Source organism: Phyllobacterium sp. CCNWLW183 (genome assembly GCF_037203775.1).
GTDB classification, from domain to species: domain Bacteria; phylum Pseudomonadota; class Alphaproteobacteria; order Rhizobiales; family Rhizobiaceae; genus Phyllobacterium; species Phyllobacterium ifriqiyense.
Genome location: NZ_JBBCBN010000003.1, coordinates 1 through 57671 on the forward strand (window position 1 = coordinate 1; position 57671 = coordinate 57671).

The 57671-nt window shown below is 54.1% G+C and carries 47 protein-coding genes and 1 pseudogene (1 of these 48 running past the window's edge); 14 read left to right on the forward strand and 34 right to left on the reverse strand.

The window, feature by feature from the left end:
• From V9K95_RS08150 to V9K95_RS08220, 15 genes and pseudogenes are all read right to left on the reverse strand, one after another.
• Positions 1 to 86 (reverse strand): annotated as a pseudogene (locus V9K95_RS08150) (triose-phosphate isomerase); the annotation flags it as partial.
• Positions 83 to 1027, reverse strand: coding sequence for a sugar phosphate isomerase/epimerase family protein (locus V9K95_RS08155; RefSeq protein WP_336440508.1), 945 nt, complete (start codon positions 1025 to 1027; stop codon positions 83 to 85). The gene V9K95_RS08155 and the pseudogene V9K95_RS08150, both read right to left, overlap by 4 nt.
• 7 nt (positions 1028 to 1034) lie before the next feature.
• On the reverse strand, positions 1035 to 1883 hold the full coding sequence (locus V9K95_RS08160; RefSeq protein WP_336440509.1) for a TIGR01459 family HAD-type hydrolase: 849 nt from the start codon (positions 1881 to 1883) through the stop codon (positions 1035 to 1037).
• Complete coding sequence (locus V9K95_RS08165) at positions 1880 to 3160, reverse strand: FGGY-family carbohydrate kinase (RefSeq protein WP_336440510.1); 1281 nt, start codon at positions 3158 to 3160, stop codon at positions 1880 to 1882. The genes V9K95_RS08160 and V9K95_RS08165 overlap by 4 nt, the downstream gene beginning before the upstream one ends.
• Positions 3157 to 4206, reverse strand: a complete 1050-nt coding sequence (locus V9K95_RS08170) for a class II aldolase/adducin family protein (RefSeq protein WP_336440511.1) — start codon at positions 4204 to 4206, stop codon at positions 3157 to 3159. Before V9K95_RS08170 ends, V9K95_RS08165 begins: the two co-directional genes overlap by 4 nt.
• On the reverse strand, positions 4203 to 5717 hold the full coding sequence (locus V9K95_RS08175) for a glycerol-3-phosphate dehydrogenase (RefSeq protein ID WP_336440512.1): 1515 nt from the start codon (positions 5715 to 5717) through the stop codon (positions 4203 to 4205). Before V9K95_RS08175 ends, V9K95_RS08170 begins: the two co-directional genes overlap by 4 nt.
• Entirely contained in the window at positions 5714 to 6388 is a 675-nt protein-coding gene (locus V9K95_RS08180; protein ID WP_115055260.1) for a class II aldolase/adducin family protein, read from the reverse strand. Before V9K95_RS08180 ends, V9K95_RS08175 begins: the two co-directional genes overlap by 4 nt.
• Positions 6389 to 6398: 10 nt before the next feature.
• On the reverse strand, positions 6399 to 7439 hold the full coding sequence (locus tag V9K95_RS08185) for a 2-hydroxyacid dehydrogenase (protein WP_336440513.1): 1041 nt from the start codon (positions 7437 to 7439) through the stop codon (positions 6399 to 6401).
• 17 nt (positions 7440 to 7456) lie between these two features.
• Positions 7457 to 9007, reverse strand: a complete 1551-nt coding sequence (locus tag V9K95_RS08190; protein ID WP_336440514.1) for an FGGY-family carbohydrate kinase — start codon at positions 9005 to 9007, stop codon at positions 7457 to 7459.
• Complete coding sequence (locus tag V9K95_RS08195) at positions 9007 to 10131, reverse strand: ABC transporter ATP-binding protein (protein ID WP_336440515.1); 1125 nt, start codon at positions 10129 to 10131, stop codon at positions 9007 to 9009. The genes V9K95_RS08190 and V9K95_RS08195 overlap by 1 nt, the downstream gene beginning before the upstream one ends.
• Positions 10128 to 11240: an ABC transporter ATP-binding protein gene (locus V9K95_RS08200; protein WP_115055141.1), complete on the reverse strand. Its 1113-nt coding sequence runs from the start codon at positions 11238 to 11240 to the stop codon at positions 10128 to 10130. Before V9K95_RS08200 ends, V9K95_RS08195 begins: the two co-directional genes overlap by 4 nt.
• Positions 11241 to 11244: 4 nt before the next feature.
• Complete coding sequence (locus V9K95_RS08205) at positions 11245 to 12102, reverse strand: carbohydrate ABC transporter permease (RefSeq protein ID WP_307283147.1); 858 nt, start codon at positions 12100 to 12102, stop codon at positions 11245 to 11247.
• A 10-nt stretch (positions 12103 to 12112) separates the two neighbouring features.
• Complete coding sequence (locus tag V9K95_RS08210) at positions 12113 to 12982, reverse strand: carbohydrate ABC transporter permease (RefSeq protein WP_115055143.1); 870 nt, start codon at positions 12980 to 12982, stop codon at positions 12113 to 12115.
• A gap of 146 nt (positions 12983 to 13128) precedes the next feature.
• Entirely contained in the window at positions 13129 to 14571 is a 1443-nt protein-coding gene (locus V9K95_RS08215; protein WP_115055144.1) for an extracellular solute-binding protein, read from the reverse strand.
• Between the two features lie 94 nt (positions 14572 to 14665).
• The gene (locus V9K95_RS08220; RefSeq protein ID WP_370878857.1) at positions 14666 to 15628 is read right to left on the reverse strand and encodes a sugar-binding transcriptional regulator; all 963 of its coding nucleotides are present in this window, start codon (positions 15626 to 15628) and stop codon (positions 14666 to 14668) included.
• A gap of 1199 nt (positions 15629 to 16827) precedes the next feature.
• Here V9K95_RS08220 and V9K95_RS08225 point away from each other — a divergent pair.
• Positions 16828 to 20193, forward strand: a complete 3366-nt coding sequence (locus V9K95_RS08225) for an autotransporter domain-containing protein (protein WP_336440517.1) — start codon at positions 16828 to 16830, stop codon at positions 20191 to 20193.
• On the forward strand, positions 20193 to 20726 hold the full coding sequence (locus V9K95_RS08230; RefSeq protein WP_115055148.1) for an invasion associated locus B family protein: 534 nt from the start codon (positions 20193 to 20195) through the stop codon (positions 20724 to 20726). Before V9K95_RS08225 ends, V9K95_RS08230 begins: the two co-directional genes overlap by 1 nt.
• Positions 20727 to 20758: 32 nt before the next feature.
• Here V9K95_RS08230 and V9K95_RS08235 read toward each other — a convergent pair whose 3' ends face one another.
• A complete protein-coding gene (locus tag V9K95_RS08235; RefSeq protein WP_307283136.1) occupies positions 20759 to 21406 on the reverse strand; it encodes a response regulator transcription factor in 648 nt (215 codons plus the stop codon).
• A 211-nt stretch (positions 21407 to 21617) separates the two neighbouring features.
• On the opposite strand from V9K95_RS08235, the gene V9K95_RS08240 reads away from it, so the two are divergent.
• From V9K95_RS08240 to V9K95_RS08250, 3 genes are all read left to right on the forward strand, one after another.
• On the forward strand, positions 21618 to 22724 hold the full coding sequence (locus tag V9K95_RS08240; RefSeq protein ID WP_336440518.1) for a sensor histidine kinase: 1107 nt from the start codon (positions 21618 to 21620) through the stop codon (positions 22722 to 22724).
• A complete protein-coding gene (locus V9K95_RS08245) occupies positions 22721 to 23494 on the forward strand; it encodes a LytR/AlgR family response regulator transcription factor (RefSeq protein WP_115055150.1) in 774 nt (257 codons plus the stop codon). Before V9K95_RS08240 ends, V9K95_RS08245 begins: the two co-directional genes overlap by 4 nt.
• Positions 23495 to 23599: 105 nt before the next feature.
• Positions 23600 to 23842 (forward strand): ester cyclase, encoded by a 243-nt coding sequence (locus tag V9K95_RS08250; RefSeq protein ID WP_336440519.1) that lies wholly within the window; start codon positions 23600 to 23602, stop codon positions 23840 to 23842.
• Here the strand turns inward: V9K95_RS08250 and guaA are convergent.
• The 5 genes from guaA to katA all read right to left on the reverse strand — a co-directional run bounded on the left by guaA (position 23784) and on the right by katA (position 29628).
• Positions 23784 to 25346, reverse strand: coding sequence for a glutamine-hydrolyzing GMP synthase (gene guaA / locus V9K95_RS08255; protein WP_115055165.1), 1563 nt, complete (start codon positions 25344 to 25346; stop codon positions 23784 to 23786). The two genes, V9K95_RS08250 and guaA, sit on opposite strands and share 59 nt — an antisense overlap.
• A gap of 237 nt (positions 25347 to 25583) precedes the next feature.
• Positions 25584 to 26222 carry a 5'-methylthioadenosine/S-adenosylhomocysteine nucleosidase gene (locus V9K95_RS08260; RefSeq protein WP_336440520.1) on the reverse strand — a complete coding sequence of 213 codons (639 nt, stop codon included), beginning with the start codon at positions 26220 to 26222 and terminating at the stop codon, positions 25584 to 25586.
• Between the two features lies 1 nt (position 26223).
• Positions 26224 to 26682, reverse strand: coding sequence for a TspO/MBR family protein (locus V9K95_RS08265; RefSeq protein WP_336440521.1), 459 nt, complete (start codon positions 26680 to 26682; stop codon positions 26224 to 26226).
• Between the two features lie 38 nt (positions 26683 to 26720).
• On the reverse strand, positions 26721 to 28010 hold the full coding sequence (locus tag V9K95_RS08270; protein ID WP_336440522.1) for an RsmB/NOP family class I SAM-dependent RNA methyltransferase: 1290 nt from the start codon (positions 28008 to 28010) through the stop codon (positions 26721 to 26723).
• Positions 28011 to 28131: 121 nt separating this feature from the next.
• Positions 28132 to 29628 carry a catalase KatA gene (gene katA / locus V9K95_RS08275; protein WP_307283118.1) on the reverse strand — a complete coding sequence of 499 codons (1497 nt, stop codon included), beginning with the start codon at positions 29626 to 29628 and terminating at the stop codon, positions 28132 to 28134.
• Between the two features lie 135 nt (positions 29629 to 29763).
• On the opposite strand from katA, the gene V9K95_RS08280 reads away from it, so the two are divergent.
• The gene (locus V9K95_RS08280; RefSeq protein ID WP_115055170.1) at positions 29764 to 30693 is read left to right on the forward strand and encodes a hydrogen peroxide-inducible genes activator; all 930 of its coding nucleotides are present in this window, start codon (positions 29764 to 29766) and stop codon (positions 30691 to 30693) included.
• A gap of 2 nt (positions 30694 to 30695) precedes the next feature.
• Here V9K95_RS08280 and V9K95_RS08285 read toward each other — a convergent pair whose 3' ends face one another.
• Together V9K95_RS08285 and V9K95_RS08290 are read right to left on the reverse strand one after the other, a co-directional pair.
• The gene (locus V9K95_RS08285) at positions 30696 to 31121 is read right to left on the reverse strand and encodes an MAPEG family protein (RefSeq protein WP_336440523.1); all 426 of its coding nucleotides are present in this window, start codon (positions 31119 to 31121) and stop codon (positions 30696 to 30698) included.
• An 86-nt stretch (positions 31122 to 31207) separates the two neighbouring features.
• Entirely contained in the window at positions 31208 to 32125 is a 918-nt protein-coding gene (locus V9K95_RS08290) for a LysR family transcriptional regulator (protein WP_336440524.1), read from the reverse strand.
• 102 nt (positions 32126 to 32227) lie between these two features.
• Here V9K95_RS08290 and V9K95_RS08295 point away from each other — a divergent pair, with 102 nt between their 5' ends.
• Positions 32228 to 33286: an SDR family oxidoreductase gene (locus V9K95_RS08295; RefSeq protein WP_336440525.1), complete on the forward strand. Its 1059-nt coding sequence runs from the start codon at positions 32228 to 32230 to the stop codon at positions 33284 to 33286.
• A 2-nt stretch (positions 33287 to 33288) separates the two neighbouring features.
• Here V9K95_RS08295 and V9K95_RS08300 read toward each other — a convergent pair whose 3' ends face one another.
• The 4 genes from V9K95_RS08300 to V9K95_RS08315 all read right to left on the reverse strand — a co-directional run bounded on the left by V9K95_RS08300 (position 33289) and on the right by V9K95_RS08315 (position 38844).
• Positions 33289 to 35475 (reverse strand): mechanosensitive ion channel family protein, encoded by a 2187-nt coding sequence (locus V9K95_RS08300; RefSeq protein ID WP_336440527.1) that lies wholly within the window; start codon positions 35473 to 35475, stop codon positions 33289 to 33291.
• A gap of 125 nt (positions 35476 to 35600) precedes the next feature.
• Positions 35601 to 36137: a DinB family protein gene (locus V9K95_RS08305; protein ID WP_336440528.1), complete on the reverse strand. Its 537-nt coding sequence runs from the start codon at positions 36135 to 36137 to the stop codon at positions 35601 to 35603.
• Between the two features lie 20 nt (positions 36138 to 36157).
• On the reverse strand, positions 36158 to 37663 hold the full coding sequence (guaB, locus tag V9K95_RS08310; protein ID WP_115055176.1) for an IMP dehydrogenase: 1506 nt from the start codon (positions 37661 to 37663) through the stop codon (positions 36158 to 36160).
• A gap of 197 nt (positions 37664 to 37860) precedes the next feature.
• Positions 37861 to 38844 (reverse strand): MBL fold metallo-hydrolase, encoded by a 984-nt coding sequence (locus tag V9K95_RS08315; protein WP_336440529.1) that lies wholly within the window; start codon positions 38842 to 38844, stop codon positions 37861 to 37863.
• 190 nt (positions 38845 to 39034) lie between these two features.
• On the opposite strand from V9K95_RS08315, the gene V9K95_RS08320 reads away from it, so the two are divergent.
• A complete protein-coding gene (locus tag V9K95_RS08320) occupies positions 39035 to 40438 on the forward strand; it encodes a DHA2 family efflux MFS transporter permease subunit (RefSeq protein WP_115055178.1) in 1404 nt (467 codons plus the stop codon).
• 3 nt (positions 40439 to 40441) lie between these two features.
• Here the strand turns inward: V9K95_RS08320 and V9K95_RS08325 are convergent, their stop codons facing one another.
• The 3 genes from V9K95_RS08325 to V9K95_RS08335 form a co-directional block, all read right to left on the reverse strand.
• Positions 40442 to 41152: an RlmE family RNA methyltransferase gene (locus tag V9K95_RS08325; RefSeq protein WP_115055179.1), complete on the reverse strand. Its 711-nt coding sequence runs from the start codon at positions 41150 to 41152 to the stop codon at positions 40442 to 40444.
• Positions 41153 to 41197: 45 nt separating this feature from the next.
• Positions 41198 to 42667: a Ppx/GppA phosphatase family protein gene (locus V9K95_RS08330; protein WP_115055180.1), complete on the reverse strand. Its 1470-nt coding sequence runs from the start codon at positions 42665 to 42667 to the stop codon at positions 41198 to 41200.
• Between the two features lie 157 nt (positions 42668 to 42824).
• Complete coding sequence (locus V9K95_RS08335) at positions 42825 to 43751, reverse strand: NAD-dependent epimerase/dehydratase family protein (RefSeq protein ID WP_336440530.1); 927 nt, start codon at positions 43749 to 43751, stop codon at positions 42825 to 42827.
• A gap of 769 nt (positions 43752 to 44520) precedes the next feature.
• Between V9K95_RS08335 and V9K95_RS08340 the strand changes: the two genes are divergently transcribed.
• From V9K95_RS08340 to V9K95_RS08365, 6 genes are all read left to right on the forward strand, one after another.
• Complete coding sequence (locus tag V9K95_RS08340) at positions 44521 to 44661, forward strand: hypothetical protein (protein WP_307283087.1); 141 nt, start codon at positions 44521 to 44523, stop codon at positions 44659 to 44661.
• Between the two features lie 126 nt (positions 44662 to 44787).
• Positions 44788 to 44985, forward strand: a complete 198-nt coding sequence (locus tag V9K95_RS08345; protein WP_115055266.1) for a hypothetical protein — start codon at positions 44788 to 44790, stop codon at positions 44983 to 44985.
• Between the two features lie 50 nt (positions 44986 to 45035).
• The gene (locus tag V9K95_RS08350) at positions 45036 to 45308 is read left to right on the forward strand and encodes a hypothetical protein (protein WP_115055182.1); all 273 of its coding nucleotides are present in this window, start codon (positions 45036 to 45038) and stop codon (positions 45306 to 45308) included.
• Positions 45309 to 45634: 326 nt separating this feature from the next.
• Entirely contained in the window at positions 45635 to 45844 is a 210-nt protein-coding gene (locus V9K95_RS08355) for a cold-shock protein (RefSeq protein ID WP_091881096.1), read from the forward strand.
• Between the two features lie 416 nt (positions 45845 to 46260).
• Positions 46261 to 47517, forward strand: coding sequence for a D-amino acid dehydrogenase (locus V9K95_RS08360; protein ID WP_336440531.1), 1257 nt, complete (start codon positions 46261 to 46263; stop codon positions 47515 to 47517).
• A gap of 156 nt (positions 47518 to 47673) precedes the next feature.
• Positions 47674 to 48009, forward strand: a complete 336-nt coding sequence (locus V9K95_RS08365; protein ID WP_115055184.1) for an RcnB family protein — start codon at positions 47674 to 47676, stop codon at positions 48007 to 48009.
• Between the two features lie 39 nt (positions 48010 to 48048).
• On the opposite strand, the gene pbpC is transcribed toward V9K95_RS08365, so the two are convergent.
• From pbpC to V9K95_RS08385, 4 genes are all read right to left on the reverse strand, one after another.
• Complete coding sequence (pbpC, locus tag V9K95_RS08370) at positions 48049 to 50133, reverse strand: penicillin-binding protein 1C (protein ID WP_336440532.1); 2085 nt, start codon at positions 50131 to 50133, stop codon at positions 48049 to 48051.
• Entirely contained in the window at positions 50133 to 55571 is a 5439-nt protein-coding gene (locus V9K95_RS08375; protein ID WP_336440533.1) for an alpha-2-macroglobulin family protein, read from the reverse strand. The genes pbpC and V9K95_RS08375 overlap by 1 nt, the downstream gene beginning before the upstream one ends.
• A 155-nt stretch (positions 55572 to 55726) precedes the next feature.
• Positions 55727 to 57382, reverse strand: a complete 1656-nt coding sequence (locus V9K95_RS08380; protein ID WP_336440534.1) for an OFA family MFS transporter — start codon at positions 57380 to 57382, stop codon at positions 55727 to 55729.
• A gap of 49 nt (positions 57383 to 57431) precedes the next feature.
• Positions 57432 to 57671, reverse strand: the 3' portion of a protein-coding gene (locus tag V9K95_RS08385; protein ID WP_115055188.1) for a formate dehydrogenase subunit delta. 9 nt of this gene lie beyond the right edge of the window; only the last 240 of its 249 coding nucleotides appear in the window; its start codon lies off the right edge, out of view — the gene reads right to left on this strand; the stop codon is at positions 57432 to 57434.

Below are 57671 nucleotides of genomic sequence, written 5' to 3' on the forward strand. Positions count from 1 at the left end.
CCGGCAGCAAGAGCTTCGGCAAAGGCCAAAGCCTCCGCCAGCGTCTTGTTCATCTTGAAACTCGTGCCAATCCAGAAATCGCTCATTTCACTTTTCCCGAGTTTGCTCCATTGAACCCCGTGTCAATATAGGGCTCCCAGAACTCTACGGACTCGCGGATCATATCCACCACCATATGGTCGGTTGGTTCGCGCTCGCGAAACGATAGTTCAAGGCAGATTTCATTATCCGTGCCGCCGCCCCGACGCACCGTTTCAAGGAATTTTTCCGGTGTGATCCGGCCATCCTTGTTATGCGCAGCGATAAACGGCCAATGACCACCCTTGTTCATTGAAGATTGCTTGATGTGGATGATCGGGGATTCCTTGGGGAAAGCTTCCGCCCAGGCATAGGGATCAATATCGGCAGGATTGCTCGATGTGACATCGCCATGATCGATATCAACCATCATCAGAAGGGGAATTGGCAAGTCTGATGCTTGCAAGCGATCATGAAGCTCACGGCAAGCCGCGATCGTGTGGCCAAATTCGCGCCCGACCGACATGGGCTCCCAAAAGAGATAGGTAAGGCCGGCAGCCTTTGCATGCGCTGCCACATCCCGCCAGCAATCAATGGCGATTTTCATCAGATCTTCACGGCGGGCCGGGTCGTCATAATCCTTATGGGTAAAGATTGCGAACTGCGTGCCGAGCGACGCCGCGCCAAGATCAGCAGAGATATTCGCAAATGTCTTGAACCAGTCCACATAATATTGCCGGACATCCGCATCTGGATGACCAAAATGATTGAGACGCCCATAGGGCCCTGTCATACCCGACGTGACCTTCACACCCGTGCGCGAGAGCGCTTTCTGGAACTGCTTTACATGTTTGGAGATTGTCGGTTGCGGCCAAGATGGATTGATGAATTCGTGCGTCAGCTGCACATAACCGATGCGAATTTTTTCTGCGATTGTATCAATCAGATCATCGGCTTCAGCGAAGCGGTTCACCAAAGGATTGGTGTTGAGCGAGAGGGTGAAAGCCATTAGTCTCCTACCAGATAAAGCGGTCAATCGTGTAATCAGGCGATGCGCCATGTTCAGCAAAAAGGCTCTGCAGCTGTTGCGTGTTTGAACCAGCCAATATGCCGGTCTTGACCAGCACGGATTTCAGTCCAGCCCCGGCGGCCCCGGCAACGTCATGCTCTATACTGTCACCGATGCAACAGACCCGCTCTGGGTTCGGATGACCGAGAAAGTCTATGGCAGCGGCATAAATATCGGCGAAAGGTTTGCCTATCCAGCGCACTGTGCCACCCAGTTCCTGATAAAGCTCCGCAATGCGGCCAGCGCCAAAGGCAGTGCCTTCAGCTGTCAGCATGATCTTATCCGGGTTGGTGCAGAGACATGAAACGCCACGTCTTGCTGCCGGTTCCAGCAAGTTCCGGTAATAATCCAGATCATGGATATCCCCTTCACTGGCAGCGATCAGAACAATATCCGCATTCTCGCCAGTTGCCGTGCGTTCCAGATCAAGGCCTCCCAGCGGCGACGTATCGCCATCACGGCTGATAAGCAGGCAGCGGCGAGCGGGCCCACCCTGTGCTTTTGTTGCTTCAGCGGCCAGCATCTGCCACGCCACCTCACCAGATGTGAGGAACCAGTCCCAACTTGCAGGGTCAAAGCCTATTTTTGCCAGACGCCGGTCATTTTCAGCGGAGCGCTTTCCCGAATTGGAAAGGATGATGATCCGAACGCCGGTCTGCTTCAGGGCGGCAAGCGTTGAATCCGCATTGGGATAGGGTCCGCGGCCATCGCGAAGCACACCAAACTGGTCGATGAGGAAAGCGTCAAAACGCCCTTGCAGATCACGTAGACCAGATAATTGTGTTGGCTGTGTCATAGAACACCCGCCGATTTTGCGCCCTGAATCGCAAGCCGTGCCGCACCCGCTGCCGCTTCTTCCGACAGGACGGGCGGCATGGGAACGCCAAGCTTGCGGGCGCGAATGGCGGACCAGACAACATTCTTCGCACCACCACCGACACTACGAACCGAGCGAAGCTCGGGTGCGCCAAGTCCCGCCAGGCGTCCATAAGCCATGTGCTCAATATTTGCGATGCCTTCAAAGATTGCTTTAAGGAACTGCGCATCACTGTCAGGACGCGGTTCCATACGCGGTTTCATCGCAGGATCATTGATGGGGAAACGCTCGCCATCACGCAGCAGCGGATAATAATCAAGGCCAGCGTCCGTTGCCGGGTCGATGCTGGCGGAGAGCCTTTCTATCTGCGCATTATCGAAATAATGCGCCAGCACATTGCCGCCCGTATTGGACGCGCCGCCAGCCAGCCACATATCGCCAATGCGGTGGCTATAGAGCCCGAACTCGGGCGCAAATAGAGGACGATCCGAGAGCACTTTGACCGTCAATGTTGTGCCAAGCGCGGTAACGCCATCGCCGGGCTGATCAGCGCCTGTCGCCAGAAAAGACGCACAACCATCCGTCGTTCCCGCAACGATGACCACCGATGGAGGCAAGTCAAATGCGGCAGCTGCTTGCGCAGAGATGATCGAAATCGGCGAACCCGCCGGCAGAACATGCGGCAGCATTTCCATATGGGTACCGGTACTGCCTATCCAGAGCGGCCACCGCCGTTCGATAGGATCATAGCCCGTTTTCAACGCGTTGTTTTCGTCGGAGACATTGTAAAGGCCGGTGAAATGCCCTGAAAGCCAGTCGGCCTGATGGATAATATGCGAAACACTGCGGATGGTTTGAAAATGCATAAGCTTGGCAAGGCCGGAAGTGGCTCCATGCGCTGCGCTGGATTCAGGCGCATTGGCCGCAATCGCGTCGAGAATAGCTCGGTCTGACACCGGATCATTATACATTAATGGCTCAGCCAGAGGCGCGCCGCTGGCATCGACCGGCATTACTGTGCCGGAAGTACCGTCTATACTAATCGCGCGGATCTGTTTGCGTTCAACCGACACGAGCACCTGTGACAGCGCCGATTGGACAGCAGACCACCAAGCCGCAGGATCGCGGTGATTTGGCGAGAAGGCGTCCAGACGGGCTGAAGCGCTGGCAACAACGTCAAACGAGGCAGTCATCACCACAGCGCGCGCGCCGGAAGTGCCTATATCAATGCCGATGAACAGTGCTTCACCTGTCATTGCAATGCCTGACCTGCACGATTGAGTGTTTGCCGGTATTTCTCCGCATCCCAGCCAAGGAGCTCGGCATTTTCCTCATCTGTCAGGTAATTCAGACGCGCGCCTTGCGGAATCCGGGAGGTAACGTCCGCAAGGCAGCGCGCCATGGCAAGAGCCCCTGATGTTGCTTCTTTCAACACCAGAACGCCCCTGCCGGGGAACAGGATCGCGGGCGGCAGCGCCATGCCCTCTTGCTGTTTCTCTTCGATGGTCAAAGCGGTATCCGTTGGCGAGGCGATCACCGAACCTTTCCCCAAAAAGATGACATGGTCCGGATAGAGACTGCCACCTGCCGCGATCAGGCAACTGGTCAGATCAGTCGCAACGCGGTGAATCGATGCATCCTCGGGAAGCCTGTACTGACTATTGACTGCAAGGCGTTGCAGTGCGGCAATATCCGCGTCCGGTGCCTGACGCGGCGTGACAGACAAAAGGCGGGAGACCCGATGAAGCAGGACCTCCGCTTCATCGACTGTTTCGGCCGCAACCGCGAGACCATGATTGCCCAAAATGAGAACACATGTGTCTTCTTCCAGACGTTCGGCTATGGCTCGGGCCAGCGGCAATCCCGGGCGGGCATAGGGCACGAATGCATAAGGAATATCGCCCAGACGCGAGGCAACCAAGGCTGGCCCATCGGCCTGAACAGCCAAGGCAATGGTCTCGACGCAATGAACATGCACCACCACCTTTTGCGGCATAAGCGCATGGACGGTGGTTTCAATCGATGGGCGCAGGCCGGAGGGATTGCGTTCGGCAATCACATAATCCTGCGCTTTCTCGGCAGAAGGATCATAGCGGCCCAGCGCATCCAGCAAAGGGTCCAGCGCGACAGGCACCATAATATCGGGATTTCGCGCATTCATCAGCCAGAGGCCGGACGCCTTGATCCAGAGCGTGCCACCTTCTTTGATGGATGTGTTGCCGCCTGCCGCTTGTACCAGCGCCGGATCGGCACCAATACGGGCCGATAGGTCGAGCAGGGCTTCAAACTCCGCGCTTCTCATGCCGCCACCTGCTGGCTTGTCCACCAATTCGTGAAAACCACGCGCTCTTCCTCAGTCATGTGCAAGCCGTGTTTGGTGCGCCGCTCCAGAACATCCTCTGGCCAAAGCGCCCATTCCGTTGTGCGCAAGAACTGCGCTTCCCGCTCATACAAAAGCTTGCTGAACCGTGTGCCCAGATCTGAAACAGATCGCGCCGAGCCAAGCAGGTCATGCATGCGCGTGCCGTAAAGCCGGGCGTAGTGCTTGGCGAGATCAAAGGGCAGCCAGGGATATTTGGCCCGCATATCACCCAGAAACTGTTCGAAATCCGCATTCGCCATGTCGCCTCCCGGAAGCTGCGCCTTGGCAGTCCACCCCGGGCGCATATTGGGGAAAAATGGCTTCAGGCGGTCAAGCGCATGTTCGGAAAGCTTGCGGAATGTTGTGATCTTGCCGCCGAACACCGAAAGAAGCGGTGCCTTGTTGTTGCCTGCATCGACTTCAAAAATATAGTCTCGGGTAACGGCGCTGGGGTTTTCCGCACTGTCATCATAGAGCGGACGCACACCGGAAAAGCTATGGACAATATCGGCAGGCACCAATTGCTGCTTGAAATAGCGGTTTACGGATTTCAGCAGATAGTCGATTTCATTGCTGTCGGCCGCCACATCTTCCGGATGCCCTTCATAAGGAATATCCGTGGTGCCGATCAACGCCAGATCATTTTCATATGGATTGATGAAGATAACCCGTTTGTCCGGGTTCTGGACCAGATAGGCCTGCCGTCCTTCCCAGAATTTCGGTACAATAATGTGGCTGCCCTTGACCAGCCGGACACTGCGGCTGGAGTTCAAGCCTGCCACGCGCCGGATAATGTCATTGACCCATGGACCGGCGGTATTCACCACGCAGCGCGCCTTCACGGTTCTTTTGGTGCCCGAAGCCGTGTCGGTCATTTCAACGATCCAGATACCCTCTTCGCGGCGGATCGAGCTGCATGCGGTTCGGGTATGGATTTCAGCGCCGCGGCTAGCGGCATCGAGCGCATTCAAAAGCACCAGCCGCGCATCATCTACCCAGCAATCGGAATATTCGAACGCCTTGCCATACTCGTCTTTCAACGGCGCACCTTCCGGCGCAGTCTTCAAATTTAGCGTGCGCGTTCCCGGCAAGCGTTTGCGCCCGCCAAGATGATCGTAAAGGAACAGGCCGAGACGCACGAGCCAGGCTGGACGATCCGCCGGATTATGCGGCAAGACAAAGCGCATTGGCCAGATAATATGCGGAGCGGATTCGAGCAGGACCTCGCGCTCGATCAGCGCCTCGCGCACCAGCCGGAATTCGTAATATTCGAGGTAACGCAGCCCACCATGGACAAGCTTGCCGGAGCGCGAACTTGTGCCTTGGGCGAGATCATCTTTTTCACAAAGGATGACTGATAGACCACGGCCTGCTGCGTCGCGCGCAATACCCGCACCGTTGACACCGCCGCCGATAATGAACAGATCGTAGATATCCGTGCCTTTGTTCAATGTTCTGCCCCCTGCGGTGAAGGCTTGTCCTGAAGTCCATAGCTCGCAAAGCCGCGACGGACACCTTCGATCTCTTCTGGAGGCAGAATGACGGCTCCGCCCAAAAGCAGCGCGTGGTAATATTGCTTGGCGATTGTTTCCAGCTCGACAGCCGCCCACATAGCCTTTTCAAGGCTGCTACCCGTTGCAATCATACCGTGATTGGCCATCAGGCAGGCAGTGCGATCTTTCAATGCCTTCAACACATTATCGGACAGCTCTTTTGTGCCATAGCGGGCATAGTCACACAGCCTGATATCGTCGCCGCCAAATGCCGCAACCATATAGTGGCATGCCGGAATTGATTTATGGGCGATGGCAAGGATCGTCGAAAACGTCGCGTGGGTATGAACGACCGCATTGATTTCAGGCCGTGTGCGCAAAATATCAAGGTGAAAGCGCCATTCGGTGGAAGGTTTCTTTGGGCCTTGCCAAGAGCCATACTCGCCATCAAGCGGCATGGAGGCGATCATGTCCGGCGTCATCTCATCATAAGGAACGGCAGATGGCGTAATGAGCATGCGATTTTCAAAGCGCACACTGATATTGCCGGACGTGCCTTGATTTATGCCGGCTGCATTCATCTGGCGGCAATGGTCGATAATCGATTGTCTGAGTTTCAATTCTTGCATCATGACGGCCTCAGCAGGGATTGACCGGAGGCAGGCCAGCTATATAGCGCCGCACCTCCTCTGCGGCCATTTCAGCCGCATAGGTGACCGTGCGCACGGATGCGCCTGCAATATGCGGCGTGAGCGTTACATTGGGCAGTTGCAGCAGTGGCCAATCGGCTGGAACCGGCTCCACGGCAAATGTTTCGAGCATTGCACTGCCAAGATGGCCACTGGTGAGCGCTTCATACAGCGCATCATAATCAACCAGCGGGCCGCGCGCAGTATTCACAAAAATCGCCCCCTGCTTCATCTTGGCAAAGGCCTCGGCATTCATGATGCCTTTAGTTTCTTCCGTCACACGCGGGTGGAGGGTTACAACATCAGAATGGGAGAGCAGATCATCCAGTGCTACATGCTCAACGCCCGCATTGCGGTCATCAGCCGATAGCTGGACATAGGGATCGTGCACCAGAACTTTGGTGCCGAAAGCCCGCAACAACCGCACGACCTTTGTGCCTATATTGCCATAACCGATAACGCCGACAGTCATTTCGGAAAGCTCACGACCAGTCTTGTCAGCGCGGTACAACTCGCCGCGCCACTCACCCTTGCGCAGGGATTCATGGCCGCTGCGGATAAGCCGTGTTTCGGCTAATATTGCGCCAAGAGTAAATTCGGCAACGGCGCTGGCATTGCGACCTGGCGTATTGACGACAAGGACACCCGCATCGCGGGCCGCCTTCATATCGATATTAACCGGACCACCGCGAGAAACCGCGACAAACTTCAAATCCGGAAGACGCTCCAGCATACCCGCAGACATGGGAGCGAGCTGGGTGATGAAAAGCTCGGCATCGCCGATGAACTCGACAACCTCATCAGGATCACCCAGATATTCCTTCAGCCCGTCCATGCCCTTGACCGCGTAGCCATGTTCCATTGGAACATCCGGCCAGGGCTGTTGCAGCGTGCGAATATCGTGCTCGTCACCACATAGCTCCACGATCTTTTCCCGGAACACTTCCGGGAGCATGAACCTGTCGCCGATAATGGCTATTTTCTTGGTCATTGCGGTCTTCCTATTCGTCAATTGCTGCTGGCTAGCATGTGCCATGTCGGTTGCAGCGCCAGCCTTGACTGGCGATAGGCCGGGAAAGCCTTTTCATAAATCAGGGACAGTTCTTCATCGGCAGCTTCCGGCTGGCGCTGGAAAGGCGTTACCCAATCTTTGACGCAATCTGCCATTGAGCCATAAATACCAAGTGATACGGCTGCGATCATGGCCGCACCTGCGGCTCCTGCCTCCTCACGCTCGCTGGTCTGTACCGAAGCACCGAGAGCCCCGCCCAAAATTTTGCGCAGCGAAGCACTGCGCGCCGCGCCGCCCGTTATTCGAACCCGCTTTGGCAAAGGTCCCATCGCCGAGTAGCAATCGCGGGCAGCCAGCGCCAAACCATCAAACACAGAGCGCACAAGATCGCCGAACCGATGGCTCGAAGAAAGACCTATGAAGGAAGCACGGGCTGTCGCGTCAACAAAGGGACCCCGCTCACCCGCATCGGAAATATAGGGGTGATAAATGACCGAAGCGGCTGTCGCATCGGCGAGCCAGGTCTCCACATAAGCGAGCAATTCCGTTTTCGACTTCTCAATCCCGACACTTTTGAAAAGGTCGCCGGCGACAGACAATACCCAATCAATATTAAGGGTTGCCGCCATATTGGACTGCATCTGCGCATATATTCCAGGGATCGGCATACACATTGTATACCCCGTCAGATCACGGTTCAGCTGCACATCGTCGGGGCTGGTCGCAAGGCGCATATGCATGCCGGTCGACCCGATGATCGAGCATCCCGTATCTGTCCCCGGTTCATAAAGCCCAGCACCAAGCGCGGTGCACGCCACGTCCACATAGCCCAGAACGACAGGCGTGCCTTCCAGCAAGCCCGTGCTTCGTGCTGCCTCGCCTTCAAGCTTATGATGGGTTGTAGAGCCATCGACGATTTCCGGCAGAAGATATTTGAGGTTCTCCAGCCCCAGAAAGTCAATCACGCTGTCTGAATAGGCGCGCGTGCGATAATCGCCAAAGGTGAACACGGCCTCCGACGGATCGGTGGCGCGCTTGCCGGTTAATTTGAAATAGAGCCAGTCCTTGCAATGGAACGCCGTGGTCGCACCGGCATAAAGCTCCGGAGCCTCATTCATCATCCAGCGCAATTGCGAACCCTGCTGGCAGGCGGCAAGCCCGCTGCCAGTATGGGTGAAGCGGCCAAGATCGCCGCGTTCCTTGCGCAGATTGTCAACTACATTACCGGCACGCGCATCAAGCCACAACCAGCCCTTGCCAACAGCCTCGCCATTCTTGTCGATCATCCATGTCCCATCGCCCTGTCCCGTTACCGAGACAGCCACAGTGCGACTGGCCAGATTTTCAACCTTCCCAGCAAGTTCAAGCAGCGTCTTGGCTGCATCGGCCCAAGTGCGTGCCAGATCCTGCACAACGCCTGCCCTGCCGATAGTCTCATAGCTATTGGGGGTAGAGGCAAATGCGATCTGACGACCGGCAAGATCGAAGGCCACGGATTTGATGACGGAGGTTCCCGCATCAATCCCTATGAGGATATCGCGTGTCATCACGCAAGCTCCTGACCGTGACTGATAGCGACGCCGGTTTCGCCGTTGAATACATGCAGGCTGGCCGGATCGAGACGAACCGCAATCGTATCGCCGATTGCCACATCCGTCCGATCATGCTCGACCAGTACCAACGATCCACCGGCAAAGTCTGCCGCAATATGGGTCTGGTCGCCCAGCCATTGATTGACCGAAACACGTGCATGAACGCCGCCTTCGCTACGGCGAACCGCATAGGGCCGAATGCCAACAACGACTTTTTGGTGTTTTTTCAACTCTTCGCGCACGGCTGGCGAAAAGTCAGAAGCGGCATATTCCAGCTTCACACCTTGATTAAGACCGAAAGTAATCCTGGTGTCACTGTTCGAGACCGTCGCCTCGAAGACATTCATGGGCGGCTCACCGACAAAGGTGCCGGTGAACAGATTGGCCGGTCGCTCCTTGATCATTTGCGGTGTATCGAATTGCTGCAACTCACCGCCCTCCATGACGGCAATACGATCTGCAAGCGCATTCGCCTCGGTCTGGTCGTGGGTCACGAGGATGGCGGTTAGTCCCCGCTCCTTGATATAGTGCTTGATACGGCCACGCAGCACCGCCCGCAATTGCGGCTCCAGCTGTCCCATTGGTTCATCAAGCAAATGCAGATCGGCATCACGGATCAAGGCACGACCAAGGGAGGCGCGCTGCTGCTGACCACCGGAAATTGAACTTGGATAACGCCCAAGAATATCCTCGATCTCCAGAAGCTTGGCGATATAGGCGACCTTCTCTTCGACAACAGACTGCGAGAGCTTAGAAGACTTCAACGCGAAGGCGATATTTTCCTTCACTGTCAAAGGCGGATAGAGCGAATAGCCTTCAAAGGCCATGGCAACATTGCGCCGGACCGGGGCGAAGGTTTGAACCTCGCGGCCTTTCAGCGAAATGGTACCGCGCGATACAGCTTCAAAACCGGCAACCATGCGCAATGTCGATGTCTTGCCGCAACCGGATGAGCCAAGGAGAGCGATAATCTCTCCCTTCTTCACATCCATGCTGATGTTGCGAACCGCATGCACACCAGGATCGATAGGACCATAGAATTTGTCGACATTTTTGATCAACAGAGCAGTATCACTCATGCTGCCACTCCCTGCTCTGTCGTGCCTGCCTTGCGGATCAATGCGCCGCTGGCCTTGTCGAAAAGAAATGTGGTTTTGCCGTCGATAAGGATAAAAGCGGGCCCTGATACGGGGCCTGGTGTTCCCGCAGGACGGGAAACCAAAAGCTCGCGCTTGCCCACTGTTACGACCAGCGTGACAGTCTTTTCATTCAGCGGGGTTTCAGCCTCGACCTCAATGGGAACGGCACCCTTCACCGTGTCCTTGGCAAAGGTGATTGATTCTGGCCGGATGCCAATGACGCAAGCTTGTCCCACAACATTATCCGGCATACCCGGCAGAGGGACGCGCACCTTGGAAATCTCAACATAAATGCCACCAGCATCTTTTTGCGGCACGACATCAAGGAGGTTGATCGTCGGGTCGCCGAACAGGCTGGCAATCCCGATATCGGCAGGCGCATTATAGATCTCCTCCGGCGTTCCGATCTGGCGAATTTTGCCATTGGCCATGACTGCAATGCGGTCACCAAGTGCCATGGCTTCTTTATAGTCCTGCGTCACATAGACAACTGTCGCGCCTTGCGAAGCGAGAAGACGCGGCAGTTCCAGCCGCATCTCAAAGCGGAGCTTCGCATCGACATTGCGCAAAGGGTCATCCAGCAATAGCAGCGGCGGCGAACCAGCTAAGGCTCGGGCCAGTGCAGTGCGTTGCTTCTGCCCGTTGGAAAGCGCCTTGGGATGATGCGACAGCACATGGTCGATCTTGAGTAGTTTCGCCACTTTGCCCACACCCGCCTTGATCGCTTCGGCGGAAGAGCGGGTTGCCGTCAGAGGACTGGCGATATTGTCGTGAGCGCTCATATGGGGGAATAGCGCGAAATTTTGAAACGCCATGCCAATGCCGCGATGCTCCGCATCGACATCGGTCATGTCTTCGCCGCCAATCAGGATTTTTCCCTCATCTGGATCGATCACACCGGCGACGAGACGCAGGAGGACGGTCTTTCCGGCCCCGGACGGGCCGAACAGGACCAGCGTCTCGCCATCTGCTACGTCAAGCGACAGGTCATCGAGGACCGTATTGGTCTTGTAACGCTTGACGATGTTCTTGAGTTGTAAAGTGGTCATAGGATTATCCCTTCACCGCGCCAAGCGAGAGCCCCTCGACGAGGTAGCGCTGTGCATAAAGAGCGAGCGCGAGCGTCGGAGTGACGGAAAGCACAATGGCCGCGGCGATCTGGCCGTACTGGATCCCGGATGAGGTAACAAAGGCGAGAGCGCCAACTGTGACCGGCTGTTTATCGGCAGATGCCAGGACCAGCGCGAAGACGAAATTATTCCAGGCGAAAATAAAGGCGAGCAGGCCTGCTGCCGCAATGCCGGGACCAGCCAGAGGCAAGGCGATCTTGCGGAATGTGGCAAACCAGGAGTGGCCCGCTATGCGATAGGCATATTCAACATCAGCCGAGATATCTTCGAAATAACCGCGCACAATCCACAGGATCAATGGCAGGCAGATCAACTGATAAACCCAGATGAGACCGAAATAAGTATCCGACAGACCAAGCCATTGGAAATACTGCGTTAGCGGCAGCAATACCAGAAGCGGCGGCGCGAAGCGGAAAGACAGCAGCGTGAAAGCAATATCTTCCGAGCCACGGAACTTGTGGCGGGCAAAGGCATAGGCCGCAGGGACGCCAAGCACCAGAGACAGCGCAACCGAGGTGACCGAGAGAAAGACCGAATTGCCGAGATTGCGCATGAAGGCAATATCAAGTGTACCAGCGGAGGTCGTCAGCTTGCCTGTAATGAGCGCTGCATAATTGGACAGTGTTGGCGTGAACACAATGGATGGCGGTATCTGCAAAATGGTCTCGTTCGTCTGGAACGACATAAGGAATATCCAGAGGATCGGGAACATGAAGAAGATAACGACCAGCGACAGCGCAAGGAAGCGCAGGGATTTTTCGAGTGTGGATGTGGTTTCCATAATGTACTCCTCACGCCTCGCCGCGAGCGCGTTCGCGCAGCCGCAGCCAGTTCTTGATGAAGATATTGGAGAGCAGGTAGGTGATCGCCCAAAGGATGACCATCAGAGCCGCTGACCGTCCAACATTCGTCGACTGGAAGAAGTTCAGGTAAGCTTCGACCTGAAACACCGTCAGCGCGTTGCCGGGGCCGCCCTGCGTCATGGCATAGATGATGTCGAACTGCTGAATGGAGTCGAGCAGGCGGAATAGCGTCGCGGTCAAAATATAGGGCGTCAGCATCGGCAAGGTAATGCGGAAGAACACGAAGGTGCGCGGCACACCATCAAGCGCGGCAGCTTCGAAGGGTTGGGTCGGCAGCGAGCGCAGACCGGCCAAAAGCAGGATCATGATAAAGGGCGTATAGACCCAGATATCGACCAGCACGACCGTCAGGAGCGCCGTATCGGGCGATGAGGCCCAACGGAAATTATGCAGCCCGACCCAACTTGCCAGATAGCTGAGAATGCCGAAACCCGGATTGGTCATCAGCTTCCACATCAGCGCCGCGAGCGCTGGCGCAATCATCAGTGGCAGGAGAAGCATGATCGAAATGAAATTATTGACGCGGGAGCGCTTTTGCAAAAGCAAGGCAATGCCAAGTCCGAGCAAAAGCTCCAACGTTACAGTGATACCGGCATAGAGCAGCGATATTTTCAGCGTGTTCCAGAAGCCCGGATCATTGAACAGAAAGTTATAATAGTTCTCGCCCCAGTTGAACTGGCGGCTCCATGGCTGGCTCAACCGGTAGCGCTGAAATGAATAAATGACGGCGGTGACGAACGGAATCAGAATACCGATGCAGACAAGCAATGCTGGCAGACTCAGCACATAGGGAAGCATCTTCCTGCTGATTCTGAACCTTGAAGCCGGCTTTCTGGGAATGGATGGTGAAGCCAATTTAAAGCTCCTTATTATTTAGGGCAATTACGCTTGTCGCGCACCGGAATACCCGGCACTTTGGGTGCCGGGTATTGGCGGGATGAAGATCAGCCGAGGCCTGCTTCCTTGAGCTGACGATCAATGCTCTGAGCAAGCTGGTCCAGACCCTCATCAATCGGCACTTCCTTGGCGACCATCTTCTGGAGCGTCGAGGCCCATTCGGTGGTAACGTCGAAGAAGAGCGGTTGCGGCGTGAACTTGATGCTTGCGCCGGCAGCAGAAGCATCAAACATTTCGACATAGCCCGGATATTTGCTGTTCAGCTTCTCGCGGAACATTTCATCCTTCCAGATCGATTGGCGAACCGGATCAACAAAGTCCATCTTGGTTGCGCCGAACAATGCATGCTCTGGACCGGAAGCCCATTGCAGGAAGTACCAGGTTGCGTCCTTGTCCTTGGAGAAATTGGACATGGCCAGCGACCAGATCCAGATATTCGGTGTCGATGCCTTGGCTTCCGGATTGGCTGTGAACGCCGCATAAGAAAGCTTCCCGGCCATCTTGTTGTCGCCGCCATTCATGAAGTATCCGAGGCAGTCAGCATCGAAAATCATAGCCGACGCACCGGCACCAAGATCTGTACCTACCTGATACCAGGTATAGGTCGACCAATCTTTCGGGCCACTTTCCTGAATCATCTGCACCCACTTGGTGTGGTACGCTTTTGACTCGGCCGTGTTCATGGCTGCTGAAAGCTTGCCATCAGCAGAAACGTTCAGGTCCTTCTGGTTGAAGTTGGCATAGCCGGACAGGAAGCCCGGATGAATCGTTGCCCATGAGCGTGAACCGCGCACACCAATGCCGTAAATGCCGCCAATATCCTTTTGAAGCTTGGCAGAAGTTGCGATCATCTCATCAATATTGCCCGGAACCTCGACTCCGGCTTTCTTAAACATATCGCGGTTATAGGTGATGTTGTTCTGTTCGAACGCCCATGGAATACACCATTGTTTGGCGTCTTCCGAACCAAGTGCGCCGCCTGGAATCCCGTTCCATGCGCAGGAGTTTTTCACGCCGGGCAGGAAGTCGTTCCATGCATAGTTCGGATTGGTTTTCTCCGGATCGTTAATCCATTCCTTCAGATCGGTGATCCAGCCCGCAGGACCATAGGTCCACGTCATATAGGCACCGGTCATGAACGCATCATATTCGGTCGAACCCGATGACAGAGCTGCCGTTACCTTGTCGAAATAGACGTCTTCCGGAAATACATCATATTTGACGTCGATACCCGTCAGATCCTTGAAATTCTGAAGATTTGCGATCATCGCATCCGCATAGGGATGCTTGTTCAAAAGCAGCTTCAGAGACTTGCCGGAATGCTTCTTCCAGTCAAAATCGGCTGCCTGCGCATTGGTCGACATCATATTCATCAATGTGCCGGCGCTAGCCGCAGTAATGCCCATTGTGCCCAGCCCCTTTAACAGGCCGCGACGGTCAACCGATCCGCGCAGGAAAGCGCTGATAAGGTCTTTTTCCTTGTCATGCATTGGTCTTCTCCTCCTTTTTATCGGGTATTATGGACCGGATACCCCACCGGTATTTCCTCCTGGATGCGATTTCCCGCACCCTTTCCGACATACGTCAGATAACGTTGGCGACAAGCTGTTGTGCCGTTTTCTCGTCTGTTATCAGTCCGTTAAGGCACCGGCTTTCGAGCACTGCCCGAATGGCCCGCACCTTCATCCTGCCACCTGCAACGGCAATCAATCGCTGCTTTTTCAGGTCCTCCCGGCTCAATGTGAATGTGCGATCAGACAAGGTTGTCTGTATCGCCTGACCGGCATCATCGAAGAAATGGCCGAGAAGCTCTCCCGCTCCTCCCGCATTCTTAATGTCCTCAATCTCGCTTTTCTCGATCATGCCCGTTGAAACCAGCGAGGCTTCGCGCTCAGCAGTGCCGATACCGACCATTGAGAGATTGGCGCTTTTTGCCATGTCGAATATTTCGCGCACGCCGCGTTGACTGAACAAGACATCCATGTCTTCGACCGTATTGGCAAAGAACGGAACAGGCATGACATAGGCCTCTGCACCAATACGCTCTGCCAGCCTATGGATAACATCGTGCGGATTGGCGGAAAACTTTCGGGTCAAGCCGCCAAGCAGCGAGACGAAACGCACATTGTTGCTGGCTATGCGCGGCAGATAATCAACGCAGGCCGCAAGCGTCCGCCCATGCCCCATGCCAATAAGAAGTTCGCCATCACGCTCGATTTCACGCTTAAGAAATTGAGCTCCGGCAATGCCAAGAGCCTTTAGCGGCAGTTCCTCAGGATCAAAATCTGGAACTACTTCGCAGTAATCGAGCCCGTAACGGGTGGACAGCTTTTGCTCCAGCTCGACGCATTCTGAAACTTCGCCATCAATATAGACTTTTACCAACCCTTCCTGATTGGCCTTCATGATTAGACGATGGGCTTTGAGCGATGTTAGGCCGAGACGCTTTGCAACCTCGGACTGGGTCAAACCACCGGCGTAATGGAGCCAGGCAGCGCGCGCTGCCATGCTGGACTCTTCTTCGCGAAGAGAACTGCCACTCACCATTGCCATGTCTCCACCCTGAGCAATTTTGATATTTTTATCTCTTAGTGAAAATAATTTCACTTGCTGCAAAATTTGTCAAGCGAGAGAAATTGAGTTTGGACCTTCCGATAGTCGGGATCGGACTGGGCAACCTTCATGCAAGAGCGTTTTAGAAAGGAATAGCGAAGCGTTTCAGGGGCTTCCCGCAATGCACGCAACAATCGGGGCGCCTTTCACCCGGAACATAAATTTTTGGAAAGAGCGTTGGTGGATGCGCGGTGGCGCGGAAAACAGCCTGGCATATTGATGCGATGACCTTTACAAATCACCACTCTCCAAAAGCATAGCCTCTTTATTAATCTCAAATGCTTAAATTTAAGTCTCATTTATTCGACAAGAATATTTTCAAGTAAATCAATAGCAAATCTTCACTATACGAACTTCGTTGACCTTGAGTTGCCCCATAAACTAGGGAGTTAAAAGTATTATTATACATCGCTATTGGGGGAACTTATGCGAAATATTATATTTATCAGCTGCATCGCACTGATGTTGGCTGGGTGTCAGACTGCGCAGGAATCCGCTGTGGAAGCAAAGCAAACATGTGATTCCGCCGGATTGAAATCGGGTTCGAAAGCGCATCGGCGTTGCGTATCCGCAAGTTATGAGCAAAACCGCCGGCAATCCAACGAGGCCGGAAATGCCGCGGCTCTTGGGGCCGCAGTGGGCGTTCTCGGGGGCGTAGCGCTCGGAGTTGCAGCCGAGCGGAATCATTACCCAGGCTATTATCGGCGTTGTGGTCCCTGGGGTTGCTATTACTAAGAATACATCGAAAGCCGGTGCATCTTGCGCAAGCCAATTGGTTTGAATGACAAGTTGCACGGCTGACGAAATGAGATACTCAGCCTGCGTGCGATTGATAAGCAATCATGCGCAGGCGACCAGACCAGTTTTAAGGCTACAATTTTCAAGAAAACAATTTCCGCGACAAGCCGCCGCTGAATTGCGGCCTGCCATTTTTTTACATGGATGCCTCCGCAAGCGCGTACTTCAAAAGCATACAAACATCCACAGTAGTGAACTTGCACTAATGGCTTAACGCCAAGCCCCTTCCCTATACTTTGAATCAGTGAGCCGGGATGCGGTATAAGAGTTGTTTGCTCTGAATGCCGTTGCCCGGCTGACACATGTAGATTCGACAGACTTCGAGGGGCAGCATCTTGAGCACTACCAGACCGAAAACATTGAAACGCAATCTCCTGAGCACAACAACTTTGGCGCACATGCGCACAGGCATCGTTTCGGGACTGACCCTCTCGACACTTATATTGGGGGCAAGTTTCACTCCAGCGCAGGCGCAGACACAATGCGTGACGACAGGCACGGGCAGCAACGCGATTACCAACTGCACTTTGGCCTCGGGTGCTGATAATTGGACATCTGCAAACGGAACGAATGGCGCTATCAACGGCGATTTGCGCGTGGGCACTGTCAACGGCGTTCAAGCGGACTTGCTGATTTCGGGCGTCAAAGCTTACAGCAGAAATGGCTATATCGGCCAAGGCGGCAGCCGGGACAATCCATACTCCGGCGTTGTGACCGTTTCGGGACCCGGTGCAGAATGGAACCTTACGGGTGACCTCCTCTATATTGGCGGCTTGGGAAATACCTACGGCAAGGGCAAGTTGATTATTGAGAATGGCGGCAAGGTTGATGTCAATTCTTTACAATTGAGCAGCGCTATTTTCGATGGTTCGCAAGGCGTTCTGGTCGTTACGGGCGAAGGTTCAATTCTCAACGCCAACGAATTTACTGGCCTTGATGGATCTGACGCGATTACTGATCCGATCTCAGTTCTGGACAAGGGGAAGATCATCACCAACACTGTTTCTTTAAACAGGCAAGGTGGCGCCGCACTCGTCAGTGGTGCTGGCTCCCAATGGCTGAACAGCGGTCACATGGCAAACCGCAGCGGACTAAGGGTTGAAAACGGCGGCGAGGTCAAGACCAAGTCGTTGCTCCTTGAGTCAGTGAGCAAGGTGACAGGACAAGGGTCTCTCCTCCACGTCGATGAGACATTTGTTCAAGACGCAGATTTCGGTGAAGGTGGAACAATCATTTCCGATGGCGGGCGTCTTGAAGCTGCAAACATCTTGGTTGATGTGGGATCAATCGGCCTCGAAAGCGGTGGTCTTGTAACCACCAAGTCGATGAGGGTGACCGATCTGGGCTCTCTGTCTGTCGCCGGTGACGGCTCGTTGCTCGATATTGACGGCAAACTGACAGCCGAGGGATTTGTCACTGTTTCGGATGGAGGGCTCGTAAAAACCACGAGCGGGATGAGCCTCAATAGCATTCTCTTTATCGGCGGCGGCGTCAAAAAAGATCAAAACGGAAATACCGTGCTGGCCGATGCAAAAACCGCTGGCCGGATAGATTCAGAAACGGCCATCAAATTCGTGAATGACCCGCTTTCCAATAACAAGCTGGTCTTCAACCATACAAACAGCGGATACATGTTCTCCAACACGCTGACCGGTGGCGGTCAGATTGACGCCTATTCGGGCGAAACAATTGTGACAGGTGATCTTTCGCAGTTTTATACCGGAAATGGCGGTGATGGCACCATCAATGTGGATGGCAAGGACGCGAAACTTGTCATCAAGAGCAATATGGACACGACCAATCTTGACCAGGATGTGGGAGAGCAAAGCCAATCAAAATTCGCTGTTAAAAGTGGCACGTTGATTGTCGATGGCATTGCGGGGCGCACCTATAAAACGACCTCTGGCGCGGACGAATTCACGCGTTACAGCAATGACATTCAGGTTTGGGGTGCCCAGTCCAACAATGAAAATGCCGATCGTGATCCTACCCTTTTCGGACGACTTGGGGGTTCGGGTACGGTTGGTTCCGTCACGCTGGAAACGAACGCACGAATTGCTCCAGGCAACAACTCGGCTGGAACACTGACTGTCATGGGTGCGCTGGAGTTTCAGGACGGCTCGGTCTATGAGGCCGACGTCGCAGGCAACGGCACAAGCGATAAGATCGTCGTCAAGGATATTGGTCCAAATGCGGTTATCGGGCTTTTCCGGCCCAGCGGCGTAGCTCAAATCGGAAATAATGTGAATGTCGAGGTCAATGCCCTCGATTCTGCAACGAGTTACCAGAACGGCCAGACCTATACGATACTGACGGCAGAGAAAGGCATTGATGGGCAATTTGCTCAAGCCGTGTCGAAATCAGCATTTCTGGACGTGTCACTGGATCAAAAGGCAAACCAGGTTGATCTGAAGATCGCAGTCAAGAGCACCGGCCCGGGACCAGGCAATCCGGGTGAACCGGGCAATCCAGGTGGCCCAGGCGACCCGGGAGGCCCCACCGAACCCAAGCCGGGTGAACCTGGACCGGGAAAACCAACACAGCCAGGTCCGATCAACCATATATTCCAGACAGTCGCGCAGACAGACAATCAGTACAACACGGCAGGAGCCTTGGGCAGCCTTGCCCAAAGCGGTCCATCACTAGCGCTATTCAATCGGATAGCGTCTTTGAGTGCCGACAACGCCCGTGTTGCTTACAATCAATTGTCTGGCGAGGTGCATGCCTCAACCAAGACGGCGTTGATCAATGACAGCCACCAACTGCGCAATGCCATCAATGACCGTATCCGCGCAGCCTTTGGCGATGTGGCTGCAGTGGATGTGCCCGTCATGGGTTATGGCCCGGACGCCAAGGCGCTTGCACCGGCAGATGTGCCGCTAATGGCTGCGTGGGGGCAGGCATTTGGTGCATGGAGCGAGACAAAGTCAAATGGCAATGCGTCAAAGCTCGACCAGTCGACCGGCGGTTTTGTTACCGGCTTTGATGCTGCTCTTGCTGAAAGCTGGCGTCTGGGTGTGATGGCAGGATACAGCCGCTCAAGCTTCGATATGGACGACCGAGGCTCGTCCGGCGACAGCGATAATTATCATGTCGGTGTCTATGGCGGTGGTCATTGGGGTGCCGTGTCCTTGCGGTCCGGCCTTGGCTATAGCTGGCACTCGATCGAAACGTCTCGCACGGCAGCTTTCTCCGGCTTCGAAGAACATCTGAGCGCTGATTATGATGCGGCTACATTCCAGGCCTTTGGTGAACTGGGCTACCGGATCGACACAAAAAGGGTCGCGTTTGAGCCCTTTGCCAATCTGGCACATGTCCGCGTGAAGACCGATGGCTTCAGCGAAACAGGCGGCATTGCCGGACTGAGGGCGCACAGCGAGACAACCGACACGACCTTCACTACATTGGGTCTACGGGCGTCGGCTCCCTTTTCGCTGGGAGCAACGGATGTCGAGATACGCGGCACGCTCGGCTGGCAGCACGCCTTCGGCGATATCACACCATCCTCGACACTTGCCTTTGCTACCGGCAATGCCTTCTCGACAGCAGGCGTACCGATTGCCGAGGATACGGCTCTTGTCGAGGCAGGCGTTGACTTCAAGCTCAGCCACCGGGCCACGCTGGGCGTGAGCTATACCGGCCAGTTCGGCTCCGGCCTCACCCAGAATGCCGTCGATGCGAAGCTCGGCGTAAAATTCTGATGCGTCTGCAGCATCTGACTTTCGGAGTGGCGGCGAGTATACTCGCTGCCACTCCGCTTCATGCCCAGACAGACGCAACCAAGCCAGCAGCCGCCCCTTCCTCTCTTGCGGAAACCTATGAAGACTGGAGCGTGAATTGCGAGGTTCGGGAGGCCAAACGCCATTGCATCCTGTTTCAACAACAAATGCACAAGAACGGCCAACGGGTTCTGACACTCGAATTCACGCCCGAAGGCGAAACCGGGCTGAAGGGCAATCTCGCCCTGCCCTTCGGCCTTTATCTTGAGAAAGGTGTCTCGTTCCGTATTGATGATAGCCCAGCGGGAAAGCCATCGCGGTTCCGCACCTGTATGCCGGGAGGCTGCATTGTCCCGCTGACATTCACCGGCGCCACCGCCAATGTGTTGCGTAAAGGAAAGGTTTTGAACCTCGGCGTTTTTGCCAGCGATACAGAAAAGGACCTCACCTTCGCGGTATCGCTCAAAGGCTTCGAAACCGCCCTCAAACGAACAGTCGAGCTTCAGCGGCAATAGCAGGTTTGTCCAAGGTTTATCCGGACTTGCGGCTATGCTCGACTGTCGAAACCTCCAATAACTGCCTTGGCGGCTGCTGCCGATCTAGAGCTTACATTCAAAACCCGCAAAAGCGCCGATACATGAATGCTTACGGTGTAGGGAGAAATGTCCAGTTTCCGGCCAATTTCTTTGTTGGTTTTTCCCTCTGCAATCAACCGCAAGACTTCGCGTTGCCGTGCTGTGAGAAAAGAAAAGTCAGATCGATGGCTGCTGGGAGATGATGTTACCGACGATGATCGTTTGATAACAAACTCTCCGTCTTCGATGCTGCGTATCGCGGCGCTTACTTCGTCAGGCATCACGGCTTTGCTGATAAAGCCATTCGCGCCCATGTCGGCAATTCGGTCGATTATTGCTGCATCATCCAGCATTGACAGAAGGATTATGGAAGAATCCCTGAATTCCTGCCGTAAATCCGCGATTGATCTGGCAGGATCGAGACCAGGAAAAACCCACTCAAGAATAAATGTGCTTGGCGCTGGTCCGGTGCGGGCCAAGGCCAACATTTCACCCAGGCTGCCCGCTTCCTGCACTTCAGCAAATGGATAAAGGCGTTGGACAATGCGGCGCAACCCTTCGCGAAACAGTGGATGATCATCCGCTATAATCGTTCGACTTTTTTCTGGTCGTTCCGTCACATTTATTCCACAGGCGTTATGGGCTTCGATCAAGAATTGAAATGCCCCCGATAATAACGGCGCGGGGAAGCACCATACGCAAACGGCTACCGCAAAACCCAACGGGGAAGAATCGCCTTTCTACCAACGACGCCGCTATCGGACGAAGCGCTTGGCTTTTCTATGAACGGCTGCTTTTGATCGACGAGCGGTTCTCGACACGAGGGACGCATTGGAAGATAAAGAGCATATGGGGCAAGTGAGCGAAGCAAAATTGGCGGATGGTGGGTTCTATGGTGCCAAGGTGCGCAGTGCCACGGTTTGGCTCGGCATTTTTTACTGGTCAACCGAGTTTATCATCAGCAGCATATTGTGGGGAATTCTCGGCGTCGACCCCCTCGAATCTGCTATAGGAAAACTCATTTTGATGCTGTTCAGCATCGCAATGACATTCGCGATTTCCTTCATCATTTACCGGCTGCACAATGTGCATCTGGCGGTCAAAATCATGACCTGTTTCACGTTGTCCCTCGTTGCCGCCGTGATCAACGCCTACATCGATTTTGCGATATATTATGTCTACATGTTGCCTCAAACGGTTACATTCAACTGGACGAATTTCGGTTACACCCTGGTTTATGGCATGTCTGTTTTCCTGGGCTGGTCCTGCCTCTTCGTCGCCTTGCTCTACAGCTTCGAGATAAGGGAAAACGAGCGGCGTCTGGCTGCATCGCGTGAGGAAGCCCTGTCAGCTCAGATGCGGGCCTTGCGATACCAGGTAAACCCGCATTTCCTTTTCAACACGCTCAATTCGATTGCGGGTCTGGTTGAAGAAGGAAATACCGTGGGAGCAGGCCGCATGGTTTTATCCCTCTCATCGTTCTTGCGCACCACCCTGGAGCTTGATCCCCTCAACGATGTAAGACTGGCGGACGAGCTGACATTGCAAACCGGCTATTTAAATATTGAAGGGGAGCGCTTTTCGGATCGCATGAAGGTGCGTGTCGATGTGGCACGGGAATTGGAGAATGCGCTCGTCCCGAGCCTCATCCTGCAGCCGCTCATCGAAAATGCCGTCAAGCATGGCGTCAGCGACAAGCCTGGAATGGTCGAGATTTTGATCAGCGCCGGTCGCGTTGGCGAGGTTCTGAACCTTTCCGTCGAGAATGATGTTTCTGATGCACCAAATCCGCGCCGTACGCACGGTATGGGAATAGGGTTGAAAAACGTTGCCCATCGCATGGAAACCCGCTTTCCGGGTGCAGGCTCGTGCGTGGCGGGATATATCACCCCGAGCCGCTTCAAGGCCTCCCTGACCATGCCTTTGAGGCTCGCATGAAGGACCTTTCGGTACTCATCGTTGACGACGAACCATTGGCGCGCCGGAGGTTGGTTCGCATGCTCGATGCCCTGCCGGGATTTCGGACAATAGGAGAAGCAGGCGACGTCCGTCAGGCCTATGACCATGCCCGTGAGTTAATGCCCGACATCATGCTACTCGATATTCAGATGCCGGGTGGCAGCGGGTTCGATGTGCTTGAACAACTGGGAACAGATGTGCCCGTTATTATCTTCGTGACGGCATTTGATCATCACGCTCTTCGCGCTTTCGACGCAAGCGCGGTCGACTATGTGACCAAGCCCATAGAACCATCCCGGTTGCATTCTGCCATGGTTCGCGCTCGCCTTGCCGTCGAGGCACGCAATAGTGTCGAACGTGTCGAAGAACTTCAGGAAACAATTCTTGCCCTGCGCCTGGCCTTGCGCAAAGACGAGGCGCGGCAGACCGATCTTTGGCTCAAGCATCAAGGCGATGCCATTCGGCTGCCGCTGGAAAAGATAAATTGGATCGAAGCCGACCGGGACTATGTACGGATACACACCACGGATCGATATTTTCTACACCATGAAAGCCTTGCATCAATGGAACGGCGGCTTGACGCTTCCGAGTTCATGCGCATTCATCGCGGCGCAATCGTGCGTCGGAACTGCATTGCCAAACTGAAGCAAGCGCCCTTCTCGGCATTGATTGCGGTTTTGGTCGACGGTAGCGAAATTCGGGTCGGTCGGACATACTCAAGAACCGTCCGCATGTTCGCAGGCACTTGAGACGAGACTTGCCTAATAGGATGCCGAGAAGGTCTAATCCTCCGGTCGAACTTGTAAAGATCGGCAAGACAAAGGCCGCTCAATTGTTTAACACGTCCCGAGCCAGTGGTCGGACCCACCGGATATCTCGAGATCATCGAAATGATGCGCGTCGGCTTTCCTGACATCCAGTGGACTCTAGAGGAAACGATCGCCGAAGGCGACAATGTTGCGGCTCGCTTCACCTATGCTGGGACAACATCGCTGTTAACACGCTGCTCGATCCCGCTCTACTCTTCAGTACGCGCCTTCACTCCCATTCGATTGTGCCTGGGGGCTTCGATGTCACGTCATAAACGACGCGGTTAATGCCTTTAACCTCATTGATAATCCGAGTCGCCGCCTGACCGAGGAAGTTCATATCATAGTGATAGAAATCCGCCGTCATGCCATCGACCGATGTCACCGCGCGCAGGGCGCAGACAAATTCGTAGGTGCGTCCATCACCCATGACGCCAACAGTTTGCACGGGCAAGAGAACAGCGAAAGCCTGCCAGATCACATCATAGAGTCCGGCCTTGCGGATTTCGTCGAGATAGACGGCATCTGCTTCACGCAGGATTTCAAGCTTCTCGCGGGTAATGCCGCCCGGGCAACGGATTGCCAGACCTGGACCCGGGAAAGGATGACGGCCAATGAAATGATCCGGCAGGCCAAGCTCCTTACCGAGCACACGCACTTCATCCTTGAAAAGTTCGCGCAGAGGCTCGACGAGCTTCATATTCATGCGTTCAGGCAAGCCGCCAACATTGTGATGCGACTTGATCGTCACTGAAGGACCGCCGGTGAAGGAAACGCTTTCAATCACATCTGGATAGAGCGTGCCTTGAGCAAGGAAATCCGCGCCGCCAAGTTTCTTGGCTTCTTCCTCGAAGACTTCAATGAAGAGCCGGCCGATCGTCTTGCGTTTCTTTTCCGGATCACTTTCGCCCTCGAGCGCGTCAATGAAACGATCTTGTGCATTCACAAGAATAAGCGGCAGATTATAGTGCTCGCGGAACATGCTGACGACATCTGCCGCCTCGCCCTTACGCATCAGACCATGGTCCACAAGGATGCATGTAAGCTGATCGCCAACCGCTTCGTGGATGAGCAGAGCCGCTACGGACGAATCAACCCCGCCTGATAGGGCGCAGATGACTTTCTTGTCACCAACCTGCTTGCGAATGAGATCGACCGCCTTTTCGCGGTAGGCCGACATGGACCAATCACCCTCAATCCCTGCAATACGATGGACAAAGTTCTGGAGGAGCTTTGCGCCATCAGGCGTATGCACGACTTCAGGATGAAACTGCACGGCGTAATATTTTCTGGCTTCGTCTGCGATGGCGGCGAAAGGCGCGCCAGTCGAGGTGCCGACAACCTTGAAGCCTTCAGGAATCGAGACGACACGATCGCCATGGCTCATCCAAACCTGATGACGCGTGCCCTTGGCCCATATACCGTCGAATAGCGCGCATTCTTCTTGGATATCAAGAAAAGCGCGGCCGAATTCGCGATGATGCCCGCTTTCAACCTTGCCGCCAAGCTGTGCGCACATGGTCTGTTCGCCGTAGCAGATGCCAAGAACCGGGACATTGGAATCGAATACATCCTGCGGCGCGCGCGGGCTGCCAATATCGACAGTTGAATGCGGGCTGCCGGAAAGAATGACCGCTTTTGGCTTGATGCGGTGGAACGCTTCCTGAGCTGATTGGAAGGGAACGATCTCGGAATAGACACCGGCTTCGCGAACGCGACGCGCAATCAGCTGTGTTACCTGGCTGCCGAAATCGACGATGAGGACTGTATCGGGATGAGTGGGAGTGTTCATGGCGGGCCTTTAAAGCAAATGTCGGTTAGGCGCAATGGGTTGTCAAAGCTTACTGACAAACTGATTCCGATTGTTAACAGGGTGGATTAATAGCACTGGTGTTTCTTTTGCATCCATTACGAGAGGCAACTAGAAGCCAGTTTCTCCGACGAAGATATTTTAGATTTCCCAACCAAAGAACTTCTCAATGCAATGAAGCAATGGGTTTCAGAAGGGAAGCCTGTTTTAAATGTTGCATTATAAATTGATTGTTCCATCTTCGATTGCATCAGCCATGGTCTCAACAGCCACTGCCAGTTTCTCATCGATTACGTGCAGATACTCAGTCCAATCCCCGAGATGCTGAAGCTCCTCTGCGCCATCGGAAATTCCACGCAGACCGATCAAAGGGAGATTGAAACGATGGCAGGCACGAAGGATGGAGAACGTCTCCATTTCCACCATATCCGCGTCAACTAGATCATAGGCTTTGCCCGAGACGATGTTGGCACCACTGGACAGTGTCGCTTCCTTTATACCCGGAATGCGATAATCGAGTGGGAGCTTCGCCGGCAGGTCAAGAAATGGCGTGGCACCCTTGATAAACCCTAGCGGCGAGGCATCCATGTCCCGATAGGACACACTGGTCGCCTGATAGATTTCGGTCTGTTCAAGAATGCGGGATCCGGCAGAACCCAACGATACGACCAAATCCGGCAAGGACGATGTGGCCCCCAAATGTGCGAGAACGGACGAAACGCTGACGGCCGATTCCACGGGGCCGACGCCAGTGATCAGCGGCGTAAAAAGTTTTTGCAAGTGATGGCCATATTCGGCAGTTGCGGCCATGGCAAACAGAACGCGTTTACCAGCAATCGGGGTCACATAATCAAACATTTCAGCCTGCCGGGTTCAGCCAATAAAGGGAAGCGTTAAGCAGGGTCGCGAAGGCCACCCATGCCAGATAAGGGAGAAACAAAATTGCCGATGTGCGCTCTGTGCTCCAGCTCACTTTGATGAAGCCTATAATCGAAATCAGCAGAAGCACGATGACGACCAGTGCAAGACCCATTTGCTGGAGCCCGAAAAAACTCGGCGACCAAAGAAAATTGAATAGAAGTTGTGCCCACCAGAATTGCTGGGGGGATGCCAGACCACGATCCCATACACGCCAGCCAGCAAGAGCGATAATGACGTAAAGAACTGTCCAGACGGGGGCAAAAAGCCAGTTCGGCGGATTGAATGATGGCTTGACCAGACTGGCATACCATTCACCCGGAAGGGTTATGTAACCAATTGCAAGCCCACCACCAACGACTAAAACCAAAAACAGCAAAAGCACCATGGAACGAGACATAGGAATATTCCTGTGAATGACTTGCGCCGGTTGTAGCCTTATTTTTCCCGCCTGAGAACCGAAATGAAGAAGCCATCGGTTGATGTTGAAAACGGAGAGAGAATCGTGGTTCCATCTTTAAACAATGGTTTGAGGTCCTTGTCTTCAGACACAGCCTGGCTCCAGATCGGCTGGCTGTCGATGACGCCGTATTCGGGGTTTGCCGCTAGAAATGCCGAAACCTGATTGCCGTTTTCGGGAGCGAAAAGCGAACAGGTAATGTAGACCAAACGTCCACCCGGCTTCACATAAGCCTTGGCGGCATCCAACACCTGGCGCTGCTCAACTTCGCGCCGCTCCAGCTGTTGCTCGCTCAATCGCCATTTTGCATCCGGCCTGCGCCGCCATGTTCCTGAACCGGTGCATGGCGCGTCAACAAGAACCAGATCCATCTGGCCTTCCAGCGGAACGAGATCGCTTATATTGGCATGGGCCTGTGCGTTGCGTACCCCTGCCCGCTTGAGGCGGTCAAAAATAGGTGCCAAACGCGCGCGTTCCGCATCATAGGCGTGGATCTGTCCCTTATTATTCATCTCGGCAGCCAGGGCAAGCGTCTTGCCGCCTGCACCGGCGCAGTAGTCCAGCACCTGTTCGCCCGGCTTAGCATTGCTGAGCTTGGCTGCAATCTGCGAGCCCAAGTCCTGCACCTCGAACAATCCGCGCTGGAAGGCTGGCTCAGCCTGTACGTTTGGATGACGACCCATGGCGCGTAAAGGCGGCACACGAATAGCCGTTTCCAGCAGCGGCGCGGGATTAGCTCCAGCGCGTGCCAGTTCTTTCAGCACCTTTTCGCGGTCAGCCTTCAACGTATTGACGCGAAGATCAACAGGAGGCCGGTCGCTCAATGCTGCGGCTTCTTCCACCCATTTATCGCCGAAGATCGCCTGAAAATGCCCCACGCACCATTCCGGCACATCGGCACGAATATGATCGGGGGCAGACGCCAAATCACGCGATTCCCAAATGGACAAACGATCTGCATCGAGAGGTTCGGGGGCAAATTTGTCGCCTTCAAGCGCGGCATTGATATCTTCAATATTCAGTTCGGCATCAGACAGCAGAACACCAAAAGCAATATGGCGTGCCGCATCGCTATCCATGCGCCAACCGAGCGACAATTTCCGGCGCAGCGCATCATAGACAATATTACCAATGACAGCACGGTCACCAGCTCCGGCGAAACGATGCGACAACCCCCAATCCTTCAAAGCATCCGAGGCGGGACGCTTGCGATTTTCAATATCTTCGAGAACTTCGATTGCCGCCTGCAGGCGTCCGCCAAGTCGCATATGAATTCCTTGTTAGCCTTAGAGCTTTTCCAACTCTTTCACTGTCGCATACATGGCTGCGACAATAAAAGAAAGCCGGGGCTTGCGCCCCGGCTTTCTTTTGTTCGTTGTTCGCGTCGGCCTATTCGGCAGCGACGTCTTTTTCCTCGTTGGAGATAGCATTGGCCTCATAGCCATGTGCCTCTTTCAAAGCGGCACGCACACCGGCTTCATAATCCGGGTGAACACGGGCGAAATGCACCAACTGGCGCTCGATGATCTCGCTTGGAACGCCGCCCATTGCCGCAGCAATGTTAGAGAAGAGTCGCGAGCGCTGACCAGCATCGAAGAGGTTGAACAATGCGGTTACCTGACCGTAATCATCATTGCCGATGCGGTGGTTGAAGCGGTCCGCATCGCCCGAAAGCTTGAGCGGCGGCTCTTTGGCCGAAGGCTGTTCTACTGCGCCGGAAAAGCTGTTGGGCTCATAATAAGCATCCACATTGCCGGTTTTCTGGCCGAAGAAATTCATCTGGCCATCCTTGTGATAGTGATGAACAGGGCATTTCGGCTGGTTAACCGGAAGCGCCTCATAATGCGTGCCAAGACGATAGCGATGGGCGTCAGCATAGGAGAAAACACGTGCCTGCAACATCTTGTCAGGTGAGTGGCCGATGCCCGGAACAACGTTTGATGGCGAGAAAGCAGCCTGTTCGATTTCGGCGAAATAATTGTCCGCATTGCGGTTGAGTTCCATCACACCAATTTCAATCGGCGGGAATTCACCATGCGGCCAGACCTTGGTCAGATCAAATGGATTATAGCTCGTACGTTCGGCTTCAGCTTCGGTCATGACCTGAACCTGAACAGTCCATTTCGGGAATTCACCGCGCTCGATGCCGCCGAAGAGTTCTTCCTGATAGGTTTCACGAGATTTGCCGATAAGGGTTTCGGCTTCCGCGTTTGTGTAGAACTTGTGACCCTGCTGCGTCTTGAAGTGGAACTTGACCCAGAAACGTTCACCGGCATCGTTCCAGAAAGAATAGGTATGGGAGCCGTAGCCATTCATATACATCGGCGCGACTGGCAGGCCGCGATCCGACATGAGAATTGTTACCTGATGCAGACTTTCGGGTGAAAGCGACCAGAAGTCCCACATGGCAGTGGCAGAACGCAGATTGGTGCGTGGATGACGCTTCTGCGTGTGAATGAAATCCGGGAACTTCAGTGGATCGCGAACGAAGAATACCGGCGTATTATTGCCGACGAGATCCCAATTGCCTTCGCTTGTATAGAACTTCAACGCAAAACCGCGCACATCACGCTCAGCATCGGCAGCACCAAGCTCACCGGCAACAGTCGAGAAACGCAGAAGCAATGGAGTTTCTGCACCGGGCTGCAGAGCCTTGGCTTTGGTGTAACGCGAAATATCGCCGGTGATCTTCAATGTACCAAATGCGCCCCAACCTTTGGCATGAACCACGCGCTCAGGAATGCGCTCGCGATTCTGATGCGCGAGCTTTTCAAGCAGCTGATAATCATCAAGCAGTACCGGACCACGCTCACCTGCAGTTCTGGAATTCTGATTGTCCGATACCGGTGCACCGGCGGTTGTCGTCAATGTTGGACGGTCAGCCATGGGGCTTCTCCCTTGATTGTCTCGAGCTTTGAAATGATCGGCGCAGCTTCAGCTGACCTCTGATTCCAGAATAGAACTATTCCAATCATAGTTTCCAATTGTATTTAGAATTATTATTGATAGGATTTACCTATCATGTTCTCTGTACGGCAAATGCGCTATTTTGATATCCTCGCCACCACGCTGCACTTTCGCAAGGCAGCAGAGGCGGCGCGTATATCGCAGCCTGCTCTCTCAGCCCAAATAGCGGAAATGGAGACGCGACTTGGTACGACATTGTTTGAGCGGACCCGTCGCTCGGTTGTTTTGACAGATATGGGTCGCAAATTGCTGCCTAAAATCCAGAGCATTCTTGATGAAATCCGCTCATTGGAAGATCTGGCATTGGAAAAGCGCGGCACTTTGCTGGGTCGCCTGCGTCTCGGAATCATTCCAACCATAGCGCCCTACCTGCTGCCGATACTCATCCCGCACCTGCACGACAACTATCCGGATCTTTCCATTGAACTGCGCGAAGCTTTAACCTCGAAGCTGGTGGAGGATTTGCGACTTGGTGATCTCGATGTCCTGATCGCCGCGCTGCCTATCGATGGCGAGGGCACAGTCTCGATGCCGCTTTTCCGTGATCGTTTTCTGATCGCCACATCGAGCAACGACACGGATATTCTTTCATCGCCCATGACGCAGGAGAATGTTGCTGTTGAGCGCCTGCTGCTGCTGGAAGAAGGCCACTGCCTGCGCGATCAGGCCTTGGCTGTATGTACCAGCGTCAAGCAAAGACAACTCGTCAATTATGGCGCGACCAGTCTGGCGACATTATTGCAGATGGTCAGCCACGGCATGGGTCTCACATTGATTCCGGAAATAGCCGTTCGGACCGAGGCTGGCCGCAATAATGTAAGGATTTCATCTTTTGCCGCTCCTGAACCCGCCCGTGAAATAGGGTTAATCTGGCGAAAGCAGAGCAAACGACGCGAAGATTTTGAGGCGCTTGCGGCTGTCATCATGGATTGCGGCCGCAAATTGACCGTTTCAGAAAAAGAATTGGCTGATTTGGTGGCTTAAACTTAAACCACTGGTGGCAGCAGAAGGTGCATTGCCAGCATGATCCAAAGAACGCCATTGAGAATAAAGCCCAATACGAAAATCGGCTGCCGATAACGAAGCCGGTTCGTCGTGACGTGAATAAACGTATGAGCCAGCCGCGCGCCGACAAAGAGCCAGGCGATGACCATAGCGAGATATGATACGCCGTTGACCACATAGAGTGACAGGCAAACGACATAGAACAACAGTGGCACTTCGTAGAGATTGCCCAGGTTGCGGATCGTCGTTGCGCTGATTTCCGGCTCGCTCGTTGGAATGATGAACTCTTGAATCTTGGCCTGACCGCTCATGACCGCCCGCCGGCGCCGAAGAAAAAGCAGTAAATAAACGCAATAGATCAGAAAGGTCAAAGTGATCATGGGCCAGAAAATTTGTGTCTGTGACATGGCGTTCTCCTGCTGTCCGGAATGTTCCCAATAAAGGAGACTGCGGAAATTCTCCATCGTCCCTATGCATAATTTACTGACGGTGCTTATGTGTGGGAATTGACCATATGCAAGCCCGGTATCGATCTCATTTCCGCCAAAAGATATTCGACGAACAGCTTGATCTTGCGTGGCAGGAAACGCCCGCTGGCATATACGGCATGGATGTCCATCGGCGCATATCCATAATCCGGCAATATGCGAACCAACTTTCCACCATTGATCAAGGGTTGAACAAGCGGCAGCTGTGCGGCACCAATACCAAGGCCTGCGCAGAGAGCGTCATTGAGCACAAATGCGTTATTGGCGAGGAAAACAGACCTGATTGCCGCATCGACCGAACCATCTGGCCCTATCAAAGGCACCATTTCTCCCGGCGGGGACCAAATGAAACGGACAAACCCGTGCTTGACGAGATCATCCGGCGTGACCGGGCTGCCATGTGTGGTGATGTAGTCTGGAGAGGCGACCAGAACCCTGTCAAATGAGCCGAGTTTACGTGCAATCAAGTCAGATGATTTCATTGCGCCGAACCGGATAGCCACGTCGACATTATCGGTGATCAGATCGGCAATGCGGTCGTCGAGGACCAGTTCAGACCGCAAATCCGGATGCTGCTGCTGGAAATTGGTTACAAAGCGAGCGAGGTACATTTGGCCAAAGCCGACAGGCGCGTGGATGCGCAAACTACCTCGTAACGCAGTGGAATAGGCGGTGGCGCCCTCTTCCGCTTCATCCACCGCATGCAAAATTTCAAGGGCGCGCCGATAGTAGATTTCACCTCCCTCAGTCACGACAAGCTGACGCGTCGAACGATGAAAAAGGCTGATACCCAGATGACGTTCAAGAGCAGCGATCTGCTGGCTGACGGCGGGCTGTGTCAGGCCAAGCTCACGTGCAGCGGCGGACAGAGTTCCAAGCTCTGCGACGCGCACGAAAGTTTTCATCGCCGATAACCGATCCATCACTAACCTCAAAGTTTCTCTTATGAATCATATCATTATTGACGCCCTACACAAACAATTCTGCATGGATGATATTCCCTCCAGCAAAATGGAGCGGTTCAAATGACGGAAAAAACGAAGCAGGCAGTTGTTGTCGGTGCCAATGGCATTATCGGTAGCAATCTTATTGCGCATCTGATCGAGCTTGGCGATTGGGATATTGTTGGTCTGTCACGGCGAGGCGGTGAGACGGTAGGGAAAGTCAGTCATATCGCCGTCGATCTTCTTAATGCGGCAGAGGCAAAAGCCAAGCTTTCCCATCTGACCAATATCACTCACATATTTTATGCGGCCTACCAGGATCGTCCAAGCTGGGCCGAGCTGGTCGCGCCCAATCTGGCAATGCTGGTCAATGTGGTGAATGCAATCGAGCCGATTGCGCCTAGCCTTGAGCATATCAGTCTCATGCAAGGCTATAAGGTCTATGGTGCACATCTGGGCCCGTTCAAAACGCCGGCACGCGAAACCGACGCCAATCACATGCCGCCGGAATTCAACATCGACCAGCAGGATTTCCTTGAAGCCTTGCAAAGGGGCAAAAGCTGGAACTGGTCGGCATTGCGCCCTTCTGTGGTTATCGGCTTTGCTCTGGGTAATCCCATGAATCTGGCCTCGGTCATTGCTGTCTATGCGTCAATGTCGAAGGAGCTTGGTATTCCACTGCGCTTTCCAGGAAAGCCCGGCGCATATCACAGCCTCCTGGAAATGACGGATGCTGGTCTATTGGCACGCGCGACTGTATTCATCGCGACTAATCCGCAATGCGGCAATCAGGCCTTCAACATCAATAATGGCGATTTATTCCGTTGGAGCGAATTATGGCCCAGAATTGCGCAATATTTCGACTTGGTTATTGCCCCACCTTTGCCCATGTCACTTAATGTCATCATGGCTGACAAAGCGAAACTGTGGGAGCAGATGGTGGAAAAGCACGGTCTTGCGCCAACGCCCTATTCCGACGTCTCCGCATGGGGCTTTGGCGACTTCGTTTTCGGCTGGGATTATGATTTCTTTGCCGACGGGACAAAACTGCGGCGCGCCGGCTTTCATGAGTATATCAATACGGAGGAAATGTTTCTGCGTGTCTTCGATGATCTGAAGGCACGCAAAATTATCCCATAAGATCAGGCGGCGTCTTCAGCTGCCTTTAATACGGCTGCGCGCTTGCGGCGCGCAGTATGGTTCTGTGCCACGACCGGTGCGGTTTCTTCGCCTTTCTGCACGTGGACCGTTGGGACAGGCAGTTCAATGTTGTTTTCCTTGAAAGCCTTGCGCACGGCGATGAAGAATTTGCGCTTCATTGCGAAGGCTCCGCCAGGTTTTGTCGTCATCTTCATACGCAGCACTATGCCGTACTCGCCAAATTCCTGAATACCCTGCATTTTGATTGGTTCAATGACCCAAGGGGCAAATTCTGGATCAGTTGCAAGCTCAGCTCCCACACGTTTGATCAACTTTCGCGCAGCTTCAATATCTGTGTCAAAGCCTACGGTGATATTGAACTTGTCCATCGTCCAATCGCGGCTCTGGTTCTGCACTGCTCCCAACTCTCCGAAGGGTATGGTGAAAACCGGACCACGATGGTGGCGAAGCTTGATCGAGCGGAGGCTGAAACTTTCAACCGTGCCCATATATTTCCCACTGCTGATGTATTCCCCAATGCGAAAAGCATCATCCAGAAGGTAGAAAACACCTGAAATAACATCCTTCACGACCGTCTGGGCACCAAAGCCGATAGCAACACCGACGACGCCTGCACCGGCAATCAACGGTCCGATCTGAATACCAATCGAAGAGAGGATCATCAGGATTGCCATGATCAGAAGAGAAGCGAACAGAATATTGGAAATGATCGGCAACAGAGTACGCAACCGTGCCTGCTGCGGATCGATCTCGGCATGTTCTTCCTGTGCGTGATGATGGACACCAAGCTTGCGCTCGATCAGTGCCTTTATGATGCTCCAGCCGAAGTCTGCAGCAAGAGCGATGACCAGCGTATTGACAATACCGCGAACAATCAGCGTCGTTGTCGGGTTTTGGAGGTTCTGCATGCTGGACATGCCGACGCCCCACATGCGGGCCGTAATGAATATGGCAAGCAAGATCAACGCGACGCGAATGCCGCGATCAACGACCGCAAGCGTAACGGCGGGAACAGTTGCGCCCCCTGCTTCGGATGTTGCGGGCCGCAATATGAAATGGACCGCCTTGTGCGCTATGATGACGAGCAGCGGGATCACGAATGCAAGCGCGAGAACCGAGAAAAGCACCCAGGCTCCCGTCAGCTGGAGCAACCAAAGTCCGATAAAATAGACCGTCATCAGCCATGTCGCGGCAACATGACTGACCAACTGCTTTTTGCCCTCCGCAACCGAAGCCCGCGGACGGCGCCATATAGCAACCAGCCCAAGACACAACAGGACAAAACTTGCCGGTATGGCCAGTGCGACAATCCCGTCTGAGGTCAGACCCAAAAGCGGCAGCAGCGAGAAGGTTGCATCCACAAACAGGAACCAGCCGGCAATGATGACAAGCCAATGGCTCCAGTGATCGGCGGTTTCGTCTGATATTGGCAATGCCCGCACTTCCTCCGAATGCGCGACCTGCATGCTGGATGTAATCAATCCTGCCTTGCAGAACACATTGACAGCCCATGTGCCGGTTGCAGCGGTCAAGTAAGCAAGCACGATCTCACGCAATAATGGCGGCCACTCGAAAATCATGAAAGCGCCTGTGCTGCCGACGCTGAAGGCGAGGATCATGAGGCCGGAGTATAGAAAACGGGCGCTGATTTTCTTCGCCCTGCCCTGCGGCGTATCCTTCGATAAGCTGATGAGCCATCGACGATATCGCACTGTCAGGCGATAAACCAGTCTCTGCAATGCGATACCGGCAGCAATAAAAATACCCACCAGCAGGAATACACCCAAGAGACCGCGGTCGCTCAGCTCGGACATAATTGTGGAACGCGCCTGCATGAACTGTCTCGGCAGGTCCGGGATTGTTCTGGCGGTGCGTTCAATATGCTGTTTCACCGTGTCGAGAGAAGACGAGACCATGGATTTTGTCATGGTCGCGGATTCTGATGTCACTGTACCGGTAGCCACAGGAGGTGTCGGTTTTGCCAGCTCCTTTTCCAGCCATGTCTTCACTTCGGGGTCGGACAGCAGCTGGATAAACTGGTCAACTTTCGTCGGTGTGGTCGGCTCGGCAGCTGGTGCACTCTGAGCAAAAACTGGTGACGTCAATAAGAACAGCACCGCAAAAACACTGATCAGTACTTTCAGCAATGAAGAAGGTAAAACGGTCATGGGCTGCCATCAACGCAAAGAGTGACACGCCTGCATGGATTGGTTATGGCCAACCCCAGCAGTATTATGAATTATCTAACACAATCCGGCAGGTCTTGTCTGTCAACAAAGAAGGTTGCGGCATTTCAAGTATAGGGCTCGCCTGTTCTTCGTGGCTCGTCGTAATTGAGAAAGAATTCATCAAGCTGCGGCGGCGGAACGTTTGTCCCGGCCAGCATGGCATGGGCCTGCCCGCGGTGGTGAATCTGGTGCACGAACAGATGCGACAGGACGAGAGAAATCGGTTCGCGAGATGTGTCTCCGGTTCTCCATGTGATGGATATAACCCGGGCAAGGTCAGCAGCGCTCAACCCGTCACAAAAATCGATAAGCGACTTATCAAATTCCTCCTGTGCCTTCTTCAAGTCGCTGGCAGCAGGAAATGGTACGTCGCCTTCCAAACCAATATTCGCCCGACCAACGCCGATCATATCAGCCATATATATGTGATCGACGATCAGGTTATGATTAAGGGTCAGCTGTATCGAGGGAAAGAAACTGGTGCGCTCTTGAGAAAATTCGGCAGGCGATAACTGCTCACAGGCAGTCAGCAATCGATGATTTGACCAGGCGCTGTTGCGCGCCATGGCCGAAAAATGGGCTTGGAGGGAGATGTCAGACATCGCCCTCACCTTTCAGATGATCAGTTGCCGCCGGGATAGTTCGGGCTTTCACGGGTGATGGTGACATCATGGGTGTGGCTCTCGCGCAGACCAGCATTGGTAATACGGACGAATGTAGCCTTTTCACGGAATTCTTCCAGATTTTTTGCACCCACATAACCCATGGAAGCACGCAGACCACCAGCAAGCTGATGCAGAACGCCGGAAACCGGGCCCTTATAGGCAACCTGACCTTCGATGCCTTCTGGAACAAGCTTTAGCTCATCGCGAACTTCCGCCTGGAAATAGCGATCTGCCGAGCCGCGTGCCATTGCGCCGACGGAGCCCATGCCGCGATAGGCTTTGAATGAACGGCCCTGATACAAATAGACTTCACCGGGGCTTTCTTCGGTGCCAGCAAGCGCAGAGCCGGCCATGGCAGCAGATGCGCCGGCAGCCAGCGCCTTGGCGAAATCGCCCGAATACTTGATACCGCCATCGGCAATAACTGGAATATCGGCTTTCTGTGCAGCCTCCACCGCCGACATGATGGCGGAAAGCTGCGGCACACCAACACCGGCGACGATACGCGTGGTGCAGATTGAGCCGGGTCCAATACCAACCTTGACCGCATCGGCGCCCGCATCGATCAGAGCCTGTGTTCCGGCAGCGGTGGCGACGTTACCGGCAATGATCCGCACGGCATTTGACATTTTCTTGGCGCGGGTAACCGCGTCAAGCACACGCTGGGAATGACCGTGCGCTGTGTCGATGACAAGAATATCGACACCTGCGGCGATGAGGCGTTCGGCGCGTTCAAAACCATCTTCGCCAACACTGGAAGCAGCGGCAACGCGCAAACGGCCCTGCGCATCTTTTGCTGCATTCGGGTTAAGCTGCGACTTTTCCATATCCTTGACGGTAATCAGGCCGACGCAGTGGCCTTTATTGTCGACGACCAGCAGCTTCTCAATGCGGTGTTGATGAAGCAATCGCTTGGCTTCTTCGTGCTGAACATTGTTCTCGCGAACAGTAATCAGGTTCTCGCGCGTCATAAGCTCATAGATTTTCTGCGCCGGATCCGATGCGAAACGCACATCGCGATTGGTCAGGATACCGACGAGGCGGCCAGGCTTGCGACTGCCCTCACCCGCATTCTCGACGACCGGAATGCCGGAAATGCCATGGGCACGCATCAACGCCTGCGCATCGGCGAGCGTTGCATCCGGGCCGATGGTGACCGGATTTACGACCATACCGGATTCGAACTTCTTGACCTGCCGGACTTCTTCAGCCTGCAATTCCGGTGTCAGATTGCGATGGATGACACCCATGCCCCCAGCCTGCGCCATAGCGATTGCAAGGCGCGACTCGGTGACAGTATCCATGGCGGCAGACAAGAGAGGCAGGTTCAGCTCAATGTCAGCTGCGATACGGGTGCGGATATCCGTCTGGCCAGGCATAACTTCGGAATGACCGGGTTGCAGCAGGACATCATCAAATGTCAGTGCAAGTGCGCCTGTTGCGGATTCAACGATTTTTGCCATTACCAATTCCTAACATACGGCTAATACGACTAAAGGACGCGCCACGTGAGGTGGAGCGTCGATCAAGGTCTATTCAAGTGAATTGGCACGGGCTGGTAACATGCTTATGTCAGTTTGAAAAGCCGTAAACGCAACTGCTGGCCCTTTACGCCCTGTTCAGACACATAATATTGCAATTGCCAAAATAGAAATGCCCGTCACCCGACGTCGAACTGATAGGTCGCAGGCACGAAGCGATAGCCTGTTTCCAGCTTTTCCGCATAACCAACACTCGGGAAAGGCATGTGGTAGCCGATAAATGGTACTTTATCAGCGGCAATCTTATCGAAAACCTTCTTACGGGTCTCTGCGGCCATTGCCTTGTCGCCGTCAAAGCTCACTTCCCATTCAGGACGTTGCAGCGACGCCACATAGTGATTGGCGGTATCGGCTGTCAAAACCAGGCGTTTGCCTGCCGACTCTACATGAAAAATCATGTGACCCGGCGTGTGGCCATAGGCTGCTTCACTGGTAATACCCGGCACAACCTCATCGCCAGCCTTGATAAAGGTAAATTTGTCGGCAAGCGGCTTGACCTTGGCATTGACCGCTTTCGCGTTATTTTCAGCGGGCGTTCCTGTGCGTGCGGCATCTGTCCAGAAATCATATTCGATCTGGCCGCCTACATAACGCGCATTGGCAAAAGCCGGTTTATCGCCATTCATCAGCCCACCAATATGATCTCCGTGCATATGGGTGATGAGAACGACGGTGACCGCATCCGGCGTATATCCGGCTGCTTTCATGTTGTTTTCCAACTGGCCCAGACCATTTTCACGCCCGCCAACGCCAAAACCGGTATCAACCAACACGACGTCAGAACCGGTATTGATCAAGACAGGGGTGAAGCCATTGACGAACTTGGTCTCCGGCAGAAAATTATTGCGCATAAGCTCTGCAACTGTTTCCTGGGTTTGATTGGCTCCGAAAGTCGGATGAGGCCCGTCTCCCGGGCGCAAACCGTCAAGCAAGGTGGTTATTTCAAAGTCACCAAGTTTGAAACGCTTGAAGCCGGGGGATTGTATATCCGAATGCGGCACGGCAGCTTCAGCGGTGCCCATAATATTGGCTGATTCCAATCCTCCAGCCATCGCAGTGGAAGCCAGAAACAGATCGCGGCGCGAAATCTCAAATGTTGACATGGATCAATCTCCTTGAGGTGCGAATGCTTTTCAGGTTGTAACGCGGAAAGACCAAAAACAAAGACATGCGTAGATCACTTCTGTTTGATCGCGGCTTGAGCACCAGCAATGCCGGTGCTATCGCATCGCTCATGAGCTGTTGTCCGGCGCCGGACCCGCTTTCTCAATGCTTTGAGAACTGGATTAGATTTTGAACCGTGTCATTCCACTCGTCCTCGCCGTCGCCCTCTTCATGGAGCAGATGGACTCGACTGTTATTTCGACATCCCTGCCAGCCATCGCGGCGGACATTGGGACGAGCCCCATTGCACTGAAGCTGGCATTGACGGCCTATCTCGTCTCGCTTGCGGTTTTCATCCCCGTAAGCGGGTGGATGGCAGACAGGTTCGGTGCAAAAAACGTGTTTCGTGCCGCGATCGTGGTGTTTGTTCTCGGTTCCATCGCCTGCGCGGTATCAAATTCGCTGCTGGCCTTTGTCGTATCGCGTTTTCTGCAAGGCGTCGGCGGCGCAATGATGACACCGGTGGGGCGTCTCGTTCTTGTGCGATCAACGCCGCGCAATGAGCTTGTGGGGGCAATGGCGTGGCTGACCATGCCTGCGCTGATCGGACCGCTATTGGGCCCGCCCGTCGGAGGTTTTCTCACGACCTATTTCAGCTGGCACTGGATCTTCCTGATCAACGTGCCGATTGGAATAATCGGGATCTGGTTTGCTACACGCTACCTGCCTTCCGTGGAAACACTGGTACGGCGGCCGCTTGATGTTATCGGTTTCTTTTTGAGCGGAATCGCCGCTTCCGGTGTCGTATTTGGGTTGTCGGTTGTCAGCCTGCCTGCGCTGCCCTCATGGGTAGGGCTGACAACACTTGCCGTTGGACTTGTATCTACCGTTCTTTATCTTTTTCACGCGCGCAACAAGCCAGAGCCTTTGCTGGCGCTCGATCTTTTCAAAAACCAGGTGTTCCGGGCATCCATCGTTGGTGGCAGCCTGTTTCGTATTGGCGTCGGCGCTGTCCCTTTCCTGCTGCCGCTCATGTTTCAGATCGGCTTCGGCATGACGCCCTTCCAGTCAGGCATGATTACATTCGTGTCAGCTTTGGGAGCGATGAGCATGAAGCTTGTGACAAAATGGTTCTACGCCAAGACCGGTTTTCGCAACTCGCTCATGTATGGGTCCGTCGTCGCGGCGGTCTTTATCGCGGTCAACGGGCTTTTCACGCCGGCAACGCCCTATTGGCTGATGATCCTATTATTGCTCGCCGGCGGTTTTTTCCGTTCGCTGTTTTTCACCGGAACAAATGCGCTGGCCTATGCGGATATTCCCAATGAACAGACCAGTCAGGCCACTCCAATCAGTTCTGTCGCACAGCAAATTTCGATAGCCCTGGGTGTTGCTGTCGCTGGCGGCATTCTTGAAGTGTCTACAAAGTTGCATGGAGGGCCGCTGCAACTATCAGACTTTCATACGGCATTCTTTATCGTTGCCGCGGTTTCCGGACTTGCTTGCCTGTCATTTCGCGGCTTGAAAGCGGACGCCGGGGCGGAGGTTTCCGGCCATCGGCCACGAATCAAGGTTGTTTCACCTGCCGAATAGCAATCAGACGTCTCTGCCCTTAAAGTCTCGGGCCAAAAGATAAAGTTCGACCGACTCTGCACGGGAAGCTGGCGGCTTGACATGATGCACGGATTTGAAGTGCTTCTTGAGAAGTGTCAGTACCTCATTTTCCGTGCCGCCCTGAAAGGTCTTGGTCAGGAAGTGGCCACCTGGGCGCAGAACAGACACCGCAAAATCGGCGGCAACTTCGCATAGGTGCGTTGTACGGATATGATCGGTACGGCGATGGCCCGTTGTTGGAGCTGCCATATCAGACATCACGATATCAGGCTCCCCACCCAAAGCTTCAATCAGTTTTTCCGGTGCAGCGTCGTCGAGAAAATCCATCTCAAGTAAGGTAACACCCGGCAGCGGATCGATATGCAGATAGTCAATGCCAACGACTGTCGGCTGATGTGCGGGCGATTCCACGATGGAAGCAGCTATCTGGCTCCATCCGCCCGGAGCAGCGCCGAGATCGATAATGCGCTGGCCCTTTTTCAAGATCTTGTAACGATCATTGATTTCGATGAGTTTATAGGCGGCGCGCGACCGATAGCCATCCGCCTTTGATCGCTGGACGTAGGGATCATTAATGTGGCGCTCAAGCCAACGGCGCGAGGATTCCTTGATCGTCCCGGCCTTCTTCTTGATCTTGGTGTGCAGCCCGCGCGTGCCTGTGCCGCCGCGTCCGCCTGTTGTCGTCTTAGCCATCTGGGCCCCTGTTTTCCGCGCTATATCAATCGCGCCTAATCTTGCTTATGCGCTGGGACGAAGCCAGCGATTGCGCCACGCGCCATCGCGCGACATGAGTTCGGTTAAAATACCTTCGCGAAGGCCACGATCCGCAACGCGTAATTTCTGGCTGGGCCACACATTGCGGATGGCATCCAGAATTGCGCAACCGGCAAGTACAAGATCAGCACGATCAGCACCAATGCAAGGATTTGCGACACGCTCGTCAAAACTCCACGACAATAGTCTGCTCGTCATTTCAGTCACATCGTCATTTTGCATCCAGATGCCATCAATACGGCGGCGATCATAGCGCTCCAGTCCGAGATGAATACCGGCCAGCGTCGTTACGGTGCCGGACGTTCCAAGCAAATGGAAATTCTGGCTTTTTACCAGATCGCCAAGCTTGTGACGCTCTGTAAATTCATTGATGAGTTCAGCAACGTGATCGACCATGACCGCGAAATTATCCGTCGTCACGTCGCGGCCGCCAAAGCGCTCAGCCAGTGTTACCACGCCAACCGGCAGCGAGGTCCAGGCTATGATGTGCTCCGCCAACCGGGGTGAGCGACGCTCGGAAACGTCAATCAATGCGATTTCGGAAGATCCGCCACCAATGTCGAACAGGACCACCGCGTCAGTCTCCCGCTCGACCAATGTGCCGCAACCGGAAACAGCGAGCCGGGCTTCAGTCTGGCGATTGATGATTTCGAGATCGAGTCCCGTTTCATCCTTTACCCGCGCCAAGAACTCTTCACCATTTGAAGCTTGTCGGCAGGCTTCGGTTGCAATCAGGCGCGCACGCCGCACATCATGGCTATCAAGCTTGTCCCGGCAAACTTTCAATGCCTCAATGGCACGATTCATTGCGTTCTCGTTCAGCCGGCCTGTGGCGCCAAGCCCTTCGCCCAGACGAACGATGCGGGAAAACGCATCCACGACCCGAAACTGGCCGGGGCGCGTGGGAGAAGCAACGAGCAACCGGCAATTATTCGTACCCAGATCCAGCGCGGCATAGAGCGCGGCTCCTGAGTGCCGGTTGTCTTTACGGACCGCATCTTGAATTACAGGCTGTGCCGCTGCCGATGGCTGAACTTGCAAGGTGACCACGCTGGCTTCAGCGCTCTGCACAGGGCCTTTATTGCCTGCGCGCCCACGACGGCGAAAGCGATTTGGCCGTCGCTTTTTAGCTGGTTTGGCGGCTGCGGCCGCTGGACTGACAGCGGCGGGCGCAGATGCAGCCGTCGATACGGCATTCTCCGCCAAAACAGGAGCCTGCTTTGACTTGCCACGCCGTCTGCGGCGCGCACGTTTCTTGGGGTTCGGGTCGAAGCGCCGTTCTTCGGAACCGGAAAGGCTACCCTGTACCTCTTGCACGGGATTACCATGTTGTCCGGACCCGTTCTTGGCAGAATCACTTGCACCATTTGGCACATTGATTCCACCAGACGCCCCATGCGGCGCCAATGAGGCACCCAGTTCGGGGTCTTTCACTCTTTTATCCTTTGAGCACCGCGCGAACCATCGAAGGACGCAAAGCAAGGCGCTTTTCAATTAATGTTGGAGATAATGTAACACGGATTGGCGAATATCCAAGAGACGTTTTACCGCCTAACTGTCGAGAAGGCTCGCATCGCACCTTTTGGCTCGTTCAGCCAGCCAGTTTTTCAATCTCGCCCTCGGTATTTTCTACTGCCTTCCACCCCGTGGATTGCAACAGCATTGAACTGGCAACAAGGTCGCCGTTCAACGTGGCCCAACGATCGCGCTGCCCCGTGATACGTGCCGCAATATCCATGATCCAGACAGGACATGTGAACAATGAGGGGTTTCTTTTGACACCCCGACGCAGGGCGACAAGTATCTGCGCAACTGTGACCGGGCTACTATCGGCGACGATGAAGGTTCCGCCATCGGTTTTTGGTTGATTGAGGCAATGAATTACAGCGTCACAAAGTGACGAACGATGAACAAGAGACCTTTTGCCGGCGAGGGATTTGAATGGAAGCGGGATCGGCAATGCCGCAAGTTTTATCAAAGCCGCCAGATTGCCCTTTACACCGGCACCGTAAACCAGGACTGGCCGCAATATCGTATAGTTTCTCCGGGGCATGAATTTGGCTATGTCGATTTCTGCGTGTCGTTTCGCCCGCCCGTAATCGTCAGTGGGCTGTGGATCATCTGATTCAAGCACGACACCCTGAGCAATATTGGCGCATTGCGCCCTTATTGATGACATGAAAATGAACTTGCCTGTAATGGCTTTATCCGCGGCCTTCGCCAGTCTGGCTGGAAGAACATGGTTTACTGCATTGTATATTTCAGCGCCATTTTCCAGCCTTGTATGCGCAATGGCTGCCAGATGAACCACATGATCGACGCCATCCAGAATAGTCTCGAAAGCGGCGTCGGGCTCATCATGAACTGGCAAACGAACAGTTTTTACTCCGGCAACGACACCCGTTGCTCCGTCTCTCACAGCGGCAACCACCCGATATCCCGATGCCAGCAAAAGCGGAACAAGCTCAGTTCCGACAAAGCCCGTGGCCCCGGTAACAAGAACAGTAGCCGAAGCCATGTGATTCATCCCTTTCAAGAACTCCTATTAAGAGCAAAATAGAACGAGCAATAGAAGTCAGTAATTTTAACTCATGTTCCAATACCTCATCGGAACAAATGATTTTCAATCACGTTGTACGAGGCCAAATATCAAAAGGCAGTGCTTTTGATCCTGAAGATTGACAGATGTTCTGATTGATAATTCGCGCATAAGTTGTATTAGACCATTGTCACAATTTTGAGACGAATCCCATGCTCGATAATGACCAGCAGCCAGTACAATTAACTGGATTATTGTTCTTGGCTGCAATCGCTGTGATATTTTTAATCATTGTATGGCTAATTGGTTCGACTTTTGTTCGGCCTGAAACCCCGCCGGCTCCGCAAAGCTGGAACAAGTCTGGCGTAGTGGGCGTTATCATAGGCTGAACGCTCCGCATCGGGTTAAGCGCTTCGTTAATGCTCCCGGCGCAGCTAGGCAGGAGATCGAAAATGTACTCACGAACAGCCAATTTTTGGTTCAATTTTGCAATATTTGCTGTGTTTATTGCACTGCTGCTTATGCTCAATCCGTAAGAATATTCCTAAATTGAGCAAATAAGAGCGGCAGGGCTGCCGCAATCAAAAACTGAGCCCGTGACACGCCCGAATTAAACCTCTAAGCTTCTGTATTGTAAAATCGTCTTTTGGCCAGGCTTGGCTTTTCGCGGCGTCAGAGGTTTCGGCCGCCAATTCATTCCAAACGACTGATTCCGTGAAGTATCCTGGTATAACCGGTAGGAGGCACCATGGCCAAGGGTCAGCAACGCAGCAACAAAGAAACGCGCAAGCCAAAAAAGGAAAAGGTCGCAGCGAAAGCAGAAGTTCCTTTTAGCTCGATGATGAAAAAGGCAGAGGCAACCACGCCTAAGGGCAAGCCGAAAGCTTGAATCAATATGTGCCGGCCAACATGGCAAACCATGTTCCGGCACGTTCTCATTTTGTGGAACAAAAAGAGAACAAAATCCTTTTCAAATATGTTCGGTTGTGGCAGTATTTTTGGAAAGGAGATTCCTATGAACGCCATCTTGAGACAACCAGAAGATGAAATTGATGAAGCTCTCGCTTATCATCAGGGTGATGCAAGGGCGACCGTGGCTGCTCTTTTAGCCGAACGCGACTTTCTTTTGCGCGAAATCGAATATGCAGCTTTGGCAATGTCATATGGTTTCGCCCGGGGATGGCGGCCGTCCGGTCAAAAGATTGTAAGATAGACTTGGCAGCCGTCGCGTGTCATTATTGTAAGCTAACAATGTGAGACACGATGAAACATAGTCCAAAACAATTGCCCGAAGTCGGTGTGCGCCCGAAGCGGGTGCTCAGCCCCTCAGAGCAGAAAAGTCTGGCTACCACAGCTGCCGCCTCCGCCATCATCAATGATGAGACCAATAAGTGGGAGAGCAAGACAGCCCGGCTAAAAGCGCTTCGTCTTGCGAAAGAAGCTGCCGACGAAGCCGAACTTGCGGCGCAACCGCCAAAAGCAGCGCCTAAATCCAAAGCCAAGGCGAAAGTCTCCCGGGCGACAAAAGCCAAGTAGTTACTGCCTGCCAGAGCACCTCAAGGGCGAGACTGAAGGAGCTATTTGTGATTTTCTGCACACAGAAATCGAGAAATAGTTTTCAGTTAAAATTCTTATGTGCTAATTGATATATTAGGCTTGGCAAAGTCTTTATATTTATTTCTGGCGGTCCGCATTGACGAAACAGGTGCTTCGCCTTATATGTGTGATATCGGTATTTGGTAGTTAGTTAACAGTTTTATTGCGTCTCAGGCGCTCTGAAAGATCCTTCTTCAAAAATCGAGCTAAAAACTGCATGGCGCGTCGTGCCCTGTATTAAGATATTTCCATTGAAAGGGTTCATCATGAGCACTGGAACAGTAAAGTGGTTCAATTCCACAAAGGGCTTCGGCTTCATTCAACCTGATGACGGTTCGGCAGACGTGTTCGTTCACATCTCCGCAGTTGAGCGCGCTGGTATGCGCAGCCTCAATGACGGTCAGAAGATCAGCTTCGAATTGGTCCGTGACAACAAGTCCGGCAAGATGACTGCTGATCAGCTTCAGGCTGGTTGATTATAATTCGTCTTCGCGGTCTTTGACCACGGATGTACTGGCACTGATAGCAAAGATGAATTTGAGAGGGTCGGGTTTTCCCGGCCTTTTATTTTGCCTGGATTTCTGGCGGCCTTATACCTACGGTCGGCAGACTTTGTTCAACCGTCATTGCCTCACGCAGAATTTGCGGTCACATCCGCGATGGACAGGTTTATGAACCCAAGCGTCTCGCTAGCTTTGCACCATGGCGCCCCGCTTCAACACGCTTGACGCCGCAAACTCTGGGCATCCTGGGAAAAGGCGGCATTCTCCATGACATTTCAGCGCAAGCACCAAGAAAACACTGGAAAGACAGCGTTCTAACCCACAAGGTACGATTCGGTTTGACAGCCTGCTTTTCGCGGCTGATGTGTGGTTCGAAGGAGTTCCCATTCATGAAAGTTCTCGTCCTTGGCAGTGGCGTCGTCGGTGTCACGTCGGCCTGGTATCTTGCGCAGGCAGGACATGAAGTTGTGGTGGTGGATCGCCAAGCGGGACCCGCACAGGAAACCAGCTTTGCCAATGCCGGAGAAATTTCACCGGGATATTCATCACCTTGGGCAGGTCCCGGTGTCCCGGTAAAAGCCATCAAATGGATGCTGATGCATTTTGGCCCGCTTGTCGTGCGGCCGAAATTCGATCCCTACATGGCGTTATGGCTGGCAAAAATGCTGCGCAACTGCACATCTGCACGCTATGCGCGCAATAAGGCTCGGATGGTGCCTGTTGCAGAATATAGCCGCGATAGTCTCAAGGCGCTTCGCGAAGAAACCGGCATCACCTATGATGAGCGCACGCAAGGGACGCTGCAGCTTTTCCGCACCCAGAGCCAATATGATGGCACCGGCGGTGATATTGATGTTCTGAAGCAGTTTGGCGTGCCTTATAATCTGCTTGACCCAGAAGGCTGCATTGCAGCCGAGCCCGCATTGGCCAATGTGCGCGGAAAGTTTGTCGGCGGCTTGCAATTGCCTGGCGACGAAACGGGTGATTGCCAGATGTTTACCGAAAAGCTGGCGGCGCGTTGTGCCGAAGCAGGTGTGACCTTCCGGTTCAACACGACGATCACGTCCATTAATACGAGCACGAACAAGATCGCCAGTGTTTCGACGGAAACAGAAGAACTGACCGCTGATGCCTATGTGATCGCGTTTGGCAGCTACTCTCCCTTCCTGCTACGTCGCATCGGGGTGCATATTCCCGTCTATCCGGTGAAAGGCTATTCCATTACCGTTCCGATCACCGATCCTGCTGGCGCGCCGGTTTCGACCGTCATGGATGAAAGCTACAAGGTTGCAATTACTCGCCTTGGTGATCGTATTCGCGTCGGCGGCACCGCTGAGATTTCCGGCTATGACCTGACATTGCGCGAAGCACGCCGGGGAACATTGGCTCATTCGGTCGGCGATCTGTTCCCCAAGGGCGGCGATATTTCAAAAGCAAGTTTCTGGACGGGCCTGCGCCCAATGACGCCCGATGGCCCGCCAATCATCGGCGGCGGGACAAAATATTCCAATCTTTATCTCAATACCGGCCATGGGACGCTAGGATGGACCATGGCATGCGGGTCGGGCCGCGTTCTCGCCGATCTGGTATCTGGCAAATCCCCGGATGTCGACCCATCGCCACTTAACATCAGCCGCTACGGCTGATGTTAAGACCACGTTCAATCCGCACTAAGTGCTTTAAAACATTACAAATTGTTTAGGTTCACATTCAGTTTTCGTTCATCTCGCCAGAGATACAACCATTGCGTGTCTGAATAATCATGGTCTTTCCCAAACCATGCAGCTCACGAGGAAACGAAAATGAAAAAAATCGCTCTGGCAGCAATTGCCATATCACTTCTAGCCACGCCCGCAGCTTTCGCCCAGCAGCGACACGACCAAGGTCGCCATTACGACCAGCAACGCGAACATGTCGTCAAAAAGCGCATCGTTACCAAGAAGGTCGTTGTGAAGAAAACACGCTGGTCGCGCGGTCATGCATTACCGTCAAGCTATCGTCGCAACGTGGTGCGCGACTATCATCGCTATCACCTGCGGACCCCGCCACGTGGTTATCACTGGGTAAGAGCTGACGATAATTACGTGCTGATCGGCATCACATCCGGCATCATTTCGGCGCTGGTTCAAGCCCGATAAACAGAAGACTGAAAAGCGGCGACCTCCAGCGCCGCTTTTTCAGTCTATGAAAACGCGAACAGTAGCCGCCCGCCCCATCGAATCGACAACCGTCAAAGTCGAATATCCTCCACCATCCGGCGTCCATTGATTGACTCGTCTGCGCGACATATCCGGCAAAGGCTTGCCATTGGCCAGCCAACGGAACGGCGCTCTGCCGCCTTGCAGCTTCAATATGAGCGGGTTTATATGGCCTCCTTGCTTGGCGCCAAGATCGACTCGCGCACCTTCCGGTGGATAAATTATCTGCGGCGCGGGTTCCCGTGTTGATGAGGCGAGAAGCCCGCTTGGCGTCATGGAAAACCGGCGTTGACTTATGGGCAATTCCGCCTGTGCAACTCGCGCTGCTCCAGCCGGTGCACGGGCCAAAGGCGTTATTGCAATGCCGGATTTGGCAAAACCCTCAAACAGGATAGGCGCCGCGGAGGCGAACCCTGTTATACCCGGGACAGCACCACTATCCGGCCGCCCTACCCAAACACCAAGTACATAAGCCCCATCAAAGCCCACTGACCAAGCGTCACGATAACCATAGCTTGTACCAGTCTTGTACGCGATGCCACGCTGGCCCGCGCCCAAAGGCGGCATGACGCCGGACAGGATATCGGCAATATGCCAGGCAGCGACAGGTTCAAGCAAAGGCTCACCCTCAATGACCGCGGGCTTTTCCCGGATACCATCCCCTAACTGTACTGGCCTGCCCTGATTGGCCAGAGCAGCATAGAGCTGGACAAGATCTTTCAACGTCGTACCGACGCCGCCAAGTCCAATTGCTAATCCGGGGGCCTCATTGGCTGGCAGAACCGGACGCACGTCAGCGCGGCGGAAACGAACCATCAAACGCGTTGGCCCAACCACATCGAGCAGACGCACCGCTGGCACATTCAGCGACAATTGCAATGCCTGCCTGACGCTGACATCACCTTGATAGCTCATATCGAAATTGCGCGGCCGATAGCCGAAAAAGTCTGTGGGACGATCTTCAATCATCGTTTCCTGGCTGACCAGACCATCTTCAAAGGCAAGCCCATAAATGAAGGGCTTCAGCGTCGATCCCGGCGAACGATTGATGCGCGTCATATCTATCCAGCCCGAACGGCTGGCATTAAAATAATCGGCGGAACCAACTTCTCCAACGATTTCGCCAGTGCGGGCATCAGCCATCACCATGGCGACAGACAGTTTCGGACCGAGCTTCACAGCTGCATCACGCGCAACAGTTTCCAGTCCTTCCTGAACCTTACGGCGCAGGGTGGTCTGATGACGTTTGACTTGCGGTTCTTTTTTTGCGGCAGCTTCTGCAAGGTGAGCTGCAAGGGCGGGGAGTTGCAGACGGCGGGAGGAGACGGGGATCAAGCCTGCGCGTTCAGCCTCGCCCTCCCCGACAATTTTTTCCACCGCCATGCGTTTGAGAACGCGTTCTCGCGCATTTGTCGCCGCACCAGCATTACGGTCTGGCCTTCGCTTTTCCGGTAATTGCGGCAGAGCAACCAGCAATGCTGCTTCCGAAACGCTCAAGCGACGTGGTTCCTTGCCGAAATAGCTCAAGCTTGCCGCGCGAACGCCTTCAAGATTACCTCCGTAAGGAGCGCGCGTCAGATAGAGATCGAGAATCTGCGATTTGCTTAAGCGGCGCTCGATCTGCAACGCCCGCACGACTTGCTGAAACTTTGCCGTGAGCGACCGGCCTTCCCGAGGCTCGATAAGCCGGGCAACCTGCATTGATAAGGTAGACGCACCAGAGACGATGCGTCCATTAGTGACCAGCTGGAAGGCAGCCCGTCCCAAGGCCAGAGGATCAACGCCCCGATGGTTCATGAAGCGCTGATCCTCATAGGCGATCAGCATACGCACAAATTGCGGGTCAACATCCTTGGTCTTTGTACCCAGTCGCCACCGGCCTTCAGTAGTTGCAAAGGCACGCAACAACTGGCCATCCGCGTCAACCACTTCAGTTGAGACCTCGCGCGCTTTTTCAAGAGGCGGCGGGAACGCATGATCCGCCGCGTCGAGTCCAAAGGCCAACAGGGTCGCCAATACAAGATTGGCAGAAACGCCGATGCAGAATGTCCGCCACGTAAGCATTATTGTGCTTCGACGACCTCCATGCGGCCAGAGGCAGTGCGGGCAGAAAATTGCGGGCGATACATGTCCTCGACACTAGCGGCAGGATGGCTGTAATTGCCCGGTGTGACGGCGCGAACAACGTAAGCAAGCGTAATTTCGCTATTATCGCTGGCGACCCGATCAAACGCAGCAACGAAACGATCACTACGGAACTCCGTGTGAGCCGCCTCGACCTCACCTATCCAGTCAAAATTGGTCAAGCTGGCACTATTGACCAAGCCGGGATTGTCGATCTCAAAACCAGCGGGCAACAGATCCGTAACCAGAACACGCGAGGGCCATCTATTGTTCTCTGTGATCTTCAAGACAACGACATAGCGCTCATTCTGCTTGGCCTCTGTGACGTTGGCCTCGCTACCATCAAGCGTGTAATAGGTGCGTTCAATATTAAACCCATCACCGCCCGCCGGCAGGGGCTGCGACGGTGCAGCAACCGTAGTGACAACTGCGGAAAGCGGAGCGGAGCTGGTGTTCGTAACTGTCACGGGCGACGCAATCAGTTCTTCGCCTGTAAGCTGCGACGCATAACTACCTGCATGGGCTACACCGTTAATATCGAGCTTCAGATCGCTGTCTCCGTCTTGAATTGCACGCGCAGCAAGGAGCATCCATGTCTGTTCCTGGGTGCTGGTGTACCGAGCGCTTTCCCATTGTTCAGCAACGATTTTTGACAGTTGCGGAATGATAGCCGGAACCGGGCGGCTCTCGGCTGCCAGAGCAAGAACGGCAGCGCCATCACGCAATGATGAACCATAATCGGAGCGCACCAGGCTGACATTGCTCAACAACGATGTCTTACCGACAATATCGGTAAAAATGCTTTGCGAGCGCTGACCATCGCCATAAAGCGAAAGCGCAGCAGCTATGTGTGCTTTTGCAAGGGGCGTCGGAAACTCCGAAAGCATCGTATCGGCATAGTAGCGAAGATCGCTGATTGCGGCCTTGCGATTGCGGGCCAATACGTAGAGCGCATAGGCTATTTCATTTCCTTGATCCTTGACATTCACGTCATAGCTCAACGAATTCTGGAGATTATCCAGCGCCTGAACCAACGCCTGTTCAGGCACGTCATATTTCTGTTCGCGTGCTCGTGTCAGGAAATCCGTGACATAGGCATCGAGCCAAAGATCGCCCGAACCTGGGCTCCACAGGCCGAAACTGCCGGACGAAGACTGATAGGCAAGCACGCGGTATATGGCTTCCTGAACGCGTTTTTGAACATCGCCATCATCAGCTATACCCGATTTCTTTGCCAGTTCGCTCATATATAGCAAAGGCAAGGCGCGGCTGGTGGTCTGTTCGGCGCAGCCATAAGGGTAGCGATCAAGCGTCATCAGCAGAGCAGGAATGTCGAACGCCGTTGATCGTGTAACGTTGAGGCTAACCGAAGCGCCCTGCAGGATACTCCCGGCAAGCAATTCACTGTCCACTTTGACACTGGCATTGGGTGCAAGCTTGATTGGCTTGCGCACAGTCATCGGCAATGTTGCTGGACGAACCGGAAGATTCAGCGTTTGTTCAAGCGACATGCCGGCGGTATTTGACAGTTTCACCGAGACAACGCCATCGCCGGGATGAACGCCAACAAGCGGCAAGGTAAGGTCGAATTTGCCGCCAGCGGTCAGGTTGATCGCCTGCGATGCGCCGGGCTGCTCTACCTCGACGGCAGGATTGCCGGTGACCTGCACCTGATATTCACCAGCAGGCGCGTCGGTATTGGCTATATCAAGCCGCAAGGATGCTTTGTCGCCAGGCGTCAGGAATTTTGGCAGGCTTGCTGTCACTACCACCGGGTCACGGATAATCACGTCAGAGGTGGCATGCCCAACGCCGGATTTGGACCAGGCGACAGCCATGACCCGCGCCGTGCCATTGAACTGCGGGATATCAAAAGTGACGTTCGCCTTACCTTCCGCATCAAGCTTTACGGGCCCGGAGAAGAATGCGACGAGCTTTTCAGTTGGAGGATTACCCTGCATCGGCATTTGAGCGCCGTCGCCGCCGGTACGCAGTTTCCCTGTTGCGCCCTGCGAACTATCAATCAGACGCCCATAGAGATCGCGGATTTCGAGCCCAAGCTGACGCTGGCCAAAATACCAGTTATCAGGATCAGGAGCCTCGTAACGAGTCAGATTAAGAATTCCGACATCCACTGCAGCCACGGAAACAAATGCGTTCTCATTTGCGCCAGCGCCTGCAACCTGCAATGCGATGTTGAGTGGTTGGCGTGGCTCGGTTTTTTCCGGAGCTTCAAGCTTGACTGCCAGCTTGCGATCGCCGGGATTCACATTCAGCCACTTAATACCGATGGCTCGCATGGGCATATGCGTTTCCTGTGCATCGCCCGGACGGAACAACGTGGCCGTGACATAGGCTCCTGCACCCCAATCGGCGGTGACAGGAATATCAACTTCGCCGCCTTCCGCACCAATGCTGGCTCTGGTCGTTGCCAGCAGGCTTTCAGCGCCGACTGTCACCAGCAATTCGCCCGCGAAACGCGAGGAAACTTTCAGCTTAGCGATATCACCAGGCGCATATTGCTCCTTGTCCAGCGCAATTTCGAGGCCGTCAGGTGTTTCCGTCGATGCGGCTTCAACATAGTAACCAGCGTCGAATTCGACGCTTGATGTGGGACCATCCGCAGCGGCTGTTTCCACTTCCAACCGGAAACGTCCCCATGTCACGGGAAGTGAAATCGCCCCGCCATCCGTGGTGGCATCAACTGTGCCATTGGCAACCTGCTTGGTCGACAAAATAGGCTCGTACTTCCACGAGCTGCCGTCGCGATACCACTGATAGTTCCGCTCGACGCTCAGCAGCTTCCATGACAGACCTTGCATGGCCTGCTTCTGCCCATTTGCATCAAGCGCTATGACGTTAAACTTGCCAACGGAATTCTCGCTGAGATCGCCGGAAAACTCCGGCTTGATCCCAATCATCGAGCTTTCGGATTTGACTGGCAGCGTCAATGAACGCTCAACAGCGCGTCCGCCTGCTTCCTTCAATCGTACAACCACATTTGCATTCAATAATTGTGTTGTCGAAGGGGCGTCGGCAATGGTCACTTCAAACGTCGCCTTGCCGTTTTCGTCCAATGCTTCGGCAGCTTCGATCGGCACGGTTATTGGTTCACTTGCCTGTTCGTCGGCCAACCCGAAGAAGTAACCTTTGAAATCCTCTCTTTCGCGCGTGGGCTTGAGAATGACCTCGCCTTCCGCAAACAAACCCGCAGCAGGAGCGCCGTATAGATAGCGCCCGTCAATAGTGACAGATGCGGGCTGGCCGATCTCCAATGATTTGGCGTCGCTTGTCAGATCGAACTCGATACGGTCGGGCACGAAATCCTCGACCATGAATTGCTTTTCCGCAATTGAAGACCCCTTTGGGTCGGTGAATATCTGCATCGTCCACGTGCCGCGCATGGCATTGGCCTGCAAAGCCAGATCCAACGTGTGGCCGCCCAAATTCTCTCCATCACTAACCATCCGGCGGTCTTCTACGCCATCTGGACGCTTGAATACGAAAGTGAGTGGCAGTTTCTCGATAGCATTTGCAGCGTTGTCACGCGCGAGAGCCGAAACGTGGACCGTTTCACCTGCCCTGTAGATGCCACGCTCGGTCCAAGCCAGAATATCGATAGCGCCAGGAGCCGCGCGGCCCGTAACACCGCGATCCGAAAGGTCGAAACCGGCTCGGGTCATGTCCAGAAAGACATAATCGGCATCACCGTTGCGGGCGGTGATCACGGCGGGAACCATGGCTGCAGTGCCGCGCATTAGCCCCGCACTGAACGTCGCACGACCATCCGTATCGGTTGTCGCGGTGCCGAGAATTTCGTTGTTCTTGGCAAGCAGCTGCAACTCAACGCCGATAAGCGGCTGGGCACTGGCAAGCGAGCGCACAAATACGTTCAGGCCATCGGTGCCTGTATATGTCGACAAACCAATGTCTGAAACGACGAACCATTGGGTTGCCAGCGCTGCCCAATCATCCTGCTTTGCTTCAGGTGATACGGCGGTCAACACATAAACGCCGGGCTTGCGCTGCGGCAAGGCCTCGTCGACAGGGAAGCTGGTGACAACGTCCTTGTTCAAATCGGTCTGAATATCAATCGTGCCTTCCCAAATGGCTTCACCCGCCTCGTCCTGCAGTCTTTGAGCGCTGTAACCTTCCAATTGCGTAAGGAATTGCGAACTCGTCAGCAAAGGCGCAATACCGCGATCGCCGATGCGGTAGAGTTTCAGCTTGGCGCTGCTGGTATTGACAGACACAATAGGAATGCCGCGACGGGCCGTGCTGGGCAAAACGAAACTGTCACCCGTAAACCGAACCATGGCTGTGCGGTCCTTGACGTAAATATCAAGGTCGACTTGCCGCTCCAAAGATTCACCCACCGATGAAGGAAGACCGGCACGCAGCGCGAGCTTGTAGCGTTCACCATGTGTCAGACCTTCGGCGCAGATCTCACTACCCTTGGCTTCAACGCTTTTCGCCGGCACGCCGTTCAGTGTGACGAAGGGCGTGTAATCCGTCCCCATTTTTACCAATGGTTCTGAGAACTGAACGCAGGCACGTGCTGTCGCACTGTCAGCATCAATCGTGTGATTGACCACACGGAAGCCCTGACGCGCCTGCAGATCATTGAGTGCTGCCCGAACTGTCTTTGCTTCAACCAGTTCCAAGCTTGCCTTATAGGCATTGATTGCCGCCCGGTAATTTTGCGCAATCTCCAGGGACGTTCCCAAGACGGAAAGGGCTTCTGCGCGGCTTTGTGTGGTGCGTGACAATTGATAGGCATTAAAAGCAGCTAACGCAGACTGACCACCCCTGTAGCGATCGCCTCCAACATTTCCAGCTTTTGCAAGCTCCAGCCATATGTCTTCATTGCCGGGTGCGAGCGACAAAGCAGCCATATAATTCTCGAGAGAGGTAGGAACTGCGCTGTTTCTTGCAAGCTCGATAAGCTTGTCAAAACCCATCGCTTTTTGAGCATCGGTTGCCGACAGATTGGCTTTGATCTCACGTGCATCGGTGATGAACTGCTCCGAAACAAACTGCACTTTAGGAGCGGCGCCAATATCCGGTTCGACTGAGGTCTCCACGACCTTTCCGGCAAAGACACCCGGGAAGCTCTTGAGCTCCTTGAAGTCTGATTTCAGGAAGCACCACTTTACCTTGGGATTGTAGGTGAAGGCTTTACACGCCTGATCTGCAAGACAGACGGTTTCGCATTGATCCAGCGTAACATCTTCTTCCGTGCGCAGATCAAACCCGAAATAATCGCTGTCCTTCGTAGTGACGATATCGCGGTTAATTTCCGCGGCCCCCGCCGGTAAGATGGAGGTAAAAAATGTGAGGAGAAGAGCCAGAAGCCCAAACCTTGCGCGCACAGACATATCGTCCTCCCAACGCCACTACTGATCCTGATGTTGGGCACTCTTTAAACTTCGTCGTGACTTGTCAACAGACCATGCAACTTACGGCTGAAATCTATGACATTGTTACAGTAAAAAGGCCCCGAAGGGCCTTTTTACTTCGCTGGAGCAATTGCTCACTGGAAGAGAATGATGGCCTGTTTGATGGTAACCCAAACACCCCACAGGATCGGGATACCAACAGCTGCCCAGGCAATTGCCGCCTTTGCGTCGAGACCGCCATGACCTATGCCGAACGATCCGCTTGTGCCCGCTTCCACGACCTTTGTCTTGGCCTGTAGCGCAGCAACTTCCGCATCCGACATGAACCATTTGTCTGCCAATGGCCGCACGAACAGATTGGCTACCAAACCGAGCGCCAACATGCCAGCCAGGATATACATTGTTCGATCATAGACCTGATCACGCGGGACACCCGCACTGATCTGGAATTCACGGATGTAATTGACCACGACGGGTCCCACGATACCGGCAGTCGCCCAAGCGGTCAGCAAGCGGCCATGAATAGCTCCAACAAACTGCGTTCCAAATATATCGGCTAGGTAGGCCGGTATAGTAGCAAAGCCACCGCCATACATCGACAAGATCACGCAGAAAATAGCAACAAACAGCGCCTGGCTACCCATATGTGCTGCGGTTGGTGCCAAGGCATACAGCGCTATGCCCAGCGCAAAGAAGGTGTAGTAGGTTGCCTTACGGCCGAGACGGTCGGAAAGTGACGCCCAGAAGAAGCGCCCGCCAATGTTGAACAGTGAAAGCAAACCGGTAAAACCAGCCGCAATAGCTGCGACCGCAGTTTTTTGCGATGCGTCCAGTTGCGTAAAACTGACATCGGGAAAGCCAATCAGCTTGCCTGCAAATATCTCCTGAAGCATTGGCGAAGCCATGCCGATCACGCCGATGCCAGCCGATACGTTGAGGCATAGTACGGCCCAAATGAGCCAGAATTGCTTGGTCTTGTGCGCATCCCGCAAATGGACGTGACGCGTGGTAATCATGGCCTTGCCGTTAACGGGCGGGGTCCAGCCCTCCGGGCGCCAATTTGCGGGAGGAATACGATAGCCAAATGCGCCGCACATCATGAAAACAAAATAACCGGCGGCCATGACAAGCAAAGTCTGCCAAACGCCAACAGATTCCGGTGTCTTGAAGTAATTCATCAGAAGATTGGCCAGTGGCGCTCCGATCATCGCACCGCCACCAAAGCCCATGATCGCCATGCCTGTTGCCATGCCGCGTCGATCCGGAAACCATTTGATCAAGGTCGACACCGGAGAAATATAGCCAAGCCCAAGGCCGATACCGCCGATAACGCCTGCGCCAAGCCACATCAGCCACAATTGATGTGTCATGATGCCGATGGCTGCTATGACCATGCCGCCGCACCAGCAGAGGGCTGAAACAAGACCCGCCTTGCGAGGGCCTGCGCGCTCCAGCCAACCGCCCCAAATTGCTGCGGAACAGCCTAGGAGCACAAAGAACAGCGTGTATATCCAGCCGAGATCGCTGACACGCCAGTCACAACTGGTCGTAAAGAGAGCCGTTACAAGGTTGAGATCAGCACAGGCGACGGATTGTTCAATCCCGATCGAGCGGGACAATGGCAGCCAGAAAACACTGAACCCATAGGCCATGCCGATACATAAATGAATTGCCAAAGCGGCTGGCGGGACGAGCCATCGATTGAAACCCGCCTTGGCGACAATGCGCTCGCGGTCGAGAATTCCAGCGGTTCCTACCGAACCTCCTGCTGTTTGGTCAATTGCAGACATACAATGCCCCTCCCAAGGTTTGCATTAGAAAACAAGCGATTAAGTTGGATCAGGCCGAAACGGTGCCCGGCTTGCGTATCTGCTTTGCAGCTTCAAGGACCAAGGGATCCAGACCGTTGTCCGGCTGTTCCAGTATGTCGAAAAGCTGCTGGCGCATGCGCGGTTCCCAGAAGTGGTTGATATGCTCGGCAACACCCGCCGCTGCCTCATCCATCGGTTGAGAGTGAAAGAAGGTTGCAATCTGATTGGCCATATAGACCAGTTTTTCCGCCGTGGTTTTATGGCTTTC

What these genes read in the sequence shown, in the direction of transcription:
- V9K95_RS08155 (WP_336440508.1), bottom strand. Translation starts at nt 1,027, where the DNA reads ATGGCTTTCACCCTCTCGCTCAACACCAATCCTTTGGTGAACCGCTTC.
- V9K95_RS08160 (WP_336440509.1), bottom strand. Translation starts at nt 1,883, where the DNA reads ATGACACAGCCAACACAATTATCTGGTCTACGTGATCTGCAAGGGCGT.
- V9K95_RS08165 (WP_336440510.1), bottom strand. Translation starts at nt 3,160, where the DNA reads ATGACAGGTGAAGCACTGTTCATCGGCATTGATATAGGCACTTCCGGC.
- V9K95_RS08170 (WP_336440511.1), bottom strand. Translation starts at nt 4,206, where the DNA reads ATGAGAAGCGCGGAGTTTGAAGCCCTGCTCGACCTATCGGCCCGTATT.
- V9K95_RS08180 (WP_115055260.1), bottom strand. Translation starts at nt 6,388, where the DNA reads ATGCAAGAATTGAAACTCAGACAATCGATTATCGACCATTGCCGCCAG.
- V9K95_RS08185 (WP_336440513.1), bottom strand. Translation starts at nt 7,439, where the DNA reads ATGACCAAGAAAATAGCCATTATCGGCGACAGGTTCATGCTCCCGGAA.
- V9K95_RS08190 (WP_336440514.1), bottom strand. Translation starts at nt 9,007, where the DNA reads ATGACACGCGATATCCTCATAGGGATTGATGCGGGAACCTCCGTCATC.
- V9K95_RS08195 (WP_336440515.1), bottom strand. Translation starts at nt 10,131, where the DNA reads ATGAGTGATACTGCTCTGTTGATCAAAAATGTCGACAAATTCTATGGT.
- V9K95_RS08200 (WP_115055141.1), bottom strand. Translation starts at nt 11,240, where the DNA reads ATGACCACTTTACAACTCAAGAACATCGTCAAGCGTTACAAGACCAAT.
- V9K95_RS08205 (WP_307283147.1), bottom strand. Translation starts at nt 12,102, where the DNA reads ATGGAAACCACATCCACACTCGAAAAATCCCTGCGCTTCCTTGCGCTG.
- V9K95_RS08210 (WP_115055143.1), bottom strand. Translation starts at nt 12,982, where the DNA reads ATGCTTCCCTATGTGCTGAGTCTGCCAGCATTGCTTGTCTGCATCGGT.
- V9K95_RS08215 (WP_115055144.1), bottom strand. Translation starts at nt 14,571, where the DNA reads ATGCATGACAAGGAAAAAGACCTTATCAGCGCTTTCCTGCGCGGATCG.
- V9K95_RS08220 (WP_370878857.1), bottom strand. Translation starts at nt 15,628, where the DNA reads ATGGTGAGTGGCAGTTCTCTTCGCGAAGAAGAGTCCAGCATGGCAGCG.
- V9K95_RS08230 (WP_115055148.1), top strand. Translation starts at nt 20,193, where the DNA reads ATGCGTCTGCAGCATCTGACTTTCGGAGTGGCGGCGAGTATACTCGCT.
- V9K95_RS08245 (WP_115055150.1), top strand. Translation starts at nt 22,721, where the DNA reads ATGAAGGACCTTTCGGTACTCATCGTTGACGACGAACCATTGGCGCGC.
- guaA (WP_115055165.1), bottom strand. Translation starts at nt 25,346, where the DNA reads ATGAACACTCCCACTCATCCCGATACAGTCCTCATCGTCGATTTCGGC.
- V9K95_RS08260 (WP_336440520.1), bottom strand. Translation starts at nt 26,222, where the DNA reads ATGTTTGATTATGTGACCCCGATTGCTGGTAAACGCGTTCTGTTTGCC.
- V9K95_RS08265 (WP_336440521.1), bottom strand. Translation starts at nt 26,682, where the DNA reads ATGTCTCGTTCCATGGTGCTTTTGCTGTTTTTGGTTTTAGTCGTTGGT.
- V9K95_RS08270 (WP_336440522.1), bottom strand. Translation starts at nt 28,010, where the DNA reads ATGCGACTTGGCGGACGCCTGCAGGCGGCAATCGAAGTTCTCGAAGAT.
- katA (WP_307283118.1), bottom strand. Translation starts at nt 29,628, where the DNA reads ATGGCTGACCGTCCAACATTGACGACAACCGCCGGTGCACCGGTATCG.
- V9K95_RS08280 (WP_115055170.1), top strand. Translation starts at nt 29,764, where the DNA reads ATGTTCTCTGTACGGCAAATGCGCTATTTTGATATCCTCGCCACCACG.
- V9K95_RS08285 (WP_336440523.1), bottom strand. Translation starts at nt 31,121, where the DNA reads ATGTCACAGACACAAATTTTCTGGCCCATGATCACTTTGACCTTTCTG.
- V9K95_RS08290 (WP_336440524.1), bottom strand. Translation starts at nt 32,125, where the DNA reads ATGGATCGGTTATCGGCGATGAAAACTTTCGTGCGCGTCGCAGAGCTT.
- V9K95_RS08295 (WP_336440525.1), top strand. Translation starts at nt 32,228, where the DNA reads ATGACGGAAAAAACGAAGCAGGCAGTTGTTGTCGGTGCCAATGGCATT.
- V9K95_RS08300 (WP_336440527.1), bottom strand. Translation starts at nt 35,475, where the DNA reads ATGACCGTTTTACCTTCTTCATTGCTGAAAGTACTGATCAGTGTTTTT.
- V9K95_RS08305 (WP_336440528.1), bottom strand. Translation starts at nt 36,137, where the DNA reads ATGTCTGACATCTCCCTCCAAGCCCATTTTTCGGCCATGGCGCGCAAC.
- guaB (WP_115055176.1), bottom strand. Translation starts at nt 37,663, where the DNA reads ATGGCAAAAATCGTTGAATCCGCAACAGGCGCACTTGCACTGACATTT.
- V9K95_RS08315 (WP_336440529.1), bottom strand. Translation starts at nt 38,844, where the DNA reads ATGTCAACATTTGAGATTTCGCGCCGCGATCTGTTTCTGGCTTCCACT.
- V9K95_RS08325 (WP_115055179.1), bottom strand. Translation starts at nt 41,152, where the DNA reads ATGGCTAAGACGACAACAGGCGGACGCGGCGGCACAGGCACGCGCGGG.
- V9K95_RS08335 (WP_336440530.1), bottom strand. Translation starts at nt 43,751, where the DNA reads ATGGCTTCGGCTACTGTTCTTGTTACCGGGGCCACGGGCTTTGTCGGA.
- V9K95_RS08340 (WP_307283087.1), top strand. Translation starts at nt 44,521, where the DNA reads ATGGCCAAGGGTCAGCAACGCAGCAACAAAGAAACGCGCAAGCCAAAA.
- V9K95_RS08345 (WP_115055266.1), top strand. Translation starts at nt 44,788, where the DNA reads ATGAACGCCATCTTGAGACAACCAGAAGATGAAATTGATGAAGCTCTC.
- V9K95_RS08350 (WP_115055182.1), top strand. Translation starts at nt 45,036, where the DNA reads ATGAAACATAGTCCAAAACAATTGCCCGAAGTCGGTGTGCGCCCGAAG.
- V9K95_RS08355 (WP_091881096.1), top strand. Translation starts at nt 45,635, where the DNA reads ATGAGCACTGGAACAGTAAAGTGGTTCAATTCCACAAAGGGCTTCGGC.
- V9K95_RS08360 (WP_336440531.1), top strand. Translation starts at nt 46,261, where the DNA reads ATGAAAGTTCTCGTCCTTGGCAGTGGCGTCGTCGGTGTCACGTCGGCC.
- V9K95_RS08365 (WP_115055184.1), top strand. Translation starts at nt 47,674, where the DNA reads ATGAAAAAAATCGCTCTGGCAGCAATTGCCATATCACTTCTAGCCACG.
- pbpC (WP_336440532.1), bottom strand. Translation starts at nt 50,133, where the DNA reads ATGCTTACGTGGCGGACATTCTGCATCGGCGTTTCTGCCAATCTTGTA.
- V9K95_RS08375 (WP_336440533.1), bottom strand. Translation starts at nt 55,571, where the DNA reads ATGTCTGTGCGCGCAAGGTTTGGGCTTCTGGCTCTTCTCCTCACATTT.
- V9K95_RS08380 (WP_336440534.1), bottom strand. Translation starts at nt 57,382, where the DNA reads ATGTCTGCAATTGACCAAACAGCAGGAGGTTCGGTAGGAACCGCTGGA.